Origin of the sequence: Nocardia sp. NPDC058705 (assembly GCF_042749305.1) — a bacterium.
Taxonomy (GTDB): Bacteria; Actinomycetota; Actinomycetes; order Mycobacteriales; family Mycobacteriaceae; genus Nocardia.
Window position 1 is genome coordinate 241651 of the sequence record NZ_JBHYRN010000005.1, and the last position, 54616, is coordinate 296266.

At 67.3% G+C, this 54616-nt stretch carries 56 protein-coding genes and 4 pseudogenes (1 of these 60 cut by a window edge); 39 read left to right on the forward strand and 21 right to left on the reverse strand.

Annotated features, from left to right (window positions below):
- Nucleotides 1-132: 132 nt before the first annotated feature.
- Nucleotides 133-936 carry a VOC family protein gene (locus ACFW6D_RS10190; protein WP_379326740.1) on the reverse strand — a complete coding sequence of 268 codons (804 nt, stop codon included), beginning with the start codon at nt 934-936 and terminating at the stop codon, nt 133-135.
- 250 nt (nt 937-1186) lie between these two features.
- Between ACFW6D_RS10190 and ACFW6D_RS10195 the strand changes: the two genes are divergently transcribed.
- A complete protein-coding gene (locus ACFW6D_RS10195) occupies nt 1187-3223 on the forward strand; it encodes a CocE/NonD family hydrolase (RefSeq protein ID WP_379326742.1) in 2037 nt (678 codons plus the stop codon).
- A 108-nt stretch (nt 3224-3331) separates the two neighbouring features.
- Nucleotides 3332-3814, forward strand: a complete 483-nt coding sequence (locus ACFW6D_RS10200; RefSeq protein WP_379326854.1) for a gluconokinase — start codon at nt 3332-3334, stop codon at nt 3812-3814.
- On the opposite strand, the gene ACFW6D_RS10205 is transcribed toward ACFW6D_RS10200, so the two are convergent.
- Entirely contained in the window at nt 3805-4551 is a 747-nt protein-coding gene (locus ACFW6D_RS10205; RefSeq protein WP_379326744.1) for a M50 family metallopeptidase, read from the reverse strand. The two genes, ACFW6D_RS10200 and ACFW6D_RS10205, sit on opposite strands and share 10 nt — an antisense overlap.
- A gap of 171 nt (nt 4552-4722) precedes the next feature.
- Between ACFW6D_RS10205 and ACFW6D_RS10210 the strand changes: the two genes are divergently transcribed.
- On the forward strand, nt 4723-5718 hold the full coding sequence (locus ACFW6D_RS10210; protein ID WP_379326746.1) for an SMP-30/gluconolactonase/LRE family protein: 996 nt from the start codon (nt 4723-4725) through the stop codon (nt 5716-5718).
- 2 nt (nt 5719-5720) lie between these two features.
- Here the strand turns inward: ACFW6D_RS10210 and ACFW6D_RS10215 are convergent, their stop codons facing one another.
- Nucleotides 5721-6299 (reverse strand): pyridoxamine 5'-phosphate oxidase family protein, encoded by a 579-nt coding sequence (locus ACFW6D_RS10215; protein ID WP_379326748.1) that lies wholly within the window; start codon nt 6297-6299, stop codon nt 5721-5723.
- A 134-nt stretch (nt 6300-6433) separates the two neighbouring features.
- On the opposite strand from ACFW6D_RS10215, the gene ACFW6D_RS10220 reads away from it, so the two are divergent.
- A complete protein-coding gene (locus ACFW6D_RS10220; RefSeq protein ID WP_379326750.1) occupies nt 6434-7261 on the forward strand; it encodes an NADPH-dependent oxidoreductase in 828 nt (275 codons plus the stop codon).
- A 5-nt stretch (nt 7262-7266) separates the two neighbouring features.
- Here the strand turns inward: ACFW6D_RS10220 and ACFW6D_RS10225 are convergent, their stop codons facing one another.
- Nucleotides 7267-8259 carry an LLM class flavin-dependent oxidoreductase gene (locus tag ACFW6D_RS10225; protein WP_379326752.1) on the reverse strand — a complete coding sequence of 331 codons (993 nt, stop codon included), beginning with the start codon at nt 8257-8259 and terminating at the stop codon, nt 7267-7269.
- A 344-nt stretch (nt 8260-8603) separates the two neighbouring features.
- On the opposite strand from ACFW6D_RS10225, the gene ACFW6D_RS10230 reads away from it, so the two are divergent.
- The 5 genes from ACFW6D_RS10230 (at nt 8604) to ACFW6D_RS10250 (ending at nt 12493) form a co-directional block, all read left to right on the forward strand.
- Entirely contained in the window at nt 8604-9602 is a 999-nt protein-coding gene (locus ACFW6D_RS10230) for a hypothetical protein (protein WP_379326754.1), read from the forward strand.
- 162 nt (nt 9603-9764) lie between these two features.
- Nucleotides 9765-10205 (forward strand): SMI1/KNR4 family protein, encoded by a 441-nt coding sequence (locus ACFW6D_RS10235; RefSeq protein WP_379326755.1) that lies wholly within the window; start codon nt 9765-9767, stop codon nt 10203-10205.
- Between the two features lie 128 nt (nt 10206-10333).
- Nucleotides 10334-10948 (forward strand): TetR/AcrR family transcriptional regulator, encoded by a 615-nt coding sequence (locus ACFW6D_RS10240; protein ID WP_379326757.1) that lies wholly within the window; start codon nt 10334-10336, stop codon nt 10946-10948.
- A complete protein-coding gene (locus ACFW6D_RS10245; RefSeq protein ID WP_379326759.1) occupies nt 10945-11805 on the forward strand; it encodes a metal-dependent hydrolase in 861 nt (286 codons plus the stop codon). Before ACFW6D_RS10240 ends, ACFW6D_RS10245 begins: the two co-directional genes overlap by 4 nt.
- Nucleotides 11806-11857: 52 nt before the next feature.
- Nucleotides 11858-12493: a hypothetical protein gene (locus ACFW6D_RS10250; protein WP_379326761.1), complete on the forward strand. Its 636-nt coding sequence runs from the start codon at nt 11858-11860 to the stop codon at nt 12491-12493.
- Between the two features lie 70 nt (nt 12494-12563).
- Here ACFW6D_RS10250 and ACFW6D_RS10255 read toward each other — a convergent pair whose 3' ends face one another.
- Both ACFW6D_RS10255 and ACFW6D_RS10260 read right to left on the reverse strand, forming a co-directional pair.
- Nucleotides 12564-13979 (reverse strand): MDR family MFS transporter, encoded by a 1416-nt coding sequence (locus tag ACFW6D_RS10255; protein WP_379326763.1) that lies wholly within the window; start codon nt 13977-13979, stop codon nt 12564-12566.
- 102 nt (nt 13980-14081) lie between these two features.
- The gene (locus tag ACFW6D_RS10260) at nt 14082-14828 is read right to left on the reverse strand and encodes an IclR family transcriptional regulator (RefSeq protein ID WP_379326765.1); all 747 of its coding nucleotides are present in this window, start codon (nt 14826-14828) and stop codon (nt 14082-14084) included.
- Between the two features lie 212 nt (nt 14829-15040).
- On the opposite strand from ACFW6D_RS10260, the gene ACFW6D_RS10265 reads away from it, so the two are divergent.
- From ACFW6D_RS10265 to ACFW6D_RS10300, 8 genes are read left to right on the forward strand one after another with little or no spacing between them, the layout of a single operon-like run.
- A complete protein-coding gene (locus ACFW6D_RS10265) occupies nt 15041-16078 on the forward strand; it encodes an NrtA/SsuA/CpmA family ABC transporter substrate-binding protein (RefSeq protein WP_379326767.1) in 1038 nt (345 codons plus the stop codon).
- A 1-nt stretch (nt 16079) separates the two neighbouring features.
- On the forward strand, nt 16080-16895 hold the full coding sequence (locus ACFW6D_RS10270) for an ABC transporter permease (protein ID WP_379326769.1): 816 nt from the start codon (nt 16080-16082) through the stop codon (nt 16893-16895).
- Nucleotides 16892-17647, forward strand: a complete 756-nt coding sequence (locus ACFW6D_RS10275; RefSeq protein WP_379326771.1) for an ABC transporter ATP-binding protein — start codon at nt 16892-16894, stop codon at nt 17645-17647. Before ACFW6D_RS10270 ends, ACFW6D_RS10275 begins: the two co-directional genes overlap by 4 nt.
- Complete coding sequence (locus tag ACFW6D_RS10280) at nt 17644-18669, forward strand: ABC transporter substrate-binding protein (protein ID WP_379326773.1); 1026 nt, start codon at nt 17644-17646, stop codon at nt 18667-18669. The genes ACFW6D_RS10275 and ACFW6D_RS10280 overlap by 4 nt, the downstream gene beginning before the upstream one ends.
- Nucleotides 18666-19766, forward strand: a complete 1101-nt coding sequence (locus tag ACFW6D_RS10285; RefSeq protein ID WP_379326775.1) for an LLM class flavin-dependent oxidoreductase — start codon at nt 18666-18668, stop codon at nt 19764-19766. The genes ACFW6D_RS10280 and ACFW6D_RS10285 overlap by 4 nt, the downstream gene beginning before the upstream one ends.
- Entirely contained in the window at nt 19763-20932 is a 1170-nt protein-coding gene (locus tag ACFW6D_RS10290) for an LLM class flavin-dependent oxidoreductase (protein ID WP_379326777.1), read from the forward strand. The genes ACFW6D_RS10285 and ACFW6D_RS10290 overlap by 4 nt, the downstream gene beginning before the upstream one ends.
- Before the next feature lie 14 nt (nt 20933-20946).
- A complete protein-coding gene (locus tag ACFW6D_RS10295; RefSeq protein ID WP_379326779.1) occupies nt 20947-21666 on the forward strand; it encodes a class II aldolase/adducin family protein in 720 nt (239 codons plus the stop codon).
- A complete protein-coding gene (locus ACFW6D_RS10300; RefSeq protein ID WP_379326781.1) occupies nt 21663-22604 on the forward strand; it encodes an ABC transporter substrate-binding protein in 942 nt (313 codons plus the stop codon). The genes ACFW6D_RS10295 and ACFW6D_RS10300 overlap by 4 nt, the downstream gene beginning before the upstream one ends.
- Nucleotides 22605-22773: 169 nt before the next feature.
- Here ACFW6D_RS10300 and ACFW6D_RS10305 read toward each other — a convergent pair whose 3' ends face one another.
- Nucleotides 22774-23322 (reverse strand): hypothetical protein, encoded by a 549-nt coding sequence (locus tag ACFW6D_RS10305; protein WP_379326783.1) that lies wholly within the window; start codon nt 23320-23322, stop codon nt 22774-22776.
- 109 nt (nt 23323-23431) lie between these two features.
- Here ACFW6D_RS10305 and ACFW6D_RS10310 point away from each other — a divergent pair, with 109 nt between their 5' ends.
- Together ACFW6D_RS10310 and ACFW6D_RS10315 are read left to right on the forward strand one after the other, a co-directional pair.
- The gene (locus ACFW6D_RS10310) at nt 23432-24580 is read left to right on the forward strand and encodes a sensor histidine kinase (protein WP_379326785.1); all 1149 of its coding nucleotides are present in this window, start codon (nt 23432-23434) and stop codon (nt 24578-24580) included.
- A complete protein-coding gene (locus tag ACFW6D_RS10315) occupies nt 24577-25221 on the forward strand; it encodes a response regulator (RefSeq protein WP_379326787.1) in 645 nt (214 codons plus the stop codon). Before ACFW6D_RS10310 ends, ACFW6D_RS10315 begins: the two co-directional genes overlap by 4 nt.
- A 71-nt stretch (nt 25222-25292) precedes the next feature.
- Here the strand turns inward: ACFW6D_RS10315 and ACFW6D_RS10320 are convergent, their stop codons facing one another.
- Nucleotides 25293-25439: a hypothetical protein gene (locus tag ACFW6D_RS10320; RefSeq protein WP_379229744.1), complete on the reverse strand. Its 147-nt coding sequence runs from the start codon at nt 25437-25439 to the stop codon at nt 25293-25295.
- A gap of 280 nt (nt 25440-25719) precedes the next feature.
- Between ACFW6D_RS10320 and ACFW6D_RS10325 the strand changes: the two genes are divergently transcribed.
- From ACFW6D_RS10325 to ACFW6D_RS10335, 3 genes are read left to right on the forward strand one after another with little or no spacing between them, the layout of a single operon-like run.
- Nucleotides 25720-26010: a hypothetical protein gene (locus ACFW6D_RS10325; RefSeq protein ID WP_174555379.1), complete on the forward strand. Its 291-nt coding sequence runs from the start codon at nt 25720-25722 to the stop codon at nt 26008-26010.
- 25 nt (nt 26011-26035) lie between these two features.
- On the forward strand, nt 26036-26620 hold the full coding sequence (locus ACFW6D_RS10330; protein WP_379326789.1) for an NAD-dependent epimerase/dehydratase family protein: 585 nt from the start codon (nt 26036-26038) through the stop codon (nt 26618-26620).
- 32 nt (nt 26621-26652) lie between these two features.
- Nucleotides 26653-27849, forward strand: a complete 1197-nt coding sequence (locus ACFW6D_RS10335) for a GNAT family N-acetyltransferase (RefSeq protein ID WP_379326791.1) — start codon at nt 26653-26655, stop codon at nt 27847-27849.
- Nucleotides 27850-27947: 98 nt separating this feature from the next.
- On the opposite strand, the gene ACFW6D_RS10340 is transcribed toward ACFW6D_RS10335, so the two are convergent.
- The 8 genes from ACFW6D_RS10340 to ACFW6D_RS10375 all read right to left on the reverse strand — a co-directional run bounded on the left by ACFW6D_RS10340 (nt 27948) and on the right by ACFW6D_RS10375 (nt 36903).
- Nucleotides 27948-29198, reverse strand: coding sequence for a serine hydrolase (locus ACFW6D_RS10340; protein ID WP_379326793.1), 1251 nt, complete (start codon nt 29196-29198; stop codon nt 27948-27950).
- A 59-nt stretch (nt 29199-29257) separates the two neighbouring features.
- On the reverse strand, nt 29258-31996 hold the full coding sequence (locus tag ACFW6D_RS10345) for a fumarate reductase/succinate dehydrogenase flavoprotein subunit (protein WP_379326795.1): 2739 nt from the start codon (nt 31994-31996) through the stop codon (nt 29258-29260).
- Nucleotides 31993-32736 (reverse strand): ABC transporter ATP-binding protein, encoded by a 744-nt coding sequence (locus tag ACFW6D_RS10350; RefSeq protein ID WP_379326797.1) that lies wholly within the window; start codon nt 32734-32736, stop codon nt 31993-31995. The genes ACFW6D_RS10345 and ACFW6D_RS10350 overlap by 4 nt, the downstream gene beginning before the upstream one ends.
- Complete coding sequence (locus ACFW6D_RS10355) at nt 32733-33578, reverse strand: ABC transporter permease (RefSeq protein WP_379326799.1); 846 nt, start codon at nt 33576-33578, stop codon at nt 32733-32735. The genes ACFW6D_RS10350 and ACFW6D_RS10355 overlap by 4 nt, the downstream gene beginning before the upstream one ends.
- Nucleotides 33575-35005: an ABC transporter substrate-binding protein gene (locus ACFW6D_RS10360; RefSeq protein WP_379326801.1), complete on the reverse strand. Its 1431-nt coding sequence runs from the start codon at nt 35003-35005 to the stop codon at nt 33575-33577. The genes ACFW6D_RS10355 and ACFW6D_RS10360 overlap by 4 nt, the downstream gene beginning before the upstream one ends.
- A gap of 17 nt (nt 35006-35022) precedes the next feature.
- Nucleotides 35023-35250 carry a ferredoxin family protein gene (locus ACFW6D_RS10365; RefSeq protein ID WP_056816936.1) on the reverse strand — a complete coding sequence of 76 codons (228 nt, stop codon included), beginning with the start codon at nt 35248-35250 and terminating at the stop codon, nt 35023-35025.
- Nucleotides 35250-36017, reverse strand: a complete 768-nt coding sequence (locus ACFW6D_RS10370) for a GntR family transcriptional regulator (RefSeq protein ID WP_379326803.1) — start codon at nt 36015-36017, stop codon at nt 35250-35252. The genes ACFW6D_RS10365 and ACFW6D_RS10370 overlap by 1 nt, the downstream gene beginning before the upstream one ends.
- Before the next feature lie 190 nt (nt 36018-36207).
- Nucleotides 36208-36903 (reverse strand): PaaI family thioesterase, encoded by a 696-nt coding sequence (locus ACFW6D_RS10375; RefSeq protein WP_379326807.1) that lies wholly within the window; start codon nt 36901-36903, stop codon nt 36208-36210.
- A 150-nt stretch (nt 36904-37053) separates the two neighbouring features.
- On the opposite strand from ACFW6D_RS10375, the gene ACFW6D_RS10380 reads away from it, so the two are divergent.
- The gene (locus tag ACFW6D_RS10380) at nt 37054-37704 is read left to right on the forward strand and encodes an HAD family hydrolase (RefSeq protein ID WP_379326809.1); all 651 of its coding nucleotides are present in this window, start codon (nt 37054-37056) and stop codon (nt 37702-37704) included.
- A gap of 1 nt (nt 37705) precedes the next feature.
- Here the strand turns inward: ACFW6D_RS10380 and ACFW6D_RS10385 are convergent, their stop codons facing one another.
- Nucleotides 37706-38230: a DinB family protein gene (locus ACFW6D_RS10385; RefSeq protein ID WP_379326811.1), complete on the reverse strand. Its 525-nt coding sequence runs from the start codon at nt 38228-38230 to the stop codon at nt 37706-37708.
- Nucleotides 38231-38362: 132 nt separating this feature from the next.
- Here ACFW6D_RS10385 and ACFW6D_RS10390 point away from each other — a divergent pair, with 132 nt between their 5' ends.
- From ACFW6D_RS10390 to ACFW6D_RS10410, 5 genes and pseudogenes are all read left to right on the forward strand, one after another.
- Nucleotides 38363-38842 (forward strand): hypothetical protein, encoded by a 480-nt coding sequence (locus tag ACFW6D_RS10390; protein ID WP_379326813.1) that lies wholly within the window; start codon nt 38363-38365, stop codon nt 38840-38842.
- Nucleotides 38823-39359, forward strand: coding sequence for a MepB family protein (locus tag ACFW6D_RS10395; protein ID WP_379326815.1), 537 nt, complete (start codon nt 38823-38825; stop codon nt 39357-39359). The genes ACFW6D_RS10390 and ACFW6D_RS10395 overlap by 20 nt, the downstream gene beginning before the upstream one ends.
- Nucleotides 39360-39423: 64 nt before the next feature.
- Nucleotides 39424-39813 (forward strand): hypothetical protein, encoded by a 390-nt coding sequence (locus tag ACFW6D_RS10400; RefSeq protein WP_379326817.1) that lies wholly within the window; start codon nt 39424-39426, stop codon nt 39811-39813.
- 64 nt (nt 39814-39877) lie between these two features.
- Nucleotides 39878-40087, forward strand: a complete 210-nt coding sequence (locus tag ACFW6D_RS10405) for a hypothetical protein (protein WP_379326819.1) — start codon at nt 39878-39880, stop codon at nt 40085-40087.
- A 44-nt stretch (nt 40088-40131) separates the two neighbouring features.
- Nucleotides 40132-40898: pseudogene (locus ACFW6D_RS10410) on the forward strand (ADP-ribosylglycohydrolase family protein); the annotation flags it as partial.
- A gap of 209 nt (nt 40899-41107) precedes the next feature.
- Here the strand turns inward: ACFW6D_RS10410 and ACFW6D_RS10415 are convergent.
- The 3 genes and pseudogenes from ACFW6D_RS10415 to ACFW6D_RS10425 all read right to left on the reverse strand — a co-directional run.
- A pseudogene (locus tag ACFW6D_RS10415) lies at nt 41108-41263 on the reverse strand (ABC transporter ATP-binding protein); the annotation flags it as partial.
- A gap of 5 nt (nt 41264-41268) precedes the next feature.
- Nucleotides 41269-41346 (reverse strand): annotated as a pseudogene (locus ACFW6D_RS10420) (ATP-binding cassette domain-containing protein); the annotation flags it as partial.
- Nucleotides 41347-42018, reverse strand: coding sequence for a FadR/GntR family transcriptional regulator (locus ACFW6D_RS10425; protein ID WP_379326821.1), 672 nt, complete (start codon nt 42016-42018; stop codon nt 41347-41349).
- A 180-nt stretch (nt 42019-42198) separates the two neighbouring features.
- On the opposite strand from ACFW6D_RS10425, the gene ACFW6D_RS10430 reads away from it, so the two are divergent.
- From ACFW6D_RS10430 to ACFW6D_RS10440, 3 genes are all read left to right on the forward strand, one after another.
- Nucleotides 42199-43944, forward strand: a complete 1746-nt coding sequence (locus tag ACFW6D_RS10430) for a 2-isopropylmalate synthase (RefSeq protein WP_379326823.1) — start codon at nt 42199-42201, stop codon at nt 43942-43944.
- A gap of 241 nt (nt 43945-44185) precedes the next feature.
- A complete protein-coding gene (locus tag ACFW6D_RS10435) occupies nt 44186-44488 on the forward strand; it encodes a hypothetical protein (RefSeq protein ID WP_379326825.1) in 303 nt (100 codons plus the stop codon).
- 113 nt (nt 44489-44601) lie between these two features.
- Nucleotides 44602-45168: a hypothetical protein gene (locus ACFW6D_RS10440; protein WP_379326827.1), complete on the forward strand. Its 567-nt coding sequence runs from the start codon at nt 44602-44604 to the stop codon at nt 45166-45168.
- A gap of 15 nt (nt 45169-45183) precedes the next feature.
- On the opposite strand, the gene ACFW6D_RS10445 is transcribed toward ACFW6D_RS10440, so the two are convergent.
- Nucleotides 45184-46185, reverse strand: coding sequence for a YeiH family protein (locus ACFW6D_RS10445; RefSeq protein WP_379229721.1), 1002 nt, complete (start codon nt 46183-46185; stop codon nt 45184-45186).
- A 236-nt stretch (nt 46186-46421) separates the two neighbouring features.
- Here ACFW6D_RS10445 and ACFW6D_RS10450 point away from each other — a divergent pair, with 236 nt between their 5' ends.
- The 8 genes and pseudogenes from ACFW6D_RS10450 to ACFW6D_RS10485 form a co-directional block, all read left to right on the forward strand.
- Complete coding sequence (locus ACFW6D_RS10450) at nt 46422-47042, forward strand: YdcF family protein (protein ID WP_379229720.1); 621 nt, start codon at nt 46422-46424, stop codon at nt 47040-47042.
- Entirely contained in the window at nt 47039-48019 is a 981-nt protein-coding gene (locus ACFW6D_RS10455) for a LysR family transcriptional regulator (protein ID WP_379326829.1), read from the forward strand. Before ACFW6D_RS10450 ends, ACFW6D_RS10455 begins: the two co-directional genes overlap by 4 nt.
- 69 nt (nt 48020-48088) lie before the next feature.
- Nucleotides 48089-48898, forward strand: a complete 810-nt coding sequence (locus ACFW6D_RS10460; RefSeq protein ID WP_379326831.1) for a GntR family transcriptional regulator — start codon at nt 48089-48091, stop codon at nt 48896-48898.
- Nucleotides 48899-48903: 5 nt separating this feature from the next.
- Nucleotides 48904-51569, forward strand: a pseudogene (locus ACFW6D_RS10465) (fumarate reductase/succinate dehydrogenase flavoprotein subunit).
- On the forward strand, nt 51569-51796 hold the full coding sequence (locus tag ACFW6D_RS10470; protein WP_379326833.1) for a ferredoxin family protein: 228 nt from the start codon (nt 51569-51571) through the stop codon (nt 51794-51796). The pseudogene ACFW6D_RS10465 and the gene ACFW6D_RS10470 overlap by 1 nt, the downstream one beginning before the upstream one ends.
- A gap of 11 nt (nt 51797-51807) precedes the next feature.
- The gene (locus ACFW6D_RS10475) at nt 51808-53220 is read left to right on the forward strand and encodes an ABC transporter substrate-binding protein (protein WP_379326835.1); all 1413 of its coding nucleotides are present in this window, start codon (nt 51808-51810) and stop codon (nt 53218-53220) included.
- Nucleotides 53221-53249: 29 nt separating this feature from the next.
- Complete coding sequence (locus ACFW6D_RS10480) at nt 53250-54113, forward strand: ABC transporter permease (RefSeq protein ID WP_379326837.1); 864 nt, start codon at nt 53250-53252, stop codon at nt 54111-54113.
- On the forward strand, nt 54110-54616 hold the 5' portion of the coding sequence (locus tag ACFW6D_RS10485; RefSeq protein ID WP_379326839.1) for an ABC transporter ATP-binding protein. Its footprint extends 249 nt past the window's final position; only the first 507 of its 756 coding nucleotides appear in the window; it begins with the start codon at nt 54110-54112; its stop codon lies beyond the right edge, outside the window. The genes ACFW6D_RS10480 and ACFW6D_RS10485 overlap by 4 nt, the downstream gene beginning before the upstream one ends.

The window sequence follows — 54616 nt, forward strand, 5'->3', positions numbered from 1 at the left end:
GCTGGGCGCTCCAACCCACCCCGCTGGCCTACGGGCTGCGCGTGGTGGCGGCTTACCCGGGCATCGACCTGAACGATCCCGAGGACCGCCTGCTCCTCGACATTCAGCTGGCCGCGCAGCGCTGATGCGGTCTCAGGAACCGGTGGGCACCTCCCCGACTGCCTCGGCCGGATCGATCACGCCGAACACCTCACCCTGGGGCGCCTGCAGAATCCCCATTCGGCCGAACGGGCTGTCGTCGGGACCCATGATCACCGAGGCGCCCAGCTCGGTGGCCTTGGCCAGGGCTTTGTCGGTGCCGTCGACCTGGATCCAGGTGAGCCAATAGGGCGGGGTGTTCAAGCTCGAGGCGTCCATCATGCCGCCGATCTCGTGGCTGTCACCGGGCAGCGCGAAGGTGGAGTAGGTGAGATTCACCCCGTCGCCGATCTCGTTGTACTGCCAGCCGAACACTTTGTTGTAGAACTCGTGCGCCTCGTCGTAGGCGGGGGTGTGCAGCTCGTTCCAGCAGTAGGCGCCGTGCTGGTTGAAGATCCCGGAACCGTTGTGCGCCTTGGCTTCCCATACGCCGAACACGCCGCCCGCCGGGTCGGCCGCGATGAACATACGCCCCACCTCGAGTACGTCGAACGGTGCCATGAACACCTGTCCGCCTGCCTTGCTCACGCGCTCGGCGATCTCGTCGGCGCGCTCCGCTGCGATATAGGTGGTCCACACCGACGGCATATCGCCCATGCCTTCGGGTTTGGGCCCGATGCCCGCCGCCGGTCGGCCGTCGAGGGTGGCCATGAGATATCCGCCCGCTTCGGCGGGACCGTCCTGGACTTCCCAGCCGAACAGCGAGCTGTAGAAATCGCGGGCGGCGGTGGTGTCGTCCACCTGACAGTCGATCCAGCAGGGCGTGCCCTGCGGCCAAGCTTCGTCGCGTGTCGGCATTGTCGAACGTCCTCCTCGAAAGATGAATGAAAGACCGGCCCGCTCGCACCGGCACGAGCCAAGTCAACCACCGGGCACCGACAAGAACGCGACACCCCGAAACCGCGCTGAACTGGAACGATGCATGTTCACAGCGACAGTCCGAGCGGGCCGACGCTCGCCTCCCGAACTCGTTACCGCTGTTACGGTTTCTGCGCCGATCGTGCGGTGGCTTGGTCAACGTTGGAGACGAACCGGTCGGGAGCGACACATGGGTAGAGGTTCGGAAGGCGGGTTCGTCCGGATGCTGGTGACGATCCTCGCGGTGGTCGTGGTGCTCGGCTGCGGTGGTGGGCCCGCCGGTGGGCAGCCTCCGGACGCACCGGCCGCGAAGTGGACCGCACTGCACGACGGGCCGGGCGCCTATCCCGAGGTGCGGGTGGAACGCGGTGTGCAGCTCACGATGAGCGATGGTGTCGTTCTCAAGGCCGACGTCTACCGTCCCGCCGACGCTGCGGGCGTGATCGAGCAGAAGCCGCTGCCGGTGATCGTCAGCCTGACCCCGTATTCGAAACTCATGACCGGGCTGATCGAATCGGCCGCCGCGATCCCGGGCCTGCAGTCCACGGCCGTCGACATCGTGCGCAGGCTGAATCTGTCCACCACCCCGATCAGCGGTTTCGGTGACCTCATGCAGGCACTGGACGGCGGCATGATCCAGACCATGCTCGGCGTCGACCGCAAACTCGTCAGCGCCGGCTACACCGTCGTCGTGGCCGATGTGCGCGGAACCGGTCTGTCGCAGGGCAAATGGGACACCCTCGGTGCGCGCGAACAGCTCGACACCCGCGAAGTGATCGACTGGGCGGCCCGGCAGCCGTGGTCGAACGGACGGATCGGCATGAGCGGCGGTTCCTATTCCGGCATCAACCAATTGCGTGCCGCCGAGAACGCCCCGCCCGCGCTGCAGGCGATCTTCCCGGTCGAACCCGGCAGCGACCTGATGCGTGACGTGGTCGCCCCCGGCGGCGGTGTCGGCACCACCTTCCTTCCGCTGTGGCTGAACTCGGTCAACCAGCTCAAACTCGTCCCCGACGTGGCCTCGATGGTCGACGGCACCTTCGACTGGACCTGGTTCAACGACCGACTCGCCGACCCCACCACCAACTTCGACCTGCTCGCCCAATCGCTGCTCACACCGTCGTTGTCGAACATGCCACCCGCGCTCGACGGCGCGCTCGACGACACCTCCGCCTTCCGTGAGGCGATCATGGGCCACCCCGAAAACGTCACCGTCCCGACCTTCGTCTACGGCGGCTGGCACGACATCTTCGCCAACAGCGCCACCAAACTCTACGAACAGATCCCGCTGCCCGCCGGACGCAAACAGCTCATCGTCGGCGACACCTATCACGCCAATCCCGGTGCGGGAACCGGAGTTCCGGGCGCACCGCCGCGTCTGGACGTACTGCAGCGCGCTTGGTTCGACAAGTGGCTCAAGGACATCGACAGCGGCATCGAGGGATTCGGGCCCGTGACCGTGAAACAGCAAGGCGGCAGCTGGATCACCCTGCGCGAGTTCCCGCAGCCAGGCGTCACCCATCGCCGGGTCTACCTGTCCGCCGCGCCCAGCGGCAGCACCGAGGACAGCCTGCACGACGGCTCGCTGCGCGCCACCGCACCGACGACGACGGAAAAGCTCACCGTCGCACCGGGTTTGAATCAGATCTGCTCGCGCGACGCGGCGCAGGGCGCGGCAGGCATGACGGCCGCCTTCGACACCTGCGCGAAGGATTCCCGCATCGCCGAACGCAACGGCCTCACCTTCACCAGCGCGCCACTGACCGAGCAGACGGTCATCTCGGGCCCGATCAACGTGCGGCTCAACACGATCCACGACGCCACCGACGGATTCTGGAACGTCACCGTCAACGACGTGTCGCCCGATGGAACCTCCACCGTCCTCACCACCGGCCAGCTCACCTCATCGATGCGGGCCGTCGACGAACGCCGCAGCGCGCGCTCGATCAACGGCGACTTCACCGCGCCCTTCAACCCGCTCACCGTCGACCGACTGCTGCCGGTGGACCCCGGCGTGCCCATCGACATCGACGTCGCGGTCATCCCGACCCAGGCCGTCCTCGCCCCGGGACACCGGCTGCGCATCGACGTGTTCGCGGGCAACGCGCCCAAGGCACTACCGTTCCGCCCGATGCTGAACGACAGTGGCCTCGAGCCCCAGCACCTGCGGCTGGACCCCACGTCGCCGAGTTTCGTCAACCTGCCCACCGACCGCCCGATTCCCTGATCGACGCCGGGGGAGTTGCCGCCGCCGCTACCCTCGATCGAGCAGGCACGCTGTGCAGACGTTTTTCCGGACGAGGAGGTTGCTGTGGTCGAACCTGTCATCGTGGTGATGGGGGTGTCGGGGTGCGGGAAGACGACGGTCGGCGCCCTGACCGCCGACCGTCTGGAAGTGCCCTACGCCGAAGGTGACGACTTCCATCCGATGGCCAACATCGAGAAGATGGCAGCCGGGACCCCGCTCACCGACGAGGATCGCTGGCCCTGGCTCGATACCGTCGGCGGCTGGCTCGCCGAACACCACGACACCGGCGGCGTGGCCACCTGCTCGGCGCTGCGCCGCGTCTACCGTGACCGCCTGCGCGCGATGGCACCGGAAACCTACTTCGTGTACCTGGGCGCCACCCGCGACGAACTGCTCCGCCGGATGACCGGCCGACTCGGCCACTTCATGCCGACGGTGCTCCTCGATTCCCAGCTCGACACCCTCGAACCACTGCAACCGGACGAGCCCGGCGTCACCCTCAACGCGCTACAGCCGCCGAGCGTGCTCGTCACCGAGGCCGTCGATGCCTGGATCGCCGATCACCGCTGAAGCAGCGGATGCAGCTCCTCCACCGGCGCCAGCATCAACATCGCGCCGACGACCAGCGCCGCCAGGCAGACCGCGGCGAAGAACAGCACCCACAGCAGCGCGGGCAGATGGGTCAACCGGGCCAGCTGATCGGCATCGGAATCGGTGCGCCCCGGCTGCCTGCGCCGACCACGTTGCAGTTCGAAGACCGGCCGCACCGCCGCGGCCAGCAGGAACCACGCCGCCAGATACGCGAACGCGGCCTGCAGCAGATCGCTGCCGAACCACGACACCCCGAATACCAGCGTGCCAAGCACCAGCACGGTGAGCAACCCGTACATATTGCGCACCTTGATCAGCACCGCGGCCAGCATCAGCAGCGTCGCCCACAGCATCACTGTGACGCGCCCGGTGCCGAGCAGCGCCGCGTAACCGAGGCCCAGCAGCGCGGGTGCCGGATACCCGGCGGCCGCGGTGAGGATCATGCCGGGACCGGTGGGTTTGCCGCTCGACACGGTCAGCCCCGACGTATCGGTGTGCAGGGTGATCGCGTGCAGCCTGCGCCCGGTGAGCAGCGCGATCAACGCGTGCCCGCCCTCGTGCGCCACGGTCACCGCGGCCCTGGTCAGCCGCCATAACGGTCGATACCCGACCAGGATCAACGCCATCGCCGCGGTGGCGAGCACCAACCACCAGGCGGGTGCGGGTTGCGGTGCGAGGAGACGGTCGAGCAGTGTGCTGGCGGATCCGGTGTTCACCGTCGCACTTTAGCCGTGCTCGGGCGCACACGGAGACCGGTGTGCAAACCTGTGATCGCATCGCGAAACGTTCGTCTCCGCACATATCCATTGCGCGAGTTGCTGTTCGATTCCGGAACCGGCATTCACGCAGCAGTCCCGCGTCGGCCCCCGTCGTGGTAGCAATTGGGCATGCAGATGCGCCCTCACCGCTGGAATCCGCCGCGCCCCACCGCTCGTGCGCGGCAGACCCGCAGCGATCCGCCGATGCCGCCGGTCCGATTGTTGCCGCTGCCGGGCAATGGCCCGGAGGACGTTGTCGTGCTGTCCGATGGCCGGATCGTCACCGGGACCGACGACGGTGCGATCTGGCGCGTCGACCCGGCGGGTGGCGCGGTCGAGCGGATCGCGGACGCTGGTGGGCGGCCACTGGGCATGCACGCCGATGCCGACGGTTCGCTGCTGATCTGCGTCGCAGGTCGGGGCATTCTCCGGCTGGCCGAGGCGGGTGGTGAGCTGGAAGTCGTCGTCAGTGAGCTCGAAGGTGTTCCGATCGCTTTCCCCAGCAACGTGATTCGTGACGCCGACGGCACGATCTACTTCACCATCTCGACCCGGCGTTGGCCGTTCGAGGAGTGGATGACCGACATTCTCGAGCATTCCGGCAGCGGCCAGCTGGTCCGCCGCGATCCCGACGGGCACCTCGAAGTGCTCGTCGACGGCCTCCAATTCGCCAACGGCGTTGTACTCGCCCCGGACCGATCCTGCCTGCTGGTCGCCGAGACCGGCGCCTACCGGATCACGCGATACTGGCTCACCGGCCCCCGCGCGGGCACCACGGACTACGTCGCCGAGAACCTGCCAGGCTCACCCGACAACATGCTGGTCGGCAGCGACGGTCTGGTCTGGGTGGGCATCGTGTCACCACGTAACCCGTTGCTGGACAGACTGTTACCGCTCCCTGGCATCCTGCGGCGGATCGCCGACGCACTGCCCGAGATCCTGAAGCCCGCGCCCGCCCGCTCGGTCTGGGTGCTCGCACTCGACTTCGACGGCACCATCGTCCACGACCTGCAGCGCGAGGGCACCGACTACGCGCTGGTCACCGCCGTCGCCGAACACAACGGCACCCTCTACCTCGGCAGCCTGTCCGAACCTGCGATCGCGGTGACCACGGTGGCGACCTGAGGTCAGCCCCGAACGCTGGACGGCACCGGATGATCCGGTTCCAGCGCGGGGAGCCCGTCGATGCTGGTGGCGTTGTCGCCGGCGATGCGACGGGCGAAGTCGTCGTCGGTGCGCCGGGTGTGGGCTTCGTCGAGGATGGAGCGTTCCTCGACGAGGTCCATCTTGGGTACCGACCAGCCACACGAGTCGGCGATCCGATCCACCGAAACCACTACCACCGCGCGGATTCCGGGGTGCCCGGTACCGAAACGCGCACGCAGCGTGTCGAATTCGGCGGAGTCGGGGCGAACGACGCGACCGGCGCCGAAGAGTCGCAGGATTCGGGTGGTGCGAGTGAACGAGCAGAACATCACGGTGATCCGGCCGTTGTCGCGCAGGTGCGCGATCGTCTCGGAACCGCTGCCGAACAGGTCGAGGTAGGCGACAGTGTGGTCGTCGAGCACGGCGAAGGTATCGCGATAACCCTTGGGGGAGACGTTGACGTGGCCGCCGACCGACGGCGCGGTGCCGATGAAGAACATCGGCTGGTCGGTGATGAAGGCCCGCAACTTGTCGTCGATCCGGTCGAAAACCTTGCCCATGCCGCACTCTCTCGTCCCGCCAGTCGGCGGGCTCCCCGCCCTCACTGTATCGACGGGCCGGCCGGAGTCGCGGTTCGGTTCAGGGTGATATTTACCGCAGACGGCGACGGCACGCAGCGGCGACGATGTCTCCCATGACCCAGACCGCGCCGAGTTCCGTCCACCCCGTGCAGCAGCGCTACGCCGATCCGGCGACCGAGATTCCCGCCGAGTGGAATCCGGTGCTCGAGGTGTTGCACGCGCACAAATCGGTTCGCCGCTACCTCCCGGATCCGGTGTCGCCCAGCACTGTTCGGCTGCTGGTGTCGGCCGCGCAATCCGCGCCGACGTCGTCGAATCTGCAGGTGTGGAGTGTCATCGAGGTGCGTGACCCGGCGCGCCGGGCCCGGCTGGCCGCGATCGCCGGTGGTCAGGCACATATCGAGCAGGCGCCGGTGCTGCTGGTCTGGACGGCAGACTTCGCGCGGGTGCGCCAACTCGCCGACGATCACGGCGCACCCCTGGACGGCGCCGACTACCTCGAATCCAGCTACGTCGGGTTCGTCGACGCCGCGCTCGCCGCACAGAACGCCGTGGTCGCCGCGGAATCGCTCGGCCTCGGCACGGTCTACATCGGCGCACTGCGCAACGACCCGGAAGCCGTTGCCGCCGAACTGAATCTGCCCGATCACGTCTTCGCCGTCTTCGGTCTGGTGGTCGGCCACCCCGACCCGACGGAGGGTACCAGGGTCAAGCCGCGCCTACCGCAGACCGCGGTCCTGCATCAGGAGACCTACGATCTGGCTGTCCAGCGCGAGCCGGTCGCCGAGTACGAACAGCGGATCGGCGAGATCTACACCGATCAGGGTTTGCCGTTCTCGTGGACCGAGCGCACCCTGGCCCGGCTGGCTTCCAAAGCCTCGCTCAACGGCCGCCACCGCCTACGAGAGTCCTTGGTCGCCAGGGGATTCCGTCTGCGCTGACCTGTTCAGCCGTTGATCGCCTTCTTCGTGAGGTCGAGCGAGCGGATGCGGGCGTCGAGGTCGTAGACGAGGGTGTTGAGCATGAGCTCGTCGGGGGAGGTGGCGTCGAGCAGTTGCGCCGCCTGGGCTCGCACGGTCTCGGGTGAACCCTGCAACTGGCCGGCCCGGCGCTGCTCCGCGAAATGGCGTTCGGCATCACTGCCGGGAAATCCCGCGGCTTGCTCGGGGGTAGCCAGCGCTTGCGGGCGGCCCGAGCGCAGGTTCGCGAAGGCGAGATCGCGGGGTGCGGCGAGGCGATCGGCCTCGGCATCGGTATCGGCACACAACGCCGACGCGGCCACGATCGTGTACGGCTCGCTCAGCATCTGCGACGGGCGGAAATTGTCGCGATAGAGCGTCAGCGCGGCGACGGTGTTGTCCGGCGCGATGTGGTGGGCGAACGCGAACGGCAGTCCGAGCACCGCGGCCACCTGCGCGCTGTAACCACTCGAACCGAGCAACCACACCTGCGGTTCCGCACCGAGACCAGGACTGGCCACGATCCCGTTCGGATCCGCGCCACGGAAGAAGCCGATCAATGCGGTCAGTTCCTGGGGAAACGCGTCGCCGCCGAGCCCTTCGGCACTGCGGCGCAGCGCACGCGCGGTCACCGGATCGGTGCCGGGCGCGCGACCGATCCCGAGATCGATCCGTCCGGGATGCAGCGACTCGAGCGTGCCGAACTGCTCGGCCACCACCAGCGGCGGATGATTCGGCAACATCACCCCGCCGGAACCGACCCGGATCGTCGAGGTGGACGCGGCCAGATGTGCCAGCACCACTGCGGGCGCCGCACTCGCGATGCCCGGCATATTGTGGTGCTCGGCCACCCAGAATCGGCGAAACCCCTGCTCCTCGGCATGCTGAGCGAAGCGGGTTGTTGCGTGCAGCGCGTCGCCCGCCGTCGCATCGGACTGCACCGGTGCCAGATCAAGAACCGACAACGTGACGGCGCTCATGAGCCTCCTCGACTGTGTATTACCCCTATGGAGGCCAACCCGCGCCCGGCCGTCGGTATTTCCGCGCAGCGGTGGAGGTGACACCGCCCACGGTAGCCGGGCGGTAGCGTGCGCGACTGATCGACGCGAAGGGAGGAACTGTTCTACGGCTCCGGCAGCCCTGGTCTGGCCGGGCTACTACGTCGTCGGCCGCCGCGCCGCCGCCGAAACCGGATAGCCCCGTTTGCTGGGAAGCCGCTGGCAGAGAGGCATTTTCTGTCGTACCCCCTCGGTATCGTCGAAGTGTCACACAACCAGCCCGGACGCGACTGTGGCCGGGCGGTGCGAGAACGGGGGCACACGAGATGAGTGACGACAACAGCGGCGATCTGCGACCGCCACGCCAGCACGGAAGCACCTGGCGGGAATCGGAATACCGGGTACTGGCCGACGACCTGCGCGCGGGCGTCGATCTGGCCCGCACAGCGAGCACGGTCGGGCGCACCGAATCGGCGGTGCGCGCCGCCCTGCGCCACTTCGCGCCACCCGAGGAACGGGTACCGACCGCCGACCGCGAGTGCTGGATCCGCGCCCGCCTGGTCGCCGAACCGGACTGGAACTGGTGGGCCGTGGTGGTGGAAAACCACCGCCGCACCCGCAGCGGCCTGTGGTTCACCCGCCACGAACACTGCGCCCGCATCGGCTGGCGCCGCCGCACCCCCATGCCCGCGCTCGCGCAGGAACTGGCCACTTCGGAACTGTCCGTCGCGGAGTTGCTGCGCTCGCTGGGCCTGGTCGAGAGCATCGAGGAAGCCGCCGACCACCTCGGCGCCACCCCCGGACTCGCCCTGGCCAAACGCGTCACCGCCCGCCGCGACGAGGCCGTCGGCGCCCGCTGGATCCTCGTCGTCGACGGCGCCGCGGGCACCACCCGCACCCGCAACGCCCCGGTCCGCCGACAGATATCCCTCCACGAAACCCGCACCGCCGCCGAAGCCGAACGCGACCGAATCCTGTCCTGGCACACCAGAATCGGCCCCGACGAGCCCACCACCCAGGTCTGGTGGACCATCGCCGAACGCGGCCTCGGCGCCACCGTCGGCCACACCCGCTCCGGCACCCTCGACCCCACCGGCGGCCGAAGCCGCGCCGAAGCCCTGACCGTCGGCGACATCATCCGCGTCCCGGTCCCCGACGGCGGCTACCTCCAAGACCGCATCACCGCAATCACCCACCCAACCCCAGACGCCCCGGTCATCGTCGACTTGGCACCAGTCGCCAACTCCCGAGTCCGCCGCGTCGTCGAATTCACCCCCGACGAGGTCGTCGAGGTAGTGCGCAGGGCGGAACAACACCCGGCATAGAGGTGCGCGCCGCACCACAGGCCACCGTGCCAGGAAAGCCGTCCGTCGTCGAACATCGGCCCGTGCTGAAAGGTGCGCGGGTCGACGACCCCGGTCGGAAGTCGATAACGGTCTGGAAGAGCCACTGGTTGAAGTGCTTTCACCGCATGTCAGGATCGACGAATGTGGGAGGACCTGATCCGGGAACTGTACGAAGATGCGGAGTTCGCACCGGCCGCCTCCGCCGCGGAGATAGACCAGGTCGAGGGGCGGTTGGGTCAGCCCGTGCCGAACGAGTTGCGAGACCTGCTGCGGCACACGAACGGTGTGCATGCCGAGGGGCAGTCCGGGCTGGTGTGGTCGGTCGAGGAGATCATCGAATCGAATACCCAGTTCCGTCACGATGTCGCACTTGCGGAGCTGTACATGTCCTTCGACCAGCTGATGTTCTTCGGTGATAACGGCGGCGGCGATCAGTTCGCCTACGTCCGGTTGCCATCGGAGGAGAACACCGGAGTGTACGCATGGGATCACGAGACCGATGACCGCAAGTGGGTTGCCAATTCGTTGATCGACTACTTGCGTCGGCGAGCAGGTGCTGACGGTGATGGTTGGTTCAGGTGACCACGCCACCGATTCCTACCAGCGAGCGGTAGGTGCGGTGATAAGCGCGCTGACCAGTCGGTTTGTTCCGTGGTGGGCTTTGGAAGAAACCGGATCTGTTTACGGTTAGTTGTGTCATTCTCGATGGCGTGACAGGGCAGAGAACGCGACGGACGCAGGTCGAACGACGCCAGGAGACCAGGCGGATATTGCTCGACGCGGCGTTCGACGCACTGGTGGAGTTCGGTTTCCGCGGGACGACCACGAGTGAGGTCGCGCATCGGGCCGGCGTGTCGATGGGCGCCCTGCTGCACCATTTTCCGACGAAGTCCGAGTTGCTCACCGCGGCGGTGAGCCATGCGTTCGAGCGGCGGATCGAGGAGTACCGGGACTCCATGATGCGGCTGGATCCCTCGGTCGACCCAGTCGACGCGGCGGTGGACATGCTGTGGTCGATGTACTCGCGACCCACATTTCTGGCGTGGAACGAATTGTGGACCGCTGCCCGCACCGATCCCGATCTGGCGACCACTGTCATTGCGATGGATCGTGACTTCCTGGCCACCAGCGAATACGCCTACGCCACACTGTTTCCCACGGCGCCGCCTGCCGGAGCCGGGTTGCATCTGGTGTATTCGCTGATGACCGGACTGGCTGTCGCGGGGTCCCTTCCTGGCCACGAGCCCTACGACACCGACGTGGTGCTCACCACGTTCAAAACGATGTTGCGCAACCAACTCGCAATGCCGATGGAGGCATCATGACTATCGAACCCACGCCTGATCGCGGGCCGAAACTGCGCGTGCGGCGGATTCACTTCGATTATCCCGAAGGCTCTTTGGATCGACATTTCGTCGGCGGCGACCTGGTCATGAGTCATGTCATCGCCTACCTGTCCGCCACCTTCCCCGAGGGTGAGGAATTCTTTGTTCGCTCGGTTCGCCGATATGCGGACTCGATCACCGATCCTGAACTCGCGCAGCAGGTTCGTGGCTTCATCGGTCAGGAGATCACGCACGGCAGGGAGCATCGGGAGTTGAACGAGCGACTCCAGCAGATGGGCTATCCCACTCGCAGGGAGGAGCGCTCCACCCGGTGGGTCCTGCACGCTTACGAACGGCTGCTCCCGCCGCTGACGTGTTTGGCGATCACCGCCGCGCTGGAACATTTCACCGCGGTGTTCGCCGAGACTCTGCTCCAGGACGAGCGGGCCCAGGATTTGCTCGGTTCGACCGAGGTTCGCTCGATGCTGTTGTGGCACGCGGTCGAGGAATCCGAGCATCGGGCAGTCGCCTTCGACGTCTATCGCAGCGTCGGCGGTGCGGAATTCCGCCGAATCGCGGCGATGTGCGCGATCCTCGTCCTGTTCGGCACGAGTATCGCAGTGAATTCCACCGTGTCGCTGCTCGGTGACCGCGCGACCCGCAGCCCGGTTCGACTGGCCAAAAGCATTGCGGCGATACGGCATACGCCCTTCGTGTCCCGAACGGTCCGGCGTCGTGTGCGGGACTACCTGAAACCGGGCTTCCATCCCGACAACGTCGACAACAGCGCACTACTCGAACACTGGACCACCGAGCTTTTCGGTACCAACGGCTCCCTGACCGACCACCTGCACTGACGGGAGCCTGCCGGGTGGCGAATGTTGGTGGCAGACAGGAAGAATCGTCTGCATGGATTGGACCAATGTCGCGGTTGCCTCGATCACGGTCGTCGGAACGCTCGGTGGCGGCATCGTGACACAGGTCTTCGCGATTCGCAGCAAGCGCATCGACGCGAAGGTGCAGCGCGACAATCGAGCCGAGGAGCTGCGGGAGCTCACCCGAAAAGAGTCCACCGACGAGAAGCGGACGGTGTACGCGGACCTCAACTCCACGGCACATTCCTGCCGGGCGGCGACCCGGCACTATCTCGACGAAAAGTGCGGTGGCCGCACCCCCGATCTCGCCAAGTTCGAGGCTGCGCGGGAAGCCTTGCGCGAGAGTTACTCTCGGGCGCAGATGGTGGTTTCCGACCGGGCGCTGGATTTCGCGTCCGAGGTGAACCGTTGCCTGGACATCGGCCATCGCACCGCCCTCGAGCTCGACCCGACCGATACCGTGGCGGTCGCGGCCCTCTACCACTACGTGGACGACACGTTGGGCAGCGCCGTCCGCCTTCTACGCCGAGCGATCCGAGAAGACCTCGGCATCGAACCCGACGTAGACGCCGACCTCGACGGCCGCCTCATCACCCTGAGATCCACCCGCCGCGAGTTCGTCGGAACAACCACGCACCCACAGCTCGAATCCGCAGCAGAGGTCGACTGACCAACACCTGGTCGCGAGATCGAGGCCGGTATCGGTCGAGAACGACGTAACCCGTTACCACGCACGGGAATTATTGCCGATCGTCGTGTGTGCGGCCCGGCATGGTCGCGGCTGCGACGAGCATGACGGCGGCCATGGCCAGCATGGCGAGGAAGACCAGGTGGATGCCGTGGGCGAGTTCGGTGGGGGCGGGGTGGTCGGGGTCGTGGATGCCCGCGTTGACGATGGCGCCGAACAGGGCGACGCCGAGTGCGCTGCCGAGAGAGCGGGCGAACATGTTGGCGGAGGTGACAACGCCGCGTTCGTGCCATTGCGCGCTGGCTTGGGCGGCGATGAGGGTGGGGGAGGCGACCAGGCCCATGCCTGCGCCGATCAGGAAGCAGGAGGCCGCGATCTGCCACGGGTTCGACTGGGGGCCGACGAGCAGGGTGGTCGCGCAGCCGAGGACGGTGAGGGTGCCGCCGACCAGGCCGCAGATGCGAAAGCCCCAGCGCAGGTACAGTTTTCCGGACAGTGTGGCGGTGAGTGGCCAGCCGAGCGTGAGCCCGCCGACGGTGAGACCGGCGACGAGCGCGCTGGTCCCGAGCACGCCCTGGGCGAAAGTCGGCACATACGAGGTCAATCCCAGGATGACAGCACCGACCATCAGGGAGACCGTGCTGCTCGCGATCACCACCCGCCGGGTGAAGATCCACAGCGGCAGAACCGGATTCGCCGTCCGCAACTCGACGACAACGAACAGCGCCAATACCACCGCGCTACCTGCGAACAGACCGAGCGAGACCGGCGAGGCCCACTCCCAGGCCTGACCGCCCTCGAGCAAGGCCAGAATCAAACCACCCGCACCGAGCGTGAGCAGGATCGCGCCCGGATAGTCGATCCGCTGCGTGCTGCGCACCGCCGATTCGGTGAAGTGGCGCACCAACATCCACCCCGCGACAGCGCACAGCGGCATATTGATCAGAAAGATCCACCGCCAGCTCAGATGATCGGCGAACAGCCCACCGAGCAGCGGTCCCAACACCGCCGAACTGGCCCACACCCCCGCCAGATAACCCTGCACCTTGGCCCGCTCCGCGAGGGTGTACAGATCACCGGCGATCACCATCGTCATCGGCTGGATCGCCCCGGCGCCGATCCCCTGAATCGCCCGAAAGGCGATGAGCGCCACCATGCTCGTGGCCAGCCCACACAACAGTGACCCCACCGCGAACGCCGCGATCCCGAACAGGATCACCGGCTTGCGGCCGACCATATCGGCGAGCTTGCCGTAGATCGGCACCGCAACAGCCTGTGCGAGAAGGTAGATGGAGAACAACCACGGGAACATCGAGAACCCGCCGAGAGTGTCGGTGATGGTGAGGACCGCGGTCGCGATGATGGTCGAGTCGAGCGCGATGAGCCCGGTCGCCAGCATCAACGAGGTGAGAATCGCACCCCGCTCCGACCGGAAGCCGACTGCTGGGCTCGCGGTTTCAGTCGCCACCGACGTCCTTTCGTTGCTCCGACTAACAACGATTAACGTATCGGTCACATGCCACTACGCGCGCCTCGATTTCCCCTGGTGTGACGCGATCGGCGCGCGGTCTCAGTCCTCGGCGAAGCGTGCCGCGATATCGGCCGCGGTGACCTTCGCCAGTTCGACGAAGAACGGCACCCGTTCATCGATCATCAACGAGGCGGGTCCGCGCAGGCCCAGTGCGAATCGGCAGCGCCCCTGCGGATCGAGGATCGGCACCCCGATGGTGCGGAACCCTGGATCCAGTTCACGGTCGTTGAACGCGTAGCCGCGCTCTCGGGTCGTGGTCAGTTCGGCGCGAAGCTCTTGCGGCCCTGACACCGAACGTTCGGTGCCTTCCTCGTACGGCAGGGATCGCAATTCGTCGTCACTCGCGTCGGTCCAGGCCAGCAGGGCCTTACCGAGTGCGCTGGCGTGCAGGGGGAGTCGCACGCCCTGCAATTTGTGGCCGTCGCTCTCGCGCCACCGGCTGGTGCCGAGCAACACGGCGTGGATGCCGTGACGGGTGGCCACCGATCCGGTCGCGCCGGTGGTCGCGGCGAGCTGTTCGAGGTAGGGCTCGGCGAGATAGATCCGGTGCTGGCGGTAGGCGATCTGGCCGTATTCGGCCAGCGCGCCGCCCATCCGGTACCGGCTGGACTCAGCGTCCTTCTCCAGAAACCCTGCGTGCACGAGCGCGCCGAGCAGGCGGTGGGTAGTACTGACCGCCAGCCCCTGGGCCCGGGCGACCTCGGAGACCCCGCGTTCTTCACCGCCGCGGAAGCAGTCGAGTACCGATAGGGCCCTGGTCACGGTCTGCACGCCGGAGGTCTCCACGAAACCGACGGTAACACAGGCTTTCGAGCAGATTCCGGCCGAATATTCCGTTATGTGGAAAGCGGAAGGCCTCCACTCGCATTCGAATGCCATAGAACGGCAAGTCCTGCCGTGTCAAGCTTTCCGATCCATGGAAAGGCATACCTCGTCCGGCGCCGTTCTCGCTCCTACGCTGCGAAGGCATCAACCCCCAGCCCCGAACAGGAGCCCCGATGTCCCGCAGGCTGCCGGCCTTCTCGCGAATCGCGCTCGCGATCGTCCCCGTCGTTGCCCTCGTCGCGGCGTGTGGCTCCGGCTCGACGCCCGAGCAGGGGGCCGACACTCCGTTCGTTCTCAAGGTCACCGATCCAGGCAACAGCGGTCCGCTCGCGGTCGGCAAGCGTGACGGCAGTTTCGACGCGGCGCTCGCTCCGCTGGGCGCCAAGATCCAATGGGTCAGCACCACACCGGGTTTCAGCTCCACGTTGAAGCTGTTCAACACCGGCGAACTCGATGTCTCCGGCGCCGCCTTCAGTCCGGTCGTCGGCGCCCTGTCGAAGGACGTCGGCGTGAAGATCGTGGCAGTGGCCGATCCGGCAGGCCAGGACCAGAGCGGCATCGTGGTCAGCAAGGAGTCGGGGGTGACGAACGTGGCAGGTCTCGTCGGTAAGCGCATCGCGGTGAACCCGGCGGCCAAGGGCGAGTACATCACCCTCAAAGCCCTTGCCCAGGCGGGCATCCCGGCCGACAAGGTGACGCGGGTTCCGTTGCAGCAGAAGGACGCGGCGTCGGCGTTCGCCACCGGCAAGGTCGACGCGTGGGCGTCGTTCCTGGTGCCCTACCAGGAGGCCAAGGCCGCGGGCGCGGTGGAGATCGCCACCGAGAAGCAGATCGGCTCCAAGGACAACTCCGTGGTGGTCTTCCGCACCGAGATCCTCGATCAGCGACCGGATGTGGCGGCGAAGTATCTCGAAGTGCTGCAGGGACTTACCGCGAAACAGAAGGCGACCCCCGCCGACTTCGAGAACGTCTTCGACAAGTCCGGACCGCGCGCTCTGACCGGCGACCGGCTCGCCGACGCGGTGCGTGTCGGCGGGGAGGCGACGGTGCCCCGACTGCCGGTCGAATCCGATGCCGCGGACCTGGCTGATGTGGTGAACACCTTCGCCGACAACGGCGTCATCTCCCGCCGGATCAGCGCCGCCGACATCTTCTACGACCTGAAGTCCAAGCTCACGCCCGACCAGCTCGCCGCACTGAAGGACAAGTGACGTGGCCACCCTCGTATTGGCCGCTCCCCGGGCGCGCGTCGCCCGGCAGCGGCCACGATGGTTGTCGCTGAGCCTGCGCGCCGTCCTACCCGCCGCGATCGTGCTTGCCTGGTGGGCGGGTTCGGCGAGCGGGGCCATCTCGCCGCGGGTGATCGCGGGTCCCGGCGCGGTCTGGTCGGCGTTCGTGGAACTGTTCGACAGCGGCCAGCTGGTCGACTTCGCGCTGGCCTCGTTCTGGCGTGCGGCCGCCGGAGTGGCGATCGGCGTCGGTGTGGGGCTGGTGCTCGGCATGCTGTCAGGTCTGTCCAGCCTGGGCGAGGAGCTGGTCGACTCGACCATGCAAATCGTGCGCGCCGTGCCGTTCCTGGCGCTGGTGCCGCTGTTCATCGCCTGGTTCGGGATCGATGAGCTGTACAAAGTTCTGCTCATCGCGGTGGCGACGACCGCGCCGATGTATGCCTACACCTATCTCGGTGTGCGCAATGTCGACCGCAAGATGGTCGAGGCGGCACGCAGTTTCGGGCTCAGCGGAACCAGGCTCGTTGTCGAGGTGATCGTGCCCGCCGCGCTGCCCGGCATCCTGATGGCGCTGCGGGTGTGCCTGTCGATCAGCATCACCGCGCTCATCGCCGCCGAACAGGTCGGCACCCAGGAGGGCGTCGGCTACCTGGTGACGCTGGCCCAGGAATACAACCGCACCGACTACATGGTGCTGTGCGTGGTCCTCTACGCGCTGCTCGGTCTGGTGTTCGACGCACTCGTACGGCTCGCGGAACGCTACGCGATGCCATGGCGCAAGCAGGTGGCGATCCGATGACGACAACAGCAGCCGCCCCGATCGAGGTAGCGAAAGAGCCGGTCGCGGTGTCGATCACCGGACTGCGCAAGGCATTCGGCGAGAAGACCGTCCTCGACGGCGTCGATCTCACCATCCGCCGCGGTGAATTCGTGGTGCTGCTCGGCCCGAGCGGTACCGGCAAGACCACCCTGCTGCGTCTGCTCACCGGGCTCGAAACACCTGATGCCGGTGCGGTATCGGTACCCGCCCGCCGCACGACCGTCTATCAGGAACCGCGTCTGATCCCGTCGAAGCGGGTGCTGTCCAACGTGATCGTCGGTCTGCGACGCGGCAAGGCGCAGCGCGACGCCGGTCTGCGCGCGTTGCACGAGGTGCACCTCGACGGCAAGGCGGGTCAGTGGCCCGCCACGCTCTCCGGTGGCGAGGCACAGCGCGCCGCACTGGCGAGGGCGCTGGTGCGGGAACCGGAACTGCTGTTGCTCGACGAACCGTTCGCGGCACTGGACGCCCTCACGAGGCTCCGGATGCAGGACCTGGTCGGCGACCTCGTCGCCCGGCACCGGCCCGCCGTGCTCATGGTCACCCACGATGTCGAGGAGGCGATCCGGCTCGCCGACCGGGTGATCATCCTCGATCACGGCCGCTTCGCCGTCGACGAGGTCATCGACCTACCCCACCCGCGTGATCACGCGGCACCCGAAACCCTCGGTTACCGAACGCGATTCCTCGCCCAGCTCGGCGTCGGACCACACCCAAGGAGCCTGTCATGACCGAAACCCTGTGGTACACCCGCTGCCCCGTGCCGACCGCCAGCGGTCTCGCGCACAGCCTCGGCTGGCTCGGCGAGACCGCGGCGAACGCGGGCCTCGAGTTCGGCGTCCTGCAGGACGCGGGCCCCGAACTCGCCGGCCACCACTTCTCGCACGACCTGTCCGGGCTGATCCGCGAGGGCGGCAATGTGCCCGCGCTGGCCGCCCGTGCGCAGGGTTCGCCGACCCGGCTGATCGGGCTGACCTGGATCGACGAGTCCCAGGCGATTCTGGTCGGCCCCGACTCGCCGGTCATCGACGCGGCGGGCTTGGCCGGTCTGCGGGTCGGCGTGCCCGCGTGGGCGCAGGATCAGGCGCGCAGCTTCCCACGGGCGATGGCACTGCACGGCTTCGCCAATGCCCTGCGCCCGGCCGGGCTGACGCTGTCCGATGTGCGTGTCGTCGAACTCGCGGCGGAGCGAAACCCGCAGGTGCGCACAGAGATTCAGAACGCGCGCCGCTCGACGACCTGGGGTGTCGAGGAACTCCGCGACGGCAGGGTCGATGCCATCTACGTCAAAGGCGCCCGCGCCAAGGAAGTGGCGAAGGAGAACGGCCTGCGTGTGGCGGTCGACCTCGATGCGTCTGCCACCAAGCACCTGCGGGTCAACAACGGCACCCCGCGCCCGATCACGGTGCACGCCGACCTGCTCGAGTCCCGGCCCGAGGTCGTCGTCGGCTTCCTCGCGCAGAGCCTGCGCGCCGCCGACTGGGCCGCCGACGACCTCGACGGCGTCCGCGCGGTGCTCCAGCGCGAAACACTGTCCGGGCCCGAAGGTGTCGTCGCGGCCTACGGGCACGAGTTCCATCGCGGACTACACCCCTCGCTCACTGCCGAACGCGTCGAACTGCTGGGCGTGCAGAAGCAGTTCCTCTATACCCACGGCTTCCTGGCCGCCGACTTCGATCTCGAATCCTGGGTCGCCTCTGAGCCGTTGGCTCGCGCACGGGAGATCGTCGCCGCCGAGCGGGTGCCGGCATGACCGAGTTCTCCTGGCGGCTGCCCAGCCGCGGCGACGGCCGCCGTGCCAAGCCCGAACTGCGCGGTCGCGGTGGCTTCGGCCCGCAGACGCCCCCTACCGCCGCCACCGATGTGCGGCCCGGCCGGTTCGGCCCGTTCGACGATCTGGCCCAGACCGTCGATGCCGCCGAGCTCAACGGTTTCGACGGGGTCCTCGCCCCCTACGACCCGCTCGGCGAAGAATCCTGGATCGTGGCGGCCGCGGCCCTACGTGCTACCCGATACACCCAGGTCACCGTCGAATTCCAGCCCGCGTTCGGCACACCGGTGTACGCGGCCAAGGTGTCTGCGACCTTGCAGCGGCATTCGGCAGGTCGACTGAACTGGCGATTGGCCGTCGACACCGACGACGCCGAAGCCCGTTCGCGTGGCGACCGCGTGACCGGTGACGAACGCTACGACCGCGCCGCGGAATTCCTCACCGTCGCGCGCGGCGTCTGGAACGAGAACGAGATCGGCGCAGCGGGTTTCGGGGGCACCGGCTTCGACTACGCGGGCCGGTACTACGACGTCGTCGACGGTGGATTTCGCGGAATCCTGTCCGGGCTTCCTTTCCCGACGGTCTACCTGAGCGGCGCCTCACCGGCTGCGCTGGCGCTGTCGGCCGCGCACGGGGATGTCCACCTGTTCGGCGAGAAGGCGGACGGAATCGGCTCTGCCGTCACCGAATTGGGGGAGCGGTCGGCCGCGGCGGGACGCCGGGTGCGGGTCGGGCTCGAATTGCCGATCATCGCCAGGGAAACCGAGGACGAAGCCTGGGCCAGGGTCCACCGCCAGTGGGACGAGCTCGACCGCCCGGACACCGCCGCCGAACACGCGCTCGGTGACGGCCGCTGGGCCGGCTTCGACGCTCTCGGCTACGACCAGCGCATCGGCCTGGTCGGCAGCTATGAGCAGGTGGCACAACAACTCTCGGCCTATGCGAGCGCGGGCGTGCAGACCTTCGTGCTCGCCGGACACCCGAACATCGAGGAAATCCACCGTGCGGGCGAACACCTGCTGTTCCTCGCGGACCCGGCAGGCCGCACCCTCACCACCGCGCAGGAGCTCACCGCATGACCATCGACGTCTACTGGCGCATCGGCATGGAAGGCGACCACGCCTCCCTGCGGACCCCACGTCGCTACAACCGGGGCAACGCGGGCGGCTATGGACCGGGCAATATCGCACCGGCCATCCGTGACGGCGCACTCGACCAGTACAGCTACCTCGACCACGTGGCCGCGGTCGCCAAAGCCTCGGAGTCGGCGGGATTCCTCGGTGGATTGCTGCCGTCGTTCCCGGTCACCGACGACCCGTGGGCCGTGGCCGCCGCGCTCGCTGCCGAGACCACCACTTACCGCTTCATGGTCGCCTTCCAGCCCGGCTTCCTGCATCCGGTGCAAGCGGCCAGAATGTCGGCCAGTCTGCAGCGCGCCACCGGCGGGCGACTCGTGTACAACATCATCAGCGGTGGCGGCGGACCAGCCCAATTGTGGTGGGGCGACAAGGTTTCCCACGACGACCGCTACGCGCGAACGAGCGAATTCCTCGACGTGCTGCGCGGGGTGTGGGACGGCGAACCCTTCGACCACGACGGCCGCTTCTTCCGCACCGAGGGCGCCGCGCTGCCACCCGGTCTGGCCGGACAGCCATTCCCCGAGGTGTACTTCTCCGGCTCCTCGGGTGCCGCTGTCGCCGCGGCGGGCCGCCACGCCGACTACTACCTGTCCTGGCTCGAGCCCTTCGCCGACCTGCGCGCCAAGTTCGACGGTGTCCGCCGCAATGCCGAAACAACCGGCCGCACACCGAAGTTCGCCGTCCGTGTCGACATCGTCGCCCGCCACACCGAGGAAGCGGCCTGGGGCGAGATCGAGAAGGGCTGGGCCTTCGTCGACCGCGACGCCGCCAATCGTGCCGCCAAGGGTGACTCGGTCGGGGCCGCCCGCATCACGGGCTGGGTGCCCGACACCATCACCGGCTACCGCGATCTGGAAGTCCAGCCCAATGTCTGGTGCGGCTTCAGCCTGATCCGCGGCGGCCCGGCCTTCGGCCTGGTCGGCAGCTACGAGCAGGTCGCCCAGCGCCTCGACGAACTGATCGACCTCGGCGTCGACGCCTTCATCCTCGCCGGCAACCCGCACCTGGAAGAGGCCTACCGCGTCGGCGAGGAAGTACTGCCACTGCTCGGCCGTTCCCGGCTCACCATCCCGTCCACCGAGACCGTCCTCGCGACGGCCCGATAACGCAGGAGACATAGATGACCACCACTGAAACCCTTCTGCCGCAAGCTGTTTCGGCCTTCGCCGAGACGGCCACCCGCGACGCCGAGACCGCCTTCCGGGTGTTCAGGGAGACCGGAACCGTCACCGGCAACGGCACAGTGAACTTCGTCGAGCGCGTGCCCGGCGAGGAGATCGCGGTCGCCCTCAACGAGCCGGGCCCGTGGGCTACCGACCGCACCGTCGAACCCGTCGTCGCGACTTTCGACGGGGAAGTGCTGTCCGGCAGGGGATCCGCCGGATTCGTCACCGGCTATGCGAAGGTGTTCCGCGCACATCCGGAGATCACCTCCGTCGTCCACATCCACACCCCGTGGCTCGGCGGTTGGGCGCAGACCCACCGCACCCTGCCGATTCGCTACGCCGCCTCGCAGCGCCTCACCCTGTCCCGCGAGATCCCACCGCACATCGACCGCACAATCGGCGCGGGCGATTTCATCCTGGGCCGCCTCGAGGTCGACCCGCACCTGGTCGCGATCTTCGAGGCCAACGGTGGTGCCAATGTGATCGGCCGCGCCGGGCTGCTCGAGCTGGCGAAGTTCGTCGTCCTGCTCGAAGAGGGCGCGCAATACCAGGCGATCGCCGAAACCCTCGGTGGCTCCGTCGAATTCGATCCCTCGAACCTCGCCGTGCAGTGGCAGCGCAGCGGTCTGGCCGATGAAGCCCGTCGTCTCGGCCTGATCGGAGGCGCGCGATGAGCATCCGGGTCGGCTACTTCCCGCACAACAACTCCCTGTTCGTCCTGCGCCATCGCGGGATCTTGGAGCACCTGCTTCCCGACGTCGAATGGGTCGACCTGCGCGCCCTGCCGCAGTCCGAGCGTGTCGATCCCAAATCCGCACTCCCGAGCGAACATTCGGACTGGCTGTTCACCGAGGGCGGTTACGACATCATCGGCACCGGCTTCACCCCGCCGATCACCGCGCTCGCCAACCAGCGCGACATCGTCTACCTCGGCATCTCAGGTCCCCGCGTGGAGAACGGCAGGCTGGTCGCTACCGCGGCGAGCGGCATCAGCTCCGCCGCTGACCTGTTGGGCAAGCGGGTCGGCATCGCGCACGGCTCGTGGCAAACGACCCTGCTGCTGTTCGCCCTCGATGAAGCCGGTCTCACCTGGTCCGATATCGAACCGGTCGACGTGGACGTACGCGGTGGTGGTTCCGCACTGCTGGCCGGTGAACTCGACGCCTGGGTCGGCACCTACCCCGGCCTACAGGACGTGGAAGCCGCGACCGAGCTCAGCACCCTGGTCGACACCGCCTCGGTGTTCAGCCACCCGTCGCTGTGGTTCACCCGCCGCGACCTGGTCGAAACCCACCGCGCCGCAGTCGAAGCGGTGCTGGCCGCCTTGCAGGAATCCGATGCCTGGATCGCCGCGAACCCGCGCGAAGCGGCCCAGTACTTCGTCGACGACGCCCAGGCTCGCGGTATCCCCGCCGACCTGAATGCCTGGGAGGCGGCATTGCGTGGACGTCCGTTCGGAGTGCACCCGGTGAGCGAGGACTTCCTCGACGAACAGCAGCGCGCCGCCGACCTCCTGGCCGCGAACGGGCTGCTCCCGCGCACGATCGACGTCCGGTCCGCAGTGGTGCCGTGGATCGCCGAAGTCGTCGAACGGCCCGCCGCGATCGCCTGAGCTCGCGTCGGCGACACTGGAATCGGGGCGACCCACCGATTCGCGTCGCCCGGCACGTATTTGGTCAATTGATCACCAGGCCTACACGCAAACATCGCCCGACTGAATCCACCCGAGAGCGATTCTGCACAGAAGCCTGGTGATCAATTGACCAGGGCCGACGGGACGCTCAGCTGCGCCGCGACCCCGTGACCCATACCGGCCCAGTGAGCAGCCAGATCACGGTGATCACCCCGAGGCTGCCGAACACCCCCATCAACTGGTCCCGTTGCGTGGCATCGGCGACCGTGTAGCTCAACACCAAGGTCAGTGCCCCGGCGATGGCGGCCGCGCCGAGCCAGCGGGAGAAATCGGCCCATTCCTTGCGGGTGCGTTCCGGCCCGTATTTCGGGATCTTCACCGGGGCAGGGCCTGCGGCGAAGCGGTGGGCGAAGCGTTCGTCGGCCCAGCGGATCATCCGCCCACCGAACATGACCGTGCAGCCGAGGTAGATCCCGGCGACGCGATGGGCGAAGGTCACCTCGCCGCCGCGGTGCAGGTCGATCGCCACCGCGACCACCAGCACCACGTCCAGCACCGGCACCAGTGCCAACGTCACCGTGCTCGCGCGCGGCAGCCGGATCACATAACGCAGCAGCAAGCCGCCGACCACCAGCACCCAGAAGCCGACCTCGCACGCCGCGATGGTCAGTAGTACGGGATTGCGCAGTTCTTCCATATCTCCACTGTGGTGGTCGCCGGGGGTGCGAGGCGTCCGGCTTCCGGTCGTCGACCGGTCCGTCCTTCGGGGGACTCCGGCTTCTTGCCGCATGTGCTGGAATGGGCAGATGCCCCCACGTCGTGCGTTCATGGACCGGCTCGGGGAGGCGTTCGACAGTTCGACCTCGGCAGCCGTCGGGGTCTTCCTGGTCGGGCTGTTGCTGTGGGCCGCGGGCGGTTGGTCGTTGGTCGCCGACCGTGATCCCTATCCGCCGCCGGTGAAAGTGGCACTGCTGTGCGCGGCACTCGCGATCCAGCTCACCGCGCAACGTCGACCAGCTCTCGCCTTCGGCTTGATGGTCGCGTTGCTGGCCGCGGATTTCTCGTTCGGTCCGTCGTTGCCGCTGTGGATCGCGCTGACGGATGTGATCTTCCTTGCCGTCAGTGCCGGGTCGAACCGGCTGGGTGCGGTGGTCGGCTGGTTCGCGCTGATCGTGACCGTGGGTGGGGCGCTGCTGGTGCTGAGCGTGGCCGGCATCCGGGCGGGGTTGTATGCCACGCTGTTCGGTGTCGCTCTGACCTGGTCGCCGCTCGGGTACGCCCGTGCGATTCGCGCGTCCCGGCGGATGGTCGATGCCGAACGCGACGCGGCCCGCGCCGAACTCACCGCCCGCGACGCCGAACGGTCTGCCGCGATCGGCGAGGAGCGCAGGCGATTGGCCCGAGATCTGCACGACGCGGTGGCGGGGCATGTCTCGGCCGTCGCGATCCTCGCCGAAGTGGCGCAGAAGAAGCCCGGCGATATCGCGGTCCTGCAGACGATCCGCTCGAGCAGTCTCGCCGCGCTGGAGGAGATGCGCACGACAATCGACCTGCTCACCGCCCCCGACGACACCGCGGTGACCACGCGCCTTGCCTCCCTCGACGGCCTGATCGACGCGGCCGAGGCAGCGGGCGGCGCGGTGACCCTGCGCCGACCCACCGACCTCGAACTACCCACCGCGGTCGAGTCCGTGGTCACCCGGATCCTGAGCGAAACCCTCACCAACGCCACCAAACACGCACCCGGTGCGCCACTCGACATCGAATTGCGCCGCGATGCAGGACGATTGGTGATGACCGCGACGAACCCGATCCCACCGGATGTCGCCCGAGGCAACGGAAACGGACTGCGCAACATGATGTTTCGCGCGGAATCCGTCGACGGCTCCATCACCGCGGGCGCCCAGGGCGGCACCTGGTGCGTGTGCGCGCGAATTCCCCTGGGGGACAAATGACCGTCACAGTGCTGGTCGCCGATGACCACGCAACCATCCGCGCGGGCCTCAAGATGCTCCTCGAAGCGTCCGGCGAGGTGCGAGTGATCGGCGAAGCGGCCGACGGCGCCGCGGCAGTCCGGCAAGCCCGTGCCCTGAGCCCCGACGTGGTGCTGATGGACGTGCGGATGCCGCGCGTCGACGGCCTGGAAGCCACCGCCGCCGTGGTCGCCGAGACCAGCGCGAAGGTGCTGGTACTCACCACCTTCGCCATCGACGAGTACGTCCTCGGCGCGCTCTCGGCCGGTGCGAGCGGGTTCCTGCTGAAGTCTGTCGGCGGCGACGACCTGGTGAGTGCCGTGCTGGCCGTGGCGGAAGGAGACGCGGTCCTCGACCCGAAGGTGACACGCGCGGTGATCGCCGCGTTGCCTCGCGTTGCGGACGTCGCGCCCCCGCCCGACCTCTCCGCGCTGACCGAACGCGAACGGCAGGTCCTCGCAGGCCTCGGCGCCGGTCTGTCCAACATCCAGATCGGCACGCGTCTGCACATCGGCGAGGCCACCGTGAAAACGCACGTCTCCCGGGTGCTGAGCAAACTCGGCGTGCAGTCACGCGTGCAGGCCGCCGTGATCGCGTCGCAGTCCGGTCTCGATCTGCCCTGACCGGAACGGGGTCGAAACCGACGATGTCCCGGTACCTCGCGGGATACCGGGACATCGAGTAGGAACGGGGCTCAGCGTGCAGGTTGCGGGTCGGACTGTTCCGGACGAATCCGGCGTGATTCAAACCAATAGGTCAGGGAAACCGTGGCGTAGGAAGCCGCTACCACTGCTGCGGTCACCAGAAGAAACGCGACGAACAAGGGAATCAGGAAAGCCATGGTGCCCTCCTCGCGGTACGGTAGGCGAGCGATGAAGGTGGTGGTCAGCGCCTCGTCGCGCCGAATCTGAACGAGCCCCGCATGTTCGATAGTAGGGGCACGGCGCGACGGAGGCACGGCTCTGCGCGTGTGACTGCAGTCATGGTTTACGCGGAGTGTCGCCCACGTCACTGAAACGCCCATGAGGTTGAATGTTCAACATATCTGGGTTCTACCGCGTCACGAGTTCTCGTCATCGGCTTCACCACAGGCAACCGACGAAGGAGCACCGATCGTGAGCATGATCCTGGCCGCAGTGCACGACACGTACGGCATCGTTGTCGCCCAGGTGGGCAATCCCACGCCGGAGGCACCGCCGATGGCCGACAAGGTGATGCAGCTGGGCCGGTATTTCACCTGGATGATCCTGCTTTCGGGCGTCACCGCCATCACCTACGGCGGCGGCCGCTTCGCCTGGGAGAAGTGGAACGGCGGCGGCCTGCAGTCGCCGAAGATGATCGCCAGCGCGATGGCGGGCGGCGCGGTTGCCACCAGCGCGGGCACGATTATGAACGCTGTCATCGGCGCCTGACCCCGACCCCGCTACTGTCGGGGTCGTGCGTATCTTTCTCGCGGGCGCCACAGGCGTCATCGGATCCCGGTTACTGCCACTGCTGGTCGGCGCCGGTCACGAGGTGGCCGGCCTGACCCGTTCCCCGAGTAAAGCGGCGGCGGTTCGTGCGACCGGAGCCGAGGCGGTGGTCCACGATGTCTACGACGCCGACGGACTCACCGCCGCGGTACGCGATTTCGCCCCCGACCTGGTCATGCACCAGCTCACCGACCTTCCCGACGACGTGGCGCGCCTGGCTACCTCCGGTGAGGCGAATTCCCGTATCCGTACCGAGGGCACCGCCAATCTGCTCGCGGCCGCCGCGGCAGGCGGGGCGAGACGCTTTCTGGCCCAGAGCATCGCCTGGTCCCCGCCAGCCGGTCGCGGTGACGCGATCGCCACTCACGAATCCGCTGTCCTCGCCGCGGGTGGCATCGTCCTGCGTTACGGCCAGTTCTACGGTCCCGGAACTTACTACGAGTCGACCCCACCGGCGGATCCCCGCATCCACGTCGACACCGCTGCCGCGCGGACGATCGAGCTGCTCGAAGCGCCGACCGGGGTTGTCGTCATCACCGATATCGAGTAGAGACCGCACACCGAATAGGGAACAGTGAGGGGATGGCTGTTGACGTAGACACCCTTCACAGCGACGACGACCTCCACGCGGCCGGCGCGCTGTTCCGTACCGCGATGGTGGGCCTGCCGCCGCTGCCGCCGCATCGCGATCACCTGTCCGAACCCGGTCGCACGCTCGGTGCGCGCATCGACGGTCAGCTGGTCGGCACCGCGGATGCCTACACCAACTGGCTGGTCGTCCCCGGTGGCGCGCGCGTCCCACACGCCGCCGTCACCCATGTCGGTGTGCTGCCGACCCATACCCGGCGCGGGGTGCTCACCGCCCTGCTGCGCCGCCAGCTCGACGACATCGCCGAGCGGGGTGAAGTGGTGGCCACGCTGCGCGCGTCCGAGGGCTCCATCTACGAACGTTTCGGCTACGGCGTCGCGAGTTCCTTTGCGACCCTCGACCTGCTACGCGGTCGAGCCCGCCTGCGCGATACTGTGCCCGCGTCCGGCCCGGTGCGGTTCGTCGAACCGGCCGACGCGTGGAAGCTGTTCCCCCAGATCTACGCGACCGCCGCGATCTCCTGGACCGGTGCGATCGATCGTCCCGAATACTGGTGGAAGCTCAGGGAGCGCACCGCGGTCGAGCCCGTGTACACCGTGGCGCACGGCCCCGCCGGCGCCGAGGACGGCTTCGCCCGCTACCACCCGGTCGACACCGCGAACTGGTTCCGCAGCCGCGAACGCACGATCGTCGTCGACGACCTCGTCGCCACCACCCCGCAGGCCTACCTCGGCCTGATCCGGCACCTGCTCACGGTCGATCTCGTCGACAAGGTGCGGTTCACGTTCGCGCCGGTGGACGCCCCACTGCGCCACCTCTTCACCGACGAACGCGCGGTCGAGGTCGCGGGCGTGCACGACGAGACCTGGCTGCGGCTCATCGATGTCGGTATCGCGCTGGCCCGCCGCAGCTATCGCGACGCGGCACCGGTTGTCGTCGAGGTCAGCGATGCGATCCGCACCGACAACAACGGCCGGTACCGGATCTGCGCGGACGGTGTCACCAGGGTCGACGACCCCGCCGATGTCAGCGTGGATGTCGCGGCGCTCGGCGCGGTCTATCTGGGCGGGTCCACGTGGCGCCAGCTCGCGTTGGCCGGCCGGGTGGTCGAGCACCACGCCGGTGCCGTGGATGCCGCCGACGACCTGTTCGTCACGCCCACGCTGCCTTTCAGCGGGATATCGTTCTGACTCGATCGAGAAAACCACGCTGAGCGCACATTATTCGCCCGAACGATCGCGAAAACGACAATTCGTGGGAGAAGTGGGCGCTGAGCGTGGTTGCCGGGTCAGGGGCGAAAGATCCGGTCGGCTTGCGGCAGCGGACGAAGGGTGTCGGAGATCTGCGCGACCAACTGCCACGGCCGGTCGAGGTCGGTGGTCGCTTTGCCGTTGGTCAGAACGGCGCCGGACAGGCCACGATCGGGGTCGGCCCAGCCGTACTGGGTGGTCAGACCGCTGCGACCGAAGTGTGACGCGGTGTCGCGCCCGAACTTGGACCGGCGGGCACCGAGCTCGAATCCTGCGCGACTGACGCGGCCTGCCATACCGAGCATGCGATCAGCGGGGGCGATCGCCTGGCGCAGGGTGTCGGGCTCGATGACTCTCGTCCCGTCCAATTCCCCACCGCGGGCGAGGATTTCGTAGAAGCGCGACAGTTCGAAGGCAGTGGTGACCAGGTTGCCGGAAGGGAGTTCGGCGGCGAGGAAGGCGTCGTTGGTCGCCCTCGATGCCTTGTCCATGTGGCCGCCAAGCGCCTTGTTCGCCAGGAATCGGGCAAGGCGGGGCTGCGGCGGGCCGGTCTTCACACTCGGCACGACCTTGTTCACGTCGGCGGGATCGACGCCGAAGTTGTTCCAGCAGAAGCCCAGTGGCGTGAGCACCTGCTCGGCGAGGTGCTCACGCATCCGCTTGCCGGTCGCTCGTTGCACGAGCAGGCGTTGGATCAAGCCGCTGGTGAGCGCGTGGTAGACGCGGAAACGGCCAGGCGCCCAGCTCGGCACCAGATCGGTGAGGGCGGCTACGGCCAGTTCCTCGTCGAGGACAGCGGCGGTTCCGCTGTGTGGTGCGGTGATGAACGGGATGCCAGCCGAATGTGAGAGCACGTCGCCGATGGTGATGATGCCCTTGCGATGGGCAGCGAACTCCGGAATGTAGTCGGACACACGGTCTTCCAGCTTGAACGCGCCCTGTTCGATGAGCATGAACATCACGGTGGCGGCGACGCCCTTCGCGGTGGAGAACCCGCAGAACGGGGTGTCCGGGGTCGCCAGAATCTTTTCGGCGTCGGGCCCGTCGCTCGGTGCGTTACCCCACCCGTGACCGATCGTCCGGTTCAGCACGATCCCGCCGTTGCGGCGCAGACACACCTGGATGGCGGGCGTGGTGCCCATCGCGTACCACGCCCGCACCGACGCCCAGATCGCCTCGACGTCGGCACGCGACGATCCGACCTCGGCCGGATCGTCCTCGTGGCCGATCGTCGTCACCGCGTCGAGATCACCGGCGACCGTCACCAGCGTGGCAGGAAGTGCGTTCATCGGGCCAGCCTACCGGCGGTGACCTGTGATAATCCTGAGCGCACAGGATGAAGTGCCGGTCATGTCCTGGCCTCGGCGAGCGTCGCGTCGGCACGAACGGAGTCGACCGGTGTGCGTCCCGCGGCGGTCACCGCGCGGCGGGCGTAGGCGCGGACATCGGCGTCGGGATCGGTGACGGCCGACTCGAGCTTGTCGAGGGCGGCACCACTGTGGGGCCAGGAGGACAGGGCGAGTACTGCCGCTTTGCGAACGTCGAGGTGGCGGTCGGTGAGCGCCTCGCCCAACGGCCCTACGGCTGCCTCCGGGCTCGAACCCGCCAGCCCGCGCGCGGCGCCGACGCGCACCTGCCAGGCGGAATGACCCAGTGCCGCACCGAGTTCGGTCACATCCTCGACCGAGGTTCCCAACGCGGCGAAAGCAGTGAGCGCCGCAGCTCGGACCAGCGGGTCAGGGTCGCCGGCGAGAGTCCGGATCACCTCGACGCCGCCGTCACCGATCGACGCGAGCCCGTGCGCGACGGCGATGCGCACCTCACGATTGACATCGCCCGCGATGGACGACACCGCCCCTGTGTCATCGAGCGACACCAGCGCCCGCACCGCTTCGATCCTGACCCGATGATCGGTATCACCCAGTGCCGCACGGTAATCCGAACCCGACCCCGCTCGCAGTGCGCGCAGCAGATCGATGACGGTCGCGCGGACGAGGGGATCGGGGGAGCCGAGATGCTCGCTCAGCTCACCGGCCCCGTCGAGCACCTCCACCAGTTCCCGCAGGCTCTCGGTGGCCGCCCGGCGCACCGAAGCAGCCTCGTCACCCAGCGCCCGCACCAGCTCATCGGCGAAGCCCTCTGGGGTGTTCTCGGTGAGCACCGACAGTGCCGCCACCCGCACCACCGGATCGGGATCGGTGAGATAGCTCGAAAGCTCCTCGACCACAGGCGAATCCAGCGCGAGCAGCGTGACCAACCGAGGTGAGGACGGCGACACCGGCGCGGCGTCGGTGCGCACCGGGACTTCCCGCTGCGGGGCGCGTGTTCCCACCAGGTCGGGCTGGGCGATCACCTCGACGATCGGCTGAGCCGACGGCACATCATCGAGACCGGGCACCGGCACCAGATACGGTGCCACCGATCGCTTCACGAATTCCATCTCGCCGTCGACGGTCTTGCGCAGGTTCAAATGGAAATTCCACGACTCGTCGTCACGCTCGGGCAGATCGGCGCGATCGTGATAAAGCCCCCAGCGGGACTCGGTGCGGGTCAGTGAACTGCGCGAAGCCATTTCGGCACAATCGCGAATGAACTGCACCTCGACCGCACGCATGAGTTCGTGTGGTGTCTGTGCGCCGATCCCGTCGACTTCGGCGCGCATCCGCTCGAAGGTCTCCACGGCGATCGACAGTTTGGCGGCCGTTTTCGGCGGCGCCACATAGTCGTTCACGAACCGGCGCAACTTGTACTCGACCTGTGGCTGCGGCGGGCCTTCCGGCTGGCGCAACGGCCGGTAGATCAGTTCGTGCGCTTCGGCGAGTTGATCGGCGGGCAGCTCGGCGGGCGCATCGAGCTCGGACAGGGTCGAGGCCGCGTGCGCGCCCGCCAGATCGCCGTAGACGAACGCGCCGATCATGTAATTGTGTGGCACACATGCCAAGTCGCCCGCTGCGTACAGGCCGGGCACGGTGGTGCGCGCGTTCTCGTCCACCCACACACCGGACGCGGAATGTCCACCGCACAAACCGATTTCGGAGATATGCATCTCGATATCGTGCGTGCGATAGTCGTGACCCCGGTTGGCGTGGAAGGTTCCGCGAGTCGGGCGCTCGGTGGTGTGCAGGATCGATTCGAGCGTCGACAGCGTCTCGTTCGGCAGGTGTGACACCTTCAGGTAGATGGGCCCGCGCGCGGATTCGATCTCCTGCTTCACCTCGGCCATCATCTGCCCCGACCAGTAGTCGGAGTCGACGAAACGTTCACCTTCGGCGTTGACCTGGTAACCGCCGAACGGGTTGGCGACGTAGGCGCAGGCGGGACCGTTGTAGTCCTTGATCAGCGGGTTGATCTGGAAGCATTCGATGCCGGAGAGTTCGGCGCCCGCGTGATAGGCCATCGAATAGCCGTCACCCGCATTGGTCGGGTTCTCGTAAGTGCCGTACAGGTAGCCAGAGGCGGGCAGGCCGAGCCGACCGCACGGACCGGTCGCCAGAATCACCGCTTTCGCCGCCACTTCGACGAATTCGCCTGTGCGCGTGTTCAATGCGGCCGCACCCACGGCGCGCCCGTCCTGAGTGAGCACCCGCACGGGCATCAGCCGATTCTCGATGCGGATCTTCTCCCGCATCTTCCGCTGCCGCAGAACGCGATACAGCGCCTTCTTCACATCCTTGCCCTCGGGCATCGGCAGCACATACGACCCCGACCGGTGCACCCGCCGCACCGCGTACTCGCCGTATTCGTCCTTCTCGAACTTCACCCCGTACCGCTCGAGGCGCTGCACCATCGCGAAACCCCGGGTGGCCGTTTGATACACGGTGCGCTGGTCGACGATGCCGTCGTTGGCGCGGGTGATCTCGGCGACGTAGTCCTCCGGTTCGGCCTTGCCCGGGATGACGGCATTGTTCACACCGTCCATGCCCATGGCCAGCGCCCCGGAATGGCGCACGTGCGCCTTCTCGAGGAGAAGCACGTTCGCGCCGGACTCGGCGGCGGTGAGCGCGGCCATAGTGCCCGCGGTGCCGCCGCCGATGACGAGCACATCGCAGTCGAGCCGGACACGGTCGGACAGGTCGGGAATGTTCACAGCGACTCCAGGATTCGGGCCCGAAGGGCGCTCCGGTCCACCGGTTCGCGCGGGTCGGGTACCTCGACGACCGCGCGCAGCGAACCGTCACCGAGCACGGCGATCCGGTCGCCGAGCAGCAGGGCTTCGTCGAGGTCGTGGGTGACGAAAATGATCGTGGTCGGGTGGGCGCGCCAGGTGTCGACGAGCAGGCGCTGCATCTCCGCGCGGGTCTGGCTGTCGAGCGCGCCGAACGGCTCGTCCATGAGCACCGCGCGCGGCGAGCCCGCCAGGCTGCGGGCGAGCTGAACCCGCTGGCGCATCCCGCCGGACAGGTCACGCGGCAGATAGTCGGCGTAGCCGCTGAGGCCGACCTCGTCGAGCCAGCGCTGCGAACGTGGCGCCCGCTCGCTCCGGGACACGCCCCGTAGGCGCAGTGCCAGGTCGATATTGGCGCGAGCGGTGCGCCACGGCAGCAGCGCGTCGTCCTGGAATACCAGCGCGCGATCGGCCGACGGACCGGTGACGCGGTCCTTGTCGGCGCGAATGAGGCCCGCGGTCGGTTTGCGCAGCCCGGCGATCGCACGCAACAGCGTCGACTTGCCGCAGCCGGATTTGCCGACCAGGACCAGGATCTCACCGGCGGCGACCGTCAGATCGACGTCGCGCACAACGGTTTTGGGCCCGTAGCTGATGCGGACGGACTCGAGGCTCAAACGCATACCCACCGAGACGGCGGGCGCGGCGGTGGTCGTGGTCATGACGCAACCTCTCGCGGCAGCCAGCGGGTCACCCGACGGCCTGCCAGTTCGACGATTCCGGAGGTGAGGAAGCCGAGTACCCCGATGGTGATCATCCCGACGAACACGGCCGGGTAGTCGACGATGGTGTAGGACTGCCAGGTGCGATAGCCGATGCCGAGGCGCCCGGAGATCATCTCCGCGGAGATCAGGCAGATCCAGGCCACGCCCATGCCCACCGACAGCCCGCTGAACACGCCGGGCAGGATGCCGGGCACGACCACCCGGGTCAGCACCTCCCGCCGCGATGCGCCCAGCGTGCGGATCGCGTCCTCCCAGATGGTCGGCAGCGCCCGCGTCGCATGCCGGGTGCTCACCAGCACCGGGAACAGCGACGCGGTGAAAGTGATGAACACGATGCCGGATTCGTCGCTGGGGAACAGCAGGATCGCCACCGGCACCAGCGCGATCGCCGGGATCGGGCGGATCAGTTCGGCCAGCGAACCGAACACATCGGCCAGCAGTCGCGAGCGACCCAAGCCGATGCCCGCCAGCACACCGACGACGGCCGCCAGTCCGAACCCGGTGACGATCCGGATCAGCGACTGCGCCACATCCAGGTAGTACTGCCCGGTCCCGAGGTGTTCACCGAACTCGGCGACGATCTCGGTCACCGTCGGCAGGGTGTCGAAGCGCAGCCCGGCGCGCACATCGCCCGCGGTGAGCAACTGCCACAAGCCGATCGCCGCCGCCACCGAGGCAACTCGGACCGTTCGCGACACCCAGACCGATCTTGCGGGTGCGTCGTCGTCTTGCAGGGTGGTGGTCTCGATCGGGGTCGCCTGCTCGAAAACCGTGCTCATCCGCGGACTTCCGTCACGGCCTGCTCGTAGGAGACCGGTGCGGCGTCGGGATGGGTGGCGCGGTAGCGGTCGGCCGCCGCCTGCGTGGTGAACGGTAGATACCGCGTGCCTTCGCGCAACCAGATGGACTTGTCGGCGAACCAGCGAGTGCCCAGCTCGGCATCCGGAATGTACACCGCGCGAACAGTTTTGCCCGCAGCCTTGGCAGCCTGCACCGCCCGAAGCAAGCAGCCGGGATTCGCGGCGGGCTGCGGCTTGTCGGCACCCTCGACCCAGACCTCACCGGCCAGCGCCGGATCACTCACCGGCACAGCGCAAATCGGATCGGTACCGGTCACCTTGCTCGGATTGACCCCCGACGCGAGCGCGGCGTCGTAGTCGTTGCGGCCGGTCTCGGTGAAGGCTTGGCGCAGCGGTCCGTCCTGGACGAAGGCGTCGATGTCGAGGTCGGCGAAATCGCCGATCGACTTCAGATAGTTCACGTCATCCTTGAACGCGGCGATCAGATTTGCCTTGAGCGTGGTGTCGAAACTGGTACCGCCGGGACCGTTGTAGAGGTACACGACTTCCTGCGGCAGGCCCGACCCCTTGGCGACGAGATCGGCTGCCTCGAAAGGCTTCTCATTCAGGAAAGCGGTCGCATCCAACTGAGCGGCCAGGAATGCCTGGAGCACCTCGGGGTGATCGGCCGCGTACCCGCGCCGCGCCACCACACCGTGAAAAGTCGGCACATTCAATTCCGCACCGTCATAGAGCAGCTTGGCCTTGTTCTGCTGCACCAGCAGCCCTGGCCACGCCACGAACTGCGACAGCGCGCTCACCTGATGCGATTCCAGCGCGGTCGCTCCCACCTGCGGCTGCTGGTTGAGCACCTCCACGCCCTTGGCCGGGTCGATACCAGCCCGCGACAGCGCCTGCACCAGCGTGCCGTGTCCCGCCGAACCCACACTGGCCGAGATCTTCTGCCCGGCCAGATCGGTGATCGACCGGGCCGGTGAATCATTGGGCACCACAACCATGTTCAGCGCACCCTTGGGGTTGTAGCCGGTGATCGACACCAGTTCGGTGCGTGCGCGTTCGTTTGCCTGCGTGCGAGATCCGTTGATCAGCAACGGATAATCGCCCATCGAACCGATATCGATCTTCTCGGCCACCATCTGCGCGGTGATCGGCGCGCCGGTGTCGTAGTCCTGCCACTCCACCTGATATTTCGCGCCGCCACCGTCGGTGATCTTCTGCAGCCGCTGTTCCAGGTAACCCTGCGCCTTCAGCAGTGTGCCCGCGGTGACGGTGTTGATGGTCTTGGACTGATAGCCGATGACGACCTTGACGGTGCCCGCCGGTGCGGCATCGGAACTTTCGAGCGAGCAGCCCGCCGCGGTCAGCGCGAGAGCCAGTGCGACAGGGGCGAATCGAGTGATCTTCATTGCGTGGAATCCCGGTTTCAGCGGAGCAGATAGGGCATGTTGACGGTGACGGCACCGGTGGGGCAGCGCGCCGCGCAGGGCCCGCAGTACCAGCACTCGTCCACGTGCATGTAGGCCTTGCCCGAATCATCGTGAATGGCAAGGGAATCGAGTGGACACATGTCCACGCAAAGCGTGCAGCCGGTGATGCACAGTGATTCGTCGATCGTCACCGGGACGTCGGCGCGCTGGGGGACCAGTGCCATTACAGGACCTTCCATTCGGGGGTGCTGCGGGTGAGGCTGCCGCGCATCGTGATGCGGTCACCGCGCATGCGGATGTACTCGAGGTCGACGGGGCGACCGTCGTCGAGGTGGGTGAGGCGTTCGAGCATCAACAGCGGTGCGCCCGCCGGAGTGTCGAGGGTGGTGGCCGTATGCGGGTCTGCCGCAACGGCTTCCAGTGCGAGGTCGGCAGCGCCCAGCGACTGCCCGGTGACCTGTTCGAGCAGGACGAACACATCGGTCGTCTCGAGGTCGTGGGCCAGCAGCTCGGTACCCACATCGGGGGCGAGATAGGTCAGGTCCAGGCTCAGCGGAAGGTCGGCGAGGAAACGCAGCCGCTCGATGTAGACGACCTTGTCGCCCGGCGCCAGCTCGAGTCGGCGCGCGACCGCAGGGGGAGCGGTGATAGTGGTGGCGGCACGGACCTCGTTGCGGACGGTGCCGTGACCCTTGAGCGTTTCCTGCAGGCCGAGCAGGGCATCGAGACCGTGGTCGAATTTGCGGGCGGCGACCCGGGTGCCGAGCTTGGGCGCACGATCGATGAGGCCTTCGTCGCGCAGCAACGCGAGTGCCTCGCGGACGGTATTGCGGGAGGTGTCGTGTTCGGCGGCGAGTTCCTGTTCGCCGGGCAGGGCGCCCTCGACCGCGCCGGCCAGGATCTGGTGGCGCAGGATGTCGGCGACCCGGCGCGCCCGATCGGCGCGCTGGCCGCGAATCGGTGTGGGTTCGGTTCTCTCGCTGACCTGCATGAACAGCGACGATAGCGGCGATCGGCGGGGTGCTTCCCTGCCACGAATCGCACCCGAATTCAAGGGATGTTTCTACGCCGGACGGTGGTTCGCGCGACCTGCGGGAATCGACGCGAAATCCGCTATTGCGCCACCTCGGGATGCGCGGACGACATTGCGATCACGCCGATCGCAATGTCGTCGCCGACCGTCAGGGCTGGCCGGGATTGAGCACGATGAACAAGCCGTGCGCCTCGGCGCAGAGCCGCTCACCGTCGTGCAGGGTCGCGCGCAGATATACCTTGCGACCCTCGCGGCGCTCGACCCACGCGCGCAGGGTCAGTGCGGTGTTGAGCGGAGTGATGGACCGGTAGTCGACCGTCAGCGAGGCAGTGCGGGTGATCTCCCTGGTGTTGACAGCCGCGGCCATCCCGCAGAGGTCGTCGAAGGCCAGGGCGATGTGGCCGCCGTGTGCGGCGTTGTTGCCACCCAGGTGGAAGGTGCGGAAGGTGAGGTTCGCGGTCACGCCGTCGCGGCTCGCCTCGCTCACTGTGTACGGCGGCAGGGTGACATTGCCGCGTGCGGGCAGATCGGTGCGGGTCCAGCTGGGCGAGGACCACTCGTCGACCACGGCCGCGTCGAGGCGGGCATTGAGCTGTTCGAGGGTCGCGATCGCTTCCTTGGCGAGCTCGTCGGACGGATTGATCAGTCGCGCACGGTCCATCAGCTCGCGTACCTGGTCGACCAGTTCGCCGTACTGCGAACCGCCCGCCAGCTGCCCGTTGTCCGCGTCTTTGCTCGCCTGGATCAGCTCGGCGATCGGTCGGAAGCCGCCCTCGTGGTGCTCGGCGTCGGGCAGCTGGTGCTCCGCGTCCGGCAGCGGGGTTCCGGCCTGTGCATTATCCATATGCAACACGTTATAGGGCCCGAGCTGGATGTTCGCGCCGGGGACCGCTCGCCGGTCGATGGGTGCGGTGAGGTAGCTGGGTCCATTAGGCTCGACGGTGATCACCGAGCAGGTCTACACGTTGACGAAAGACGGCGAAAGGCTGGGCGCATGGGTATCGCGGCGGTTGTGTTCGACATGGACGGCGTACTGATCGATTCCGAACCGATCTGGGAGCAAGTCCGCCACGAGTACGTGGTCCTCAAAGACGGCCGGTGGCAACCGGATTCGCAGAAGAAGATGATGGGGATGAGCACCGTCGAGTGGTCGACCTATATGGCCGACGATCTCGGGGTGGCGATGCCGCCCGACGAGGTGGCCTCCGACATCATCGATCTGATGGCCGACAAGTACGCCCACCAGGTCCCGCTGCTGCCCGGTGCGGTCGATGCGGTGCGGCGGTGCGCGGGATCGTGGAAACTCGGCCTGGCCAGCTCGTCGCCGGCGACGTTGATCGATCTGGTGCTCGCAAAGGCCGGGCTGATGGACTATTTCACCGCGGTGTTGTCGACCGAGGAGGTCGGCCGGGGCAAGCCGTCGCCCGATGTCTATCTGACCGTGGCGCAGCGACTCGGCATCGATCCGGAAGACTGTACGGCCGTGGAGGATTCGACCAATGGCCTGCTCTCCGCCCACAACGCCGGGATGCGGGTGATCGCGGCGCCGCGACCGGAGTTCCCGCCGCTGCCCGACGCGCTCGCCCTCGCCGCCGCGGTCATCGGCGATCTCGACCAGCTCACCCCCGAGGTGATCACGGGCTGATTCAGAAGCTGCCGGTCACGCCGTCGATCCGCTCGCGCAGGAGATCGGCGTGACCGTTGTGGCGGGCGTACTCCTCGATCATGTGCAGGTACGCCCAGCGCAGCGTGTAACCGTCGGGACGCCACGGCGTGTGGAAGACATGGTCGAGGGGCAAGTCGGCGATGACGGCGTCACAGGCGGCGACCTCGGCGTGGAAGGCAGTGAAAACGTCCTCGGCCGATCGTGAGGTGAGGTCGTCGAAGTCGTCGTCGGGCTTGGCTTTCGAGTAGTAGATCGGCCCGATCTGCTCGCCCGCTGCCCGCACCCGGAACCAGCTCCGCTCGACGTCGGTCATGTGACGGACGAGCCCGAGCAGCGACAGCGTCGACGGCTCCACCGAGCGAGTGGCCAGCTGCTCGCCATCGAGGCCGCCACATTTGCCGAGCAACGTCTGACGGTGAAAGTCCAACCAGGACTGCAACATCGGACGCTCGTCGACATCGATCAAAGTTTTCGTCGGCTCGAGTTCGGGTGCTTTCCACGTCATCACAGCGACGCTACCTGCGGTCCCGTCGCACCGCAGCTCGATATCAGCCGCGTGGCAGAGTGGCGACCGGACGTGTCATTGATTCATCGGTCCGGCTGCCGGGTGGTCGTGCCGATCCGGCAGACTGGCCCGATGGGTGACCAGCGCGACGACCAGCCCGAAGTCGTAGTCCACGTCGGCGACGGCTCCGATGTTCCGCATGCTGTCGACCCCGCCCGGCCCGGAACCGCGGGCACCGCGCCCGCCCCCGAGCACCCCTTCCTCCTGCTGACGCGCACCCCCACCGAGAGCATCCAAGCGCGCTACCTCGACGACGGCACCTACGAACTCGAGCACACCGCAGGCGCTGAGCAGCGCCAATTGTTCACCACCGACGCACTTCTGGTCCGCGACATCATCTGGTCCTGGATTCAGCGTGACACCTGGTGGTCGACCACCGTCGCCTGGACCACCGTCGACCCCGCCGTCGCCGAACTCCACGCCCTACACGCCGAACTCTCCGACATACTCGACGGCATCTCCCTGATGGACTCCGTCACCGATGAACTGGACCAGGCTCTCGCCCGCGCCGACGAACTCCTCGCCGATATCGATGTCGACTTCGGTGAATAGGCAACCTGTGCACCCTGATGTGGTCACGGCTCGGAATCTCATCGACGTTCTGGGACTGGATATTTCGGCCGCGATTCCCGATTCGGAGAACGCGGAATACGGAGCGTTCGTGTCGGTGGTCGGCCGTGGGTCGGTTCGATTCCGAGTGGGAAAACTGACACCGACCAAGGTGGGCTCGTTCGTGTCGGTGTGGCAGCGGGCCGCCGACGGCTCGACGGTACCGTTCGCCGCCGAAAGCGGTGCCGACCTGTTGGTGATCACGGTCCGCGAGGGCGCGCATTGCGGTCAGTTCGTGTTCCCGAGAAACGCACTCGCCGAGCACGGGATCATGTCCGTCGCTGGGTGTGGTGGCAAGCGTGGTTTTCGCGTGTATCCGCCCTGGTCGGCCGCCCAGAACAGCCAGGCGAGAAATTCCCAGAAATGGCAGTGTGGCTATTTTCTCGATCTCGATGGCGAAAATATCGACCTGTCGCTGGCTCGAAATCTCTACGAACCGGTGTGGCCGATAAATCAGTAGCGGTGATCAATATCACCGGAATGTGCTGATCCCGCACCCGGTGGCAGACAAACACACCGAAACAATGGGGACCCAGCTGTTCGAAGAGTCCGCCGCGCAACTGTTCATGCTGGCCGGCGCCCACCGCAAAGCCGGCGACGACAGCGCCGACGTCGCCCACCGCGACGACTCGACCTTCGCCGCAGTCCACGACGCGGTGGTCCGCCCCGGCTCACCCCTGATCAGCCACCTGGCCCGCGACCTCGAGAACCACGGCTTCGACACCTGCGTCTACGACGGCAAAAAGTGCAAAGCCCTTGGCGCAACCACGAATGTCCAAGGCATACAGGCCCGCACCCGCGGCGCCGACTTCATCCACATCGAGGTCGATCGCGACACCCGCGACAGCAAGACCGAACGCACAGAACTGATGCGAGTCATCAACGAAACATTGCGCGCGGCCGGCGTCGACTGAGCGTGGCTTGCTCGCGGAGGTGGCCCGCAGCGCAACACCCACTGATGTGGATTACAGTGGCGCCGTGGGGATTACCGAGTACGGACCGGGCGATGTGGTGTACTTCCCGGCAGGCCCGTTCAGTGGCATCTGCGCGGTCGTCCGAGAAGTCGACGCCCGGCGGGCACAACTACGGATCGAATTCGGCGAGGGAACCGTGCACCGCGAGGGAAATGTCCTGCGCGAACGCCGACACAAACTGACGGTCGATTTCGACGAGGTCGAGCTGGTTTAGCTGATTGTGGCGCACCGCTGCAATCAGGCATGATTGCGTCCAGCATGCTGAATTCCGATCCCTTCCTCGACAGCCTCGAAGGCTTATCCGTTGGTGATGCGCTGGGCGCACAGTTCTTCGTCCCCGGCCGCTCCGTCCCTGATCTCCTCGCCGGGCGACCGCCGGCCGCACCCTGGCAATGGACCGACGACACCGAAATGGCCTGCTCGGTCTACGCCGAAATTCGTGACAATGGTTTCATCGACCGCGATGTGCTCGCAGCCGCCTTCGCGAACCGCTGCGAACCATATCGCGGCTATGGACCCGGCACAGTTGTTGTGCTGCACGAGATTCGAGATGGACGGCCGTGGCCCGACGCCGCGGGCGCTGTCTTCGACGGGCGTGGATCGTGGGGCAATGGTGCGGCGATGCGGGTTGCTCCGCTGGGGCACATTTCGCCGACGATCCGGATCGGGCCGCCGCTCAGGCCGCGCTGTCCGCCGAGGTCACCCATCGGCACCCGGAAGCGATCGTGGGTGCGATGGTGATCGCGGTGGCAGCCGCGCACGCCGCCGATTCACGTGAGAAAGGCTGCACTCCTGATGAATTGATAGGTGCTGTCGAGCCCTATCTGGTCGACGGTCTCACCGCACAAGGTGTGCGACGCGCCCGCGGTCTCTTCGGTCGACCGATAGCCGAAGCGGCCTACGAGCTCGGCAACGGTGCGCGCGTCAGCGCCCAGGACACCGTGCCCTTCGCCCTGTGGGCGGCCGCCACCCACCTCGACGACTACCCGGCCGCCATCTGCGCCTGCGTCGAAGCAGGCGGAGACGTTGACACCACGGCCGCGATCGTCGGTGGAATCGTGGCGGCCCACACGGGCATCGGCAACCGCGGCACGACCCGCGGAATTCCCGAGGACTGGCTCACTGCTCGGGAACCGTTGCCCGGATGGGCATTCGAGCGAATCGCCGCGAATCGCGCGGTAGTAGTCACACGGGCCTCGGCCGCCTCGGCACAGATCGATCCGATCGTGCACCCTCACCGTGCGCGTGCGGTCCAGCGGTCGTGGTGGCGGACTTCGATGGGGTGGGCGAAGGCGGTGGAGATGTGGGCGGTGGTGGTCGGGAGTTCCTCGAGGTGGTGGGTGGCCAGGATCGAGGCGACTTCGGGGTGGGTGTGGTCGAGGGTGTCGATGATCAGGTGATCGCGCCACAGAATCCGAGCACGGTGCTCTTGCCCGCGCCGTTGGGGCCGAGCAGCGCCCAGTGCTCACCGGCTCATGTAAAAGCCTCCTTCAAGGCGGACAGGTGAGTTCGACTGAATTCCGCCGCGGCAGTGGGGTTTCGATCGGCAATCGACTGAGCCAGTTCCTCGTGCGCGGCGTGGTCGGCCTGCGTGGAGCGCATGGGACGCAGCTCGAGCATGTCGATCATGGCCACGCGCAGTCGCGGGAGGAAGCTGTCGAACAGCTGGGTGAGCACGTCATTGTGGGCGGCGACGAGGATCGCGCGATGGAAGGCCATGTCGGCGTCGACGAGCTCGGCGACGGTCAGACCCTCGGTGCGGCGACCCGCCAGCGCGCGCCGGACAGCTCGCAGGTCAGCAGGTGTGCGCCGTTGTGCGGCCAGTGCGGCGGCCTCGGCCTCGATCGCGATCCGCGCCTCGATCACGGCAGCGATGGTGGCACCACGCAGCACAACGTCCCAGTCCTCGGTCACATCGAGCGCGGTGACGAACACCCCGGAACCCTGCCTGCTGTCGAGCACACCTTTGCCCGCGAGTTCCCGGATCGCCTCGCGCAGCGTCGACCGGCCGACGCCCAACTGGGCGGCGAGCAGCGTCTCACCCGGTAATCGATGACCCAACGGCCACTCGCCCGCCCGGATTCGCCCGAGCAGGAGTTCAGCCGCTTGCGCGGCCAGCGGCTGCCGCCGTACCTGCGATACCACCGGAAGACCTCTCTACTTGTCTGAGGAGTTGTGGTAGAAGTGTACCCATCATGACCTACACCGCACTTCTTCTCGGCCGCCACGGCGGGGCCTGACAGACCGGCCGCCCCGCCGTGGGGCTCAGTCATGGCCGGTCGTCGTCGTCTCGTGGCTCTTCGTGGCCAGGAAGCAGAGCAAGTCATGACCGAATTCCCCACCCTGATCACCCCCTCGGGCGCTGTCGCCGACGGGGTGCCCGCGTGGAATCGGCAGCGCCACTCGGCGATGCCGTCGTATCGATACCGTGACGTCCATCAACGGGTGAATATCGCTGTCGGCCAACGTGACTGGCCGAACGCTCGGATAACGACCGCACCCCTCTGGGTCCCCGTCGACCTGCGTGACGGCAACCAGGCGCTGGCCGAACCGATGGACCCGACCCGCAAACGCCGGTTCTTCGAACTGCTGATCGCCATGGGCTACAAGGAGATCGAGGTCGGCTACCCGTCCGCCTCACAGACCGACTTCGATTTTGTGCGCCTGCTGGCCGACACCCCGATCGCCCCGTCGGATGTGGCCATCGTCGTGTTCACCGCGGCGCGTCGTGACCTGATCGAACGGACCGTCGAGTCGGTGCGCGGTATCACCAATGAGGTGGTGATCCACCTGTACACGGCCACCGCGCCGGTCTGGCGCGAGGTGGTGCTCGGCAAAGATCGCGAGCAACTGCGCGAGCTGATCGTCGACGGCGCGCGCGACGTCCTGGAACTTGCGGCCGACCTGCCGAACGTGCGCTTCCAGTTCTCGCCGGAGGTATTCAACCTGACCGAACCGGATTTCGCCCTCGATATCTGCGACGCCGTCACCGAACTGTGGCAGGCGAGTCCGCAGCGACCGGTGACGCTGAATCTGCCTGCGACGGTGGAGGTCGCGACCCCCAACATCTACGCCGACCAGATCGAATACATGCACCGCAACCTGGCTCGCCGCGACGGCGTGATCCTGTCGGTGCACCCGCACAACGACCGGGGGACCGGCATCGCCTGCGCCGAACTGGCGGTGCTGGCGGGGGCGCAGCGGGTGGAGGGTTGCGTTTTCGGCAACGGTGAACGCACCGGTAACGTCGACATCGCCACCCTGGCCCTGAACCTGCACGCTCAGGGCGTGGACCCGATGATCGACTTCTCCGATATCGACGAAATCCGCCGCACTGTCGAATACTGCACGCGCCTGCCGGTCCACGAAAGGCACCCCTACGTAGGTGATCTCGTGCACACGGCCTTCTCCGGCACCCACCAGGACGCGATCCACAAAGGCATGGCCGAGCATCGTCGGCGCGCGGCGGCAACGGGCGTCCCGGAGCGTGAATCGGACTGGCAGGTCCCCTACCTGCCGATCGATCCCGCCGACCTCGGCCGCTCCTACGACGCCGTGATCCGGGTCAATTCCCAGTCGGGCAAGGGTGGTATCGCCTACCTGCTGCGCACCGAATACGGACTCGACCTGCCGCGACGCCTGCAGATCGACCTCGCTTCGCGCGTCCAGGAACACACCGACGACACCGGTGCGGAGATCACCGCCAAGGAACTGTTCACCCTTTTCGAGCAGACCTACACGGCCCCCGCGCACCGAATTGGCCTGGTGCAGTGGCAGATCGCCGACAACATCACCGAAGTCGTCCTCGACGCGCACGGCGGCGAACGACGCTCGACACACCCCGACGTGGGCCCGGTCGACGCCCTGGCCGCCGCGCTCGCCGACGCCGGCCATCCGATCGAAATCCTCGGCTTGACCCAGCATTCCGTGGACCAAGGCGCCGACAGCGCTGCGGTGAGCTACGTCGAATACCGAGTGGCGGGCCGCACCGGCTGGGCGTTCGGCCGCGACACGTCAGTCATCGCGGCTTCGCTACAGGCGGTGATGAACGCCGTGAACGCCACGGCGTAAATCGAGGTCGGCCCGGACTGCCGCTGGAAACGCGTCAGTCCGCGTCGACCTCGCACCAGTCGTCGAAGGCATCGAATTCTGCTTCGTACATGGGGTGGGATGGAGTCTTCGATGGCATCCTCGATCGGATCCCAGGCTTCATTGCAGCCCTCTGGGGCGGTGAGACCCGGACAATCGTAGACCTCGCCACGGAGTGCTGGGTAGGTTGCGGGGTCTGTGCTGGGCCTTGTTGACTATCACGATGACACAGGCGCAATCGGTGAAATCAACGGTAGTCGCGACTACGGTGCTCGGATTCGGTTGTGGGCTGGCAGCTTTGGGAGTTCTTGCGCTGTGGTGGCTGTTCGGGCCGAATTCGGTCAGCTGCTACTACGCGAGTTACGAACCGGATGGTTTCGACGACGCCTTCGGAGAGATGGCGATGAAGGTGGCGCCGACGTGGTGGTTGTGGGTCGGGCTCGTAGTGGCGCCGACTGTCGCAGGTGCGTTGTTCGGCTTTGCTGCCACACGATTCGGGGTGCGCTTGGTTCGAGCGCCGCGCTAGCGACTGCGTGGACCTCCGCTCGTCCTGAAACCACCAGGCCTGCAAGCTGATCAAGTGGCACGTACAGTGAGAGGTGCTGGGCCCGCTGTCATCGGCGGTGTACGGGGGGTGCTATGGGAACGACAGAAGTCGACCGTGTCGAGGTGGATACCGATTTCTGGGGGACGTTGGTGATCGAGCGGTTCGACACGGGTGTACGAACATTTCTGAAGTCCGACATGGAGCTCTCGGCCGTCATCGAGCGGCGCGGACCACGAACGGACAAGCGATGCCACCTCGGTAGCCGGGATGCAGCGGCCGTGTCCGCGGTCGTGAACGGTCGTGGCTTCGGCCTCGACATCGGATCGGGAAAGTTGCTGAAACGCAGCTATCGGATCACCGCTGAGGTCGATGGGCGTTTCCTCAGCATGCGCCCCAAAGACATCGAGACGGCGACCTTTGTGAACGGCAAGCCGCATGAGATCGAGAAGGAATTCGGTGAGTTGACCGCGAAGTCGAACGGCACCGTCGACGTCGCCTGGGCGCTGCCCAAGAAGGTTCTAAACCAGGTGATCGACCCACCGCAGCCGACTGTGGACGACGTCCTCATCGGCTACGCGATCGCTGCGGCGTTCGGCACCGGTTCACTGTCGTTCACCACGATTGTAATGGGCTTCGTCGCCGCTGCGATGCCCGGCTGAACGGTCGGTGCTGCGTCACAGCCATCCGGTGAGGTACATCAGGCCGAGGCTGGTGGTGCCAAGGGTCAGGCCGAGGATGCCGCCCAGGATGAGGGGGCGCGGGCCTGCGGTGCGTAGGCGGGCCAGGCTCAGGGAGGTGCCGATGGCGGCCAGGACGGCGGCGATGAGCCAGCTGCTGGTGGCGGCGAGGGGGTCGGTGAGCCAGGTGGGGAGGATGTTCATGGCCGCGATGACGGAGGCGGCGAGGAAGAGGATCACGAAGAGGGGGACTGCCTGGCGCAGGGAGGCGGCGGGTGCGGCTGTCTCTTCGGCGAGATGGCGGCGGCCGACGTGCAGGCCGAGGCAGAGGGGGACGATGGCGAGGCTGCGGACCATTTTCACGATGACCGCGAACTGTGCGGCACCGGCCCCGAAGATGACACCGGCGGCCAGGACCGACGACGTGTCGTTGATCGCCGTGCCTGCCCAGAGCCCGAAAGCCTCCTGTGACAGGCCGAGGGCGCGGCCCAGCGGCGGATACACCAGTACCGCGGTCACATTGAAGATGAAGATGGTGCCGAGGGCGTAGGCGACGCGTTGCTTGTCGGGGCGCAGCACGGCGGTCGCGGCGGCGATCGCGGAGGCGCCGCAGATGGTCGTGCCCACGGCGATCAAGGTCGCCGACTCCCGGTCCACCGCCAGCATTCGCCCGACGAAGAACGCCGCCACACCGCCGACGAGCAGCGTCCCGATCAACACCACCGCCGTCTCGCGCCCCACGGCCATGACCGACCCCAGCGGCAGGCCGAGACCGAGCAGCACGATGGCCACGCCGAGTAGCCGTTGCCGTGCGACATCGAGGCCCGGGTCGAAAACCGTGCTCGAGCTGTGCCTCAGCACCATCCCCGCAACAGCCCCCGCACCCAGTGCCAGCACCGGAATGCCGACCATCGGCAATGCCTTACCGAACGGCGTGGCGAGGCCGGCCAGGAGTGCGGCGAGGGCCAGACCGGGAGCGATAGTACGTGCGCGGTTCACCCCACCACCATCGCCGCGCGACGGATCCCCGGGTAGAGGCCGATTCCCTAGGTGCACATAAGGCTGACTTATGTGAGTCGCTGTTGATATGCATCCGGCGTAATCGCGCAATTCGTGCATCAATAATCAGTTTTCCGATTTTGAGCGGCCGTTTTGCGTGATTACGCCGGTGTGAGTCCGGGGCGACGATCGGAATCCGGTGGGAAAGGTGCGCGGATCCGTGGTTTCCTGGGGAGGTGCGGAAACGGACTCGGCTCACCATCGCCGCCGGTCTCGGCGTCCTGATGTGGGGCGAATGGGCGAATTGGCGAGCCTCCCGAAGGTTCGTAGGGCCGGGGGCGGTCGGCTCGGAGGCAATCGTCGTCCTGGGATATCGCAATGCGGGGCCGCGCGCCAACGCCATGAACCGGTGGCGGGTGCGCGCCGGGCTGCGATCAGTAGACCCCGCGGCACCCGAAACCCGCCTCGTCCTGTGCGGCGGTGCGTGCGCGGGCCCGCAGACCGAGGCGGCGCTGATGGCACGCTATGCGAGGGAAACCTGTGGCTACGTCGGTGAACTCGTACTCGAGGAGTCGAGCAGATCCACCTGGGAGAACATCGCTTTCGCGATCCCGTTCCTGAAGGACGTCGACCGCATCAAGATAGTTTCCTTGCCGACGCACGCCGAGAAGGCCCGGCAATATCTCGCCGAGCAGAGCCCGGAACTGGCCGTCCGGCTGGTGCGCGGCCAGGACTACCGCTGCGGCGAATGGCTGGCGCTCAAACCGGTGTTCGCCCTCTACAGCGTCGCCAAAAAGATCCGCCACCCCCGCACCGACGATGCTCGATCCGATCCATCACCCATAATCAGCGCATGACCCTGCCGCCCGGAACACCCGACCTGGAGGTCCTCGACCTGCTCGTGTCGGTGGCCGAGCTGGGTAGTCTCGGCGCCGCCGCCCGTCGACACGGGGTCAGCCAGCCCGCCGCGAGCATGCGGATCAGCGCACTCGAACGCCGCATGCACGTGAAGCTGCTCGATCGCGGACCTACCGGCTCCGAACTCACCGACGCCGGCCGCGCGGTGATCGCCCACGCACGCACCGTCCTCGCCGCCGTCAAAGACCTCGTCGACGACGTCGCCCGGCTCCGCGCAGCCCAGGCGCCGCGCCTGCGCATCGCCGCCTCCAAAACCATTGCCGACCACCGCATTCCGCATTGGCTCGCCGCCCTGCGCACCGACCACCCCGAAGTGGTGATCGCCCTCGAAGTCGAGAACTCCACGCAGGTCGCCGGTCTCGTGCGCGACGGCACCGCCGATCTGGGCTTCGTGGAGGGTCCACATCCACCGGCCGGACTCGGCAGCCGAGTATTGGGTGCCGATGATCTCGTCGTAGTCGTGGCGCCGAATCATCCATGGGCGCAACGGAAGTCTTCAGTCACGCTCGAAGAACTCGCAGGCACGGCCCTGCTGTGGCGCGAACCAGGTTCGGGCACCCGCGACACCGTCTGGGACCTCCTTGCCACTGCTGCCCCACCCACCGGACCGGCCGCCGAACTCGGCTCCACCGGCGCGATCGTGGCAGCCGCCAGAACCGGCATGGCCCCCGCGGTCCTGAGCCGTTTGATCGCCGCACCTGATCTCGTCACCGGCACCCTGGTGGAAGTTCCCTGCGCCGACGCCGCCCGGCTGACCCGCAAATTTCGCGCGATCTGGCGGCGCAACACCCCGCCCTCGGGGCCGGGCGAACTGCTCGTCGACCGGGCCGCGCGCCTCGAAATCGCCCGCGTAGCGGTGGTGGGACTCGCCGACGACCAGGCATCGTCGCAGGTAGAAGGCTCGACGCAAAGCTGAGAACTGGCGTAACCATCCGGTAATTGCCCGAAACGTCCCTTGTAACGCGACGTTCGCAGCATTTGCCCCATGACAGCCACTCCAGCCTCCTCGGCCAGGCCTCGGCCTCCCGATCCGGGTTCGGGCAGACGCAGCGCACCGGCCCGGCGTATCCGCGACATCCTGCGCGCTCGCATCCGCAGCGGCGTCTACGGCACCCGCGCACTGCCCGCCGAAGCCCTGCTCGCCGCCGACTTCGCCACCAGCCGCAATATCGTCCGTGACGCGCTCACCCTGCTGCGCGACGAGGGCCTGATCGACCGCGTGCCCGGTGCGGGCACCTTCGTCGTCGCCGACAAGGCGGTCCAGGGCCTCGACCGGCTGCGCGGCCTCGCCGAAACCTTCGAGGCCAGCAGTGACCGGGTGGTGAACCAGGTCCTGCTCGCCGAGGTCGTGCCCGCCACCCCGCTGGTCGCCGAACGGCTCGAGCTCCAGCCCGGCGATCCTGTTGTCGCACTGGAACGAGTCCGCTACCTCGACGGCGCCCCACTGTCACTCGACGCCAGCTACCTCACCGCCGACGTCGGCATCCCGCTCCTGGACAAAGATCTCACCGGCTGCGATGTGTTCGGCCTGCTGGAAGCCGAACTCGGCCTGCCGCTCGGTTCGGCCGCGGTCGCGATCGAGGCGGTCGCCGCCGACCCCACCGTCGCCGGACTGCTGCAGGTCCGCGCGGGCTCCCCGCTGCTGTTCCTCGAACGGCTCACCTACACCGATTCCGGTCGACCCGTCGACCTCGAGTACATCCGCTATCGCGGCGACCGGTTCTCCCTGTCCGGACGCCTGGATCGCGTCCCGGTGACCCCGCGGCGCACCCGCGACAACAACGAAAGGGGTTGATCCCCATGCAGATTCCACCGCTGACCGACCGGCGAGAAATGGTCTGCGACGTCCTGATCGTCGGCGGCGGCACCGCGGGCACCATGGCCGCGCTCACCGCCGCCCGCCACGGCGCCGACGTGCTGCTCCTCGAAAAGGCACACGTCCGGCACTCCGGTGCGCTCGCGATGGGCATGGACGGCGTGAACAACGCCGTCGTTCCCGGCAAGGCCAGCCCCGAGGACTACGTCGCCGACATCACCGTCGCCAACGACGGCATCGTCAACCAGCGCACTGTCTATGAAACCGCCACAAGGGGTTTCGAGATGGTGCAGCGACTCGAGAACTACGGCGTGAAGTTCGAGAAGGACGAGCACGGTGAGTACGCGGTCCGCAAGGTGCACCGCTCCGGCTCCTATGTCCTGCCGATGCCAGAGGGTCGCGATGTGAAGAAGGTGCTCTACCGCACCCTGCGCGCCCGTGACGTCCGATCCAAGGTGACCATCAGCAACCGGGTGATGCCGGTGCGGGTGCTCACCGTAGACGGTCGCGCGGTCGGTGCGGTCGGATTCGACACGCGCACCGGTGAATTCGTCACCATCTCGGCAGGCGCGGTGATCCTGGCGGCGGGCGCGTGTGGTCGGCTCGGCCTGCCCGCTTCGGGCTACCTCTACGGAACCTACGAGAACCCCACCAACGCCGGTGACGGGTACGCCATGGCCTATCACGCAGGCGCGGAGCTCTCGGGCATCGAGTGTTTCCAGATCAACCCGCTGATCAAGGACTACAACGGCCCCGCCTGCGCGTATGTGGCCAACCCATTCGGTGGCTATCAGGTCAACTCCGAGGGCAACCGCTTCGTCGATTGCGACTACTGGTCCGGGCAGATGATGGCCGAGGTCAAACGCGAACTCGACAGCGCCCGCGGCCCGATCTACCTGAAACTGAGCCACCTGCCCGACGCCACGATCCGCGAGATCGAAGGCATCCTGCACACCACCGAACGCCCGACCCGTGGCACCTTCCACGAAGGCCGCGGCACCGACTACCGCACCAGCGACATCGAGATGCACATCTCCGAGATCGGTTTGTGCAGTGGGCATTCCGCCTCGGGCGTCTGGGTCGACGAACACGCCGCCACCACGGTGCCCGGCCTCTACGCGGCGGGCGATATGGCGCTGGTACCGCACAACTACATGATCGGCGCCTTCGTCTATGGCGATATCGCCGGTGAGCACGCCAGCGAATTCGCCCGCAGCGCAGCGCATCCCGAACTCCCCGCCGATCAGATCGAGGCCGCGCACGACCTGATCTACCGTCCGCTGCGCAACCCGGACGGCCCGCCGCAGACGCAGGTCGAGTACAAGCTGCGCCGCTTCGTCAACGACTACCTGCAGCCCCCCAAAGCGCAGTCGTACCTGACCCTGGGCGTCGAAGCGTTCGAGCGGATGAACACCGAGATCGCCGCGATGGGCGGGCAGACGCCGCACGAGTTGATGCGCTGTGCCGAGGTCACCTTCATCCGCGACTGCGCCGAAATGGCGGCACGGGCCTCGCTGCGACGAACCGAAAGTCGTTGGGGCCTCTACCATCAGCGCGCCGACTGGCCTGCCAGCAACGACGCCGAGTGGTTCTGTCACCTCAATCTCTATCGCGGTGCGAGTGGTGCGATGGAGTTCAAGACCCGGCCGGTCGCGCCCTACATCGTGCCGGTTCCGGGCTTCGTCCGACCCGACGGTGTCGCCGATGTCGCCGCCCCCGAACTCGTCGGCGCGTGGGGTGCCCGATGAGCGCACGACTGCTGGCCCTGCTCGACCTGGCCGACGAATGCCCGGAACTCGACGAACTCACCCCGTTCCTCACCGACCCCGACCCCGAGGTTCGCCGCACCGCGCTGTCGGTGCTGAGTGAGACCACCGACGCCTGGGCCGAGGCGGCACCGATCTTCGCGACCGCGCTCGCCGACCCCGATGTCGACGTGCGCCACGCCGCGATCGGCCTGCTCACCGAACTCCTCGAGGTCCTGGTGCCGGGACCGGAATTCGATGCGGCCCTGCGCGATAGCGTCACCGCACCGGAACCGGCAGTGCGTTCGGCCGCCATCGAGGCGCTCTGGCGACACCGCAGGGTCACCGCCGACGAGCTCCGGGAATGGCTGCGGGATCCGAACGTGGCCGTGCGGCGCACGGTCGTCGGCGGTCTCACCTCTGTCGACGCCCTCGACGAACTCGCCCTCGCCGCCACCGACGAAGACCAGAATGTCCGCATCGGCGTCGCGAAAGGCATTGCCGCAGTCGGTGATCCACGGGGAGCGGTGACGCTGCTGGCCCTGGCCGCCGACCCGCAACCACTGGTGCGTGCCGCCGCGCTGTCGAGCCTGGCGGGCACCGGTTGCGACGAACAAGCCGCCGCCACCGCCACCGCCGCCATCACCGACCCGGCCTGGCAGGTCAGGCAGGCAGCCGCGATCGCCCTGGCCGCCGCCGACCCCGAACTCGCCGCGGCACCGCTGCTGTCGGCGGTCTCCGATCCCAACCTCGACGTCCGCAAGGCCGCAGTGCGCGCACTGGCCGAACGGATCGCCGAACGACGCGACATCACCTCGGCGCTGCAGGCGGCCCTCGACGACCCGGACGCCGACGTCCGCGCCTTCGCCCGCATCGGCATCGCCAACTCTGGAAAGGAACTCTGATGGCCCAGGTCAATGCCCGCCTCGACGTCCCCGTCGAGGTCGACGAAGCGAAATGTATCGACGGATGCACCCTCTGCGTGGACATGTGTCCGCTCGATTCCCTTGCCATCCACCCGGATTCGGGCAAGGCCTACATGCACGTCGACGAGTGCTGGTACTGCGGGCCGTGTGCCGCGCGCTGCCCGGTCGGCGCCGTCACCGTGAACATCCCGTTCCTGTTGCGTTGAGAGAGCCGATCATGAGCATCCGAATTCCCGCGCTGCTGCTCGGCGCCGCCGCAGTCGCTTCCCTTGCCACCGGCTGCGGCGCAGGCGACGACGGCAAGACCGTCACCGTGAACATCGGCTACCAGTCCAAGACCATCAACACCGTCACCGCGGGCACCCTGCTGCGCGATCGCGGCACCTTCGAGGCCGAACTCGCCGAACTCGGCAAGTCGAAGGGCCTCACCTACAAGGTGGAGTGGAAGGACTTCGCCGCGGGCCCGCCGCTGACCGCGCAGATGCTGGCGGGCCAGGTCGACATCGGGTCCATGGGCGACGCGCCGATCCTGGTCAACGGCTCCAAGACCCGCGATCACGCCGACGTGAAGTCCGAACTGATCGCCGTCACCGGCTACAACCTGCGCGGTTCGCTGAATCAGATTGTGGTGCCGACGGATTCGAAGGCGGCCACGATCGCGGACCTGCGCGGTGAGATCGTGTCGACCAGTGTCGGGTCGGCCGCGCACGGCATGCTCGCGACCGGGCTCTCGGCGGCCGGAATGACCCTCGATGATGTGAAACTGCTCGGCCAGGATCCCGCCGTCGGCGCCTCGGCGCTGCAGGGTGACCAGGTGGCGGCGCTGGCCCAGTTCGTGCCGTGGCCGCAGAAGCTCGTCTACGACGGCAAGGCCAAACTGCTCTACGACGGTGGCAGCGCCGGTATCCCGACCTTCCACGCGGTCGTCGCGAGCGAGCGTTTCGGCACCGACAACCCCGACATCGTCACCGCGTTTCTGCGCGCGGTCCGCAAGACCACCGACTACCTGAACCAGAACCCCCTCGAAGCGGCGCAACGCGTCGCCGAGATCACCGGGTTGCCCGCCGAGGTCGTGTATCTCTACAACGGTCCGAACGGGCTGGTGAGTTTCGATCCCACGATCAAGACGCAACAGGTGGACGCACTCGGCAAGCTGTTGCCTTTCCTGAAAAGCCTTGGCGCGCTGTCGGATCTGAACCTCGGTGAGTTCGTCGACGACCGCTACGTCCGCAGCGTCTACGGCGCCGACTACGACGCCGCCAGCGCATCGGTGGCCGCCCCCGCGCCGCTGACCGGCACCGATGCCACCTGCGGGGGAGTAGTCGACGGTCTCGCCACCGCCTCTGAGGTGTGGTTCGCGGACACACCGAAGACCACCGTCGCCAAGACCCCGACCTGCCTGCTGCGGCAGATCGCGGCCACCGGCAGCACCGTGCGCGCCGCCTACGTCCCCGACCACACCACCGGCACTCGGCTGTTCGCGGCGACCGCGAGCTGGGTCAGCGATCCCGCCGCGGGTCCCGACGATCGGCTGCTGCCCTTCGCGACCAGCGCCGCCGCACAGCAGTACGCCGCCGCCCATCCGGGCGTCACGGTGATCGACTACCAGGCAGCACTGAAGGCCCGCTAGATCCGTCACGTGAGACCAGGAGGCTCACCATGACCGTTTCCGTCAAAACCCTCGCCGCCCCCATCGCGGCGCCCGAAAGCACTATCCCGCAGCCGAATTCAGCCACCCGATTCACAGTGCCCCCGAAGGCGCGCAAAGCGGTCCTGACCGCGGTGCCGCTGGCGGCGTTGCTGTTGGCCTGGTATCTGCTCACCACCAATCAGGTCGTGTTCTGGTTGCGTTTCGACAAGATCCCTACGCCCGCACAGGTATTCGAGTCCTTCCGCACCCAGCTCGGTGCGTCGACCTACTACCGCGACATCATCTCCAGCACCCGCCGCATCCTGGTCGGGTTCGGTTTGGCGACGGTGTCGGGCGTGCTGATCGGGATGGCCGTCGGTCGCTCGGCGATTGTCAGCGCGCTCGTGCGGCCGGTGCTGGAAGTGTTCCGGCCGATCCCCGCGATCGCCCTGGTGCCCTTGGCGATTCTGCTGTTCCCGACCGGTGAACAGGGCATCGTGTTCATCACCTTCTTCGCCGCGTTCTTCCCGGTCGCGGTGAGCACCATCCACGCCATGCACGCCCTGCCCAAAGTTTGGGAGGAAGCGGCGCACACGCTCGGAGCGCGACGACGCGACATCCTGTTCCAGATCGCCCTTCCCGGTGCGCTCCCCGGCATCTTCTCCGGGCTGTCGGTGGCGATGGGTGTGGCCTGGATCTGCGTGATCAGCGCGGAGATGATCTCGGGGCAGTTCGGGATCGGGTACTTCACCTGGCAGTCCTACGGGCTCCTCGACTACCCGGGGGTGATCGTCGGGATGCTCACCATCGGGCTGCTCGGCTGGTTCACCGCCTGGCTGGTCGAACTGGCGGGGCGCCGGGTCAACCGGTGGCTGCCGAGGGCCCAGCGATGAGCGCCGGCGCCGCGGTGCGGCTGGACGGTTTGCGCATCGCCTACGGCGAAAGTCTCGCCGCCGAAGTAGATCTCGACATCGAGGCGGGACAGATCGTGGTCCTGCTCGGCCCGTCGGGCTGCGGCAAATCCACGGTGCTGCGGGCGATGGCCGGTCTGCTGCCACCGATCGGGGGCACGGTCACCGTCGACGGTGGACCCTCGGAACAACACTGCTCGATGGTGTTCCAGGAGGACGCGCTGCTGCCGTGGCGCACCGCCCGGCGCAATGTGGAGTTCGCGCTGAAGCTGCGCGGGGTGTCGCGGCGCAATCGTCGCATCGAAGCGCAGGAACTGCTGAACCTGGTGGGGCTCGACGACTTCGGTGACCACCTGCCGGGCAAACTGTCGGGCGGTATGCGCCAGCGCGTGCAGCTGGCGCGGACGCTGGCAGCGCAACCGCGCGTACTGCTGATGGACGAACCGTTCGGCGCACTGGACGCGCAGACCCGTGCCGATATGCAG

What these genes read in the sequence shown, in the direction of transcription:
- ACFW6D_RS10190 (WP_379326740.1), bottom strand. Translation starts at nt 936, where the DNA reads ATGCCGACACGCGACGAAGCTTGGCCGCAGGGCACGCCCTGCTGGATC.
- ACFW6D_RS10195 (WP_379326742.1), top strand. Translation starts at nt 1,187, where the DNA reads ATGGGTAGAGGTTCGGAAGGCGGGTTCGTCCGGATGCTGGTGACGATC.
- ACFW6D_RS10200 (WP_379326854.1), top strand. Translation starts at nt 3,332, where the DNA reads ATGGGGGTGTCGGGGTGCGGGAAGACGACGGTCGGCGCCCTGACCGCC.
- ACFW6D_RS10210 (WP_379326746.1), top strand. Translation starts at nt 4,723, where the DNA reads ATGCAGATGCGCCCTCACCGCTGGAATCCGCCGCGCCCCACCGCTCGT.
- ACFW6D_RS10215 (WP_379326748.1), bottom strand. Translation starts at nt 6,299, where the DNA reads ATGGGCAAGGTTTTCGACCGGATCGACGACAAGTTGCGGGCCTTCATC.
- ACFW6D_RS10220 (WP_379326750.1), top strand. Translation starts at nt 6,434, where the DNA reads ATGACCCAGACCGCGCCGAGTTCCGTCCACCCCGTGCAGCAGCGCTAC.
- ACFW6D_RS10225 (WP_379326752.1), bottom strand. Translation starts at nt 8,259, where the DNA reads ATGAGCGCCGTCACGTTGTCGGTTCTTGATCTGGCACCGGTGCAGTCC.
- ACFW6D_RS10230 (WP_379326754.1), top strand. Translation starts at nt 8,604, where the DNA reads ATGAGTGACGACAACAGCGGCGATCTGCGACCGCCACGCCAGCACGGA.
- ACFW6D_RS10235 (WP_379326755.1), top strand. Translation starts at nt 9,765, where the DNA reads ATGTGGGAGGACCTGATCCGGGAACTGTACGAAGATGCGGAGTTCGCA.
- ACFW6D_RS10245 (WP_379326759.1), top strand. Translation starts at nt 10,945, where the DNA reads ATGACTATCGAACCCACGCCTGATCGCGGGCCGAAACTGCGCGTGCGG.
- ACFW6D_RS10250 (WP_379326761.1), top strand. Translation starts at nt 11,858, where the DNA reads ATGGATTGGACCAATGTCGCGGTTGCCTCGATCACGGTCGTCGGAACG.
- ACFW6D_RS10265 (WP_379326767.1), top strand. Translation starts at nt 15,041, where the DNA reads ATGTCCCGCAGGCTGCCGGCCTTCTCGCGAATCGCGCTCGCGATCGTC.
- ACFW6D_RS10275 (WP_379326771.1), top strand. Translation starts at nt 16,892, where the DNA reads ATGACGACAACAGCAGCCGCCCCGATCGAGGTAGCGAAAGAGCCGGTC.
- ACFW6D_RS10280 (WP_379326773.1), top strand. Translation starts at nt 17,644, where the DNA reads ATGACCGAAACCCTGTGGTACACCCGCTGCCCCGTGCCGACCGCCAGC.
- ACFW6D_RS10285 (WP_379326775.1), top strand. Translation starts at nt 18,666, where the DNA reads ATGACCGAGTTCTCCTGGCGGCTGCCCAGCCGCGGCGACGGCCGCCGT.
- ACFW6D_RS10290 (WP_379326777.1), top strand. Translation starts at nt 19,763, where the DNA reads ATGACCATCGACGTCTACTGGCGCATCGGCATGGAAGGCGACCACGCC.
- ACFW6D_RS10295 (WP_379326779.1), top strand. Translation starts at nt 20,947, where the DNA reads ATGACCACCACTGAAACCCTTCTGCCGCAAGCTGTTTCGGCCTTCGCC.
- ACFW6D_RS10300 (WP_379326781.1), top strand. Translation starts at nt 21,663, where the DNA reads ATGAGCATCCGGGTCGGCTACTTCCCGCACAACAACTCCCTGTTCGTC.
- ACFW6D_RS10305 (WP_379326783.1), bottom strand. Translation starts at nt 23,322, where the DNA reads ATGGAAGAACTGCGCAATCCCGTACTACTGACCATCGCGGCGTGCGAG.
- ACFW6D_RS10310 (WP_379326785.1), top strand. Translation starts at nt 23,432, where the DNA reads ATGCCCCCACGTCGTGCGTTCATGGACCGGCTCGGGGAGGCGTTCGAC.
- ACFW6D_RS10315 (WP_379326787.1), top strand. Translation starts at nt 24,577, where the DNA reads ATGACCGTCACAGTGCTGGTCGCCGATGACCACGCAACCATCCGCGCG.
- ACFW6D_RS10320 (WP_379229744.1), bottom strand. Translation starts at nt 25,439, where the DNA reads ATGGCTTTCCTGATTCCCTTGTTCGTCGCGTTTCTTCTGGTGACCGCA.
- ACFW6D_RS10325 (WP_174555379.1), top strand. Translation starts at nt 25,720, where the DNA reads ATGATCCTGGCCGCAGTGCACGACACGTACGGCATCGTTGTCGCCCAG.
- ACFW6D_RS10335 (WP_379326791.1), top strand. Translation starts at nt 26,653, where the DNA reads ATGGCTGTTGACGTAGACACCCTTCACAGCGACGACGACCTCCACGCG.
- ACFW6D_RS10340 (WP_379326793.1), bottom strand. Translation starts at nt 29,198, where the DNA reads ATGAACGCACTTCCTGCCACGCTGGTGACGGTCGCCGGTGATCTCGAC.
- ACFW6D_RS10350 (WP_379326797.1), bottom strand. Translation starts at nt 32,736, where the DNA reads ATGACCACGACCACCGCCGCGCCCGCCGTCTCGGTGGGTATGCGTTTG.
- ACFW6D_RS10355 (WP_379326799.1), bottom strand. Translation starts at nt 33,578, where the DNA reads ATGAGCACGGTTTTCGAGCAGGCGACCCCGATCGAGACCACCACCCTG.
- ACFW6D_RS10360 (WP_379326801.1), bottom strand. Translation starts at nt 35,005, where the DNA reads ATGAAGATCACTCGATTCGCCCCTGTCGCACTGGCTCTCGCGCTGACC.
- ACFW6D_RS10365 (WP_056816936.1), bottom strand. Translation starts at nt 35,250, where the DNA reads ATGGCACTGGTCCCCCAGCGCGCCGACGTCCCGGTGACGATCGACGAA.
- ACFW6D_RS10370 (WP_379326803.1), bottom strand. Translation starts at nt 36,017, where the DNA reads ATGCAGGTCAGCGAGAGAACCGAACCCACACCGATTCGCGGCCAGCGC.
- ACFW6D_RS10375 (WP_379326807.1), bottom strand. Translation starts at nt 36,903, where the DNA reads ATGGATAATGCACAGGCCGGAACCCCGCTGCCGGACGCGGAGCACCAG.
- ACFW6D_RS10380 (WP_379326809.1), top strand. Translation starts at nt 37,054, where the DNA reads ATGGGTATCGCGGCGGTTGTGTTCGACATGGACGGCGTACTGATCGAT.
- ACFW6D_RS10385 (WP_379326811.1), bottom strand. Translation starts at nt 38,230, where the DNA reads ATGACGTGGAAAGCACCCGAACTCGAGCCGACGAAAACTTTGATCGAT.
- ACFW6D_RS10390 (WP_379326813.1), top strand. Translation starts at nt 38,363, where the DNA reads ATGGGTGACCAGCGCGACGACCAGCCCGAAGTCGTAGTCCACGTCGGC.
- ACFW6D_RS10395 (WP_379326815.1), top strand. Translation starts at nt 38,823, where the DNA reads ATGTCGACTTCGGTGAATAGGCAACCTGTGCACCCTGATGTGGTCACG.
- ACFW6D_RS10400 (WP_379326817.1), top strand. Translation starts at nt 39,424, where the DNA reads ATGGGGACCCAGCTGTTCGAAGAGTCCGCCGCGCAACTGTTCATGCTG.
- ACFW6D_RS10430 (WP_379326823.1), top strand. Translation starts at nt 42,199, where the DNA reads ATGACCGAATTCCCCACCCTGATCACCCCCTCGGGCGCTGTCGCCGAC.
- ACFW6D_RS10435 (WP_379326825.1), top strand. Translation starts at nt 44,186, where the DNA reads ATGACACAGGCGCAATCGGTGAAATCAACGGTAGTCGCGACTACGGTG.
- ACFW6D_RS10440 (WP_379326827.1), top strand. Translation starts at nt 44,602, where the DNA reads ATGGGAACGACAGAAGTCGACCGTGTCGAGGTGGATACCGATTTCTGG.
- ACFW6D_RS10455 (WP_379326829.1), top strand. Translation starts at nt 47,039, where the DNA reads ATGACCCTGCCGCCCGGAACACCCGACCTGGAGGTCCTCGACCTGCTC.
- ACFW6D_RS10460 (WP_379326831.1), top strand. Translation starts at nt 48,089, where the DNA reads ATGACAGCCACTCCAGCCTCCTCGGCCAGGCCTCGGCCTCCCGATCCG.
- ACFW6D_RS10470 (WP_379326833.1), top strand. Translation starts at nt 51,569, where the DNA reads ATGGCCCAGGTCAATGCCCGCCTCGACGTCCCCGTCGAGGTCGACGAA.
- ACFW6D_RS10475 (WP_379326835.1), top strand. Translation starts at nt 51,808, where the DNA reads ATGAGCATCCGAATTCCCGCGCTGCTGCTCGGCGCCGCCGCAGTCGCT.
- ACFW6D_RS10480 (WP_379326837.1), top strand. Translation starts at nt 53,250, where the DNA reads ATGACCGTTTCCGTCAAAACCCTCGCCGCCCCCATCGCGGCGCCCGAA.